This window comes from Cerasicoccus arenae, assembly GCF_014651635.1.
In the GTDB taxonomy this organism is placed as follows: Bacteria; Verrucomicrobiota; Verrucomicrobiia; order Opitutales; family Cerasicoccaceae; genus Cerasicoccus; species Cerasicoccus arenae.
The window spans coordinates 1-57,671 of the sequence record NZ_BMXG01000016.1 but is presented as its reverse complement, the minus strand read 5'-3'; the positions used below and the strand labels follow the sequence as shown (position 1 = coordinate 57,671).

The window sequence follows — 57,671 nt, the reverse complement described above, 5'->3', positions numbered from 1 at the left end:
GCCTTTGTTTGAGCGTGCATTCGGTGTGATCGGCGTGATGACACTGGTGGTGAGCCTCGTAAACGTATTAGTCGCCTATCTGATGGCGTGGTTTGGTTTGGGGAATATTTTGCAGGGTGCGTCTGATAGCCATGGCTTGTGGATTGCCTTTGGCATTCTGCAAGCAACGTCGTTTTTTCAGTTCACTTTCTTAAACTATCAAATTGCTCTGCAAGGTATGAACCATGTGGCTATCGTGAATCGGTGGAGCGTTGTGTGGGGCATTTTTTCAACGATAGCCGGGAGCATTGCGGTGTATGCCGGCGGTGGGATCATTGCGCTGGTGATTGTTATGCAGCTCACTGCATTGATTGGCACTTTTTGGAACCGTCAAATGCTGCATTTGGTCGAAGGTGGGCGCGCGCGATTTTTTCGTATTTTCCGCTTTGACCAAGAGGTGTTCCACTGGTCCTGGGGGCCAACCTGGAAGGGGCTTCTCGGGCAGTTTGGTATGGTGGGAAGCGTGCAGCTTTCTGGTGTGTTGTACTCCGCTTACGCATCGAAGGGAGAACTGGCTAGCTACCTGTTTGCCTTGCGGATGATACAAACGCTGACGCAAATGGCGCAGGCTCCGTTTATCGCCGTACAGCCACTCATGTCGCGTCTTCGCTCGATGAATGACATTGAGGCGTTGCGCAACATCGTGCTGAAGCGCGGCGGGCTAAGCCTGTTACTCCTTTTGTTGGGCATTATTGCGTTTGGGGTTGTGCTAAGTCCAATCCTGGAACTGATCGGCAGTAACATGCAGTTCATTTCCCGGCCCGCGTGGTTTTTGTTGGGGCTGCTCGTGCTGGTTGTGCGCTTCGATGTGTTTTGCACCTTGGTGTGTGCGGTTGGCAACGAAATGGTGTTTTATTGGGATGTGGCGGTCGCGGCTTTAGTTGGCTTAGCATGCCTTTTTATCATTCAAAACCAGTTGGGGTATTACGGCCCAATTTTAGCAAGTTTGTTACCGAACATTCTTATCCTTAATTGGCGTCCCTACCGCAAGGCAGCGCACATTTTATGGTGAGGTTTGTATCGTGCTGTATGTGGGCCGCTAGCTGATTTGGGAATTGCTTGGACATAATGAGCAGCATAGGATTCTGCTCCTATATGAAGATTGCTTTGCAAATCCCCATCAAGGCGCGTTCAAGCACGCGTGTTCCCAATAAGAACTTCCGCAATCTCGCAGGAAAACCGTTTTCTACTTGGCTTCTCGACGAGCTACATGAGCACATGCCCGCGGAATGGGACATTTATATTGATAGTGAAAATCGCAGCACGCATGATTTTTTTAAAGACCGCTATGGCGATCGGTTCAAGTTTCATCAGAGAAGTGAATGGTTTGCCAGTGACGCGGCAAACGGCAATCACCTCATGAGCCAATTTGCGACGCTTCATGATAGCTACGATATTTTCGCGCAGGTTTATGTAACGGCCATTACGTTGCCGGGCTCGATCATCCGCGAGTCAATTGAGTCCTTCTCGAATTCGTTGGACCGCTACGACTCCATGTTCCTAGTGACTGAGAAGACTGGCTGGTTTTGGTTTAATGGACAGGCGATGAATTATGATCCACATCGCCCGAACGGCCTGCCTCGTTCGCAGGACGCCATTGTCCTAGAAGAAACCACCGGACTTTACGCGATAACCAAAGACGCCGCGCTGCGTACCGGTTGCCGCATTGGCAGTAATCCAATGATGTTCAAAGTGCCGCAATCCTCTGGGTTCGATGTAGACACCATGGAAGACTTTGAGGAAGCGCGACGACTCCTCTCCATGACACAGCCTAGCGAGTGATGCAGAGCCTTCGACGCTTGTATAGAAATATTCGTTTCCTGCTGGGGGCGGATTTGCAGCTCGCCCACAATGACTTGCGAGACGGCCTTCGGTGTGCGTTGCGTAATCAGATGCAGCCGCCAGCCGAGTGGTTCACCAATGCCAAAGACAGTAAGCGCGGCCAGCGTTGCTTTCTCGTTGGCTGTGGCCCCAGCCTGAACAAGGTCGACTTGTCTCGTTTGGCTGGCGAGGTTGTGATGGGCGTCAACGGGACAGCCATGATTGAAGGGCTGAAACTGGATTACTTCGTCACGGTCTCTAACTTTTTCTGGAAAAGCCATCCGGAGATGATTCGCAATTTAAAATGCCAGCGGTTCATCCCATATTTTCTGCAAGAGGAACTGGAGTCCGATTCGCCAACGGCCTGGCTCAACACCGTTGCGGATCAAGAGTATCGCGTATTGGACGTGGAGAAGCCATGGCAGTTTTCTTTTCAGCCAGATCGCTATGTTTTCTTGGGCGGAACGGTGATTTTTGTCTGCTTGCAGATTCTATATTACTTGGGGTTTGAAGAGGTCGTCGTATTGGGCTTGGATCATGATTACGGTATCGACCCCAATAGCGTTCCCAAGAGCGGACAATACGTCAGCAGCGATAAGCTAGGCGCTCATTTTACCAAAAATTACTACCGCAAAGACGAGCAAGTGCATATCGACATCCATGGAATGGAGCGCGCCTACGCATTGGCAGAGACTGCGTTTCGTTACGATGGCCGCTGCGTGCTCAATGCATCGCCGGGCACGAAATTGGACATTTTCGAGAAGGTTGAATACAGCACGCTTTTCTCGCGCTAAATTGATTTTATGAACATCGCGATTATCCCCGCCCGTATGGGTAGCCAGCGTCTTGCCCGCAAAAATCTCCGCGAGCTTGGCGGCGTGCCGCTGATTGTGCGCGCGATCCGCAAGTGTGTTGCCGCGGGCTGCTTCGATGAAATCTGGGTTAACTCCGAGCATCCTGATTTTGAGCCGATCGCTGGAGCCGAAGGGGCATTTTTTCATCGCCGTCCGTCTGAACTGGGCAGTAATACGGCCACGAGTGAGCAATACATCGCGGAGTTCCTTGGCAAGCATGAGTGCGAGCGCGTTTATCAGGTGCACAGCATTGCGCCTTTTGTGACGGTGGAGGATTTACGCCGCTTTGTCGCTTTCGCCACGGAGTCGGATTACGACTGCGTGTTGTCGACGGAGGACATCCAGATCGAGTGCCTTTATCGCGGAGAGCCGGTTAATTTCACCTATGCGGAGAAGACGAACTCGCAGGATTTGCTGCCTGTTCAGCGTGTGAGCTGGAGCATTACTGGCTGGCGCCGCAGTGCGTATCTCGGCGCGATTGAGGCCGGGAAATGCGCGACTTACGCGGGCAAGGTGGGGTATTTCGCACTCAATAAACTTGCTTCGCATGTGATAAAAACCGAGGCTGACCTTCGGTTTGCAGAGGCGCTGCTGACGATCAGTCAGGAGTTGGAATCTGGCGATTAACGCTTGGCTGTGGTCAGGATTAGATGAGATTTCCGGTTCAATGAAAAACTTTTTCAGATCCTTCAATGATTCGGTCCACCAGGCGGTTGGCTGTCTTGTGGTTACGAACCGCGGTGGCCAGATAATTGAGAACGAGCAGGCCTTTCGCGAGTTGTGCGGGATCAGTCGAGGCATTCAGGAGCAGGGCCGGAAACAGTATCTTGTCGGCAACGGCGCCAGCGCTTCGTTCGCCAATCACATGGCGCTCGATTGGACCAAGAACGGTGGTGTGCCTTCACACGCTTTTTCAGATTCTTCGTTGCTCACGGCGATGGGGAACGACTTGGGCTACGAAGAAGCCTTCAGCGCGCCCTTGAGTTGGTACGCCAAGAGCGGCGACTTATTGATCACGATCAGTTCATCCGGCAACTCGCCCAACATCATTCGCACCATTGATACTGCGCGCAAAAAAGGCATGGGCGTGATTACTTTGTCTGGTCTGCGCCCCGATAATCAATCTCGCCAATTGGGTGACCTTAATCTCTACACCGGAGCCAAGACGTATGGCGTGGTTGAGTGCGCGCACCAGATTCTGCTGCACGCTTGGCTGGATTTATTCATTGGCATTGAGGAGTGGTCGACGGGGGATTTTCAAAACATGCGTCAAGTGCGCGACTGATCCTTCTCGAAATTTTACTGTATGAAAATTTGGAAAAATACCGCCACGCTGGACTCCTATACGCAGGTAACGGCAGACACTGTAGAACCTGAGCTTGCGGAGATTGCCGTGTTGGGCAGTCGACCGTTTGACCACCGTGCGATGCCGAATCTTAAAGGCGTCTTCAAGTGCGGTGTGGGCTTGGATAACTTGCCGATCGAGGAGCTCAAGGAGCGGAACATTGCCCTTGGCCTGCCTTCTAATGAAACTCGGCGATATATCTACGAAGAGACGGCGAATTATGCAGTCTATCTGATCCTTTGCCTGCTGTATCGTGAGGTGGGCGATTTAGCGAAATGGACGAAGGCACCGCGTGTTTTTCTGGGCAACCGAACGGTGCTCGTCGTTGGCGCGGGCAACATCGGCAGCAGCGTTTCCGAGAAACTGAAGCCTATGTGCCGCGTGCTTACTTATGATGTTGCGCATCACCATCCGGATGTTTTGCGCGAGGCTCTGCCGCAGGCTGACGTCGTTACTTTGCATATTCCGTCGATACCAGAGACCAAAGGTTTTGTTGGCACTGATTTCCTTGCGCAAATGAAAGATGGCGCTGGATTGGTGAACACGGCGCGAGGCGCGATTGTCGATGAAGACGCCTTGTATGGAGAAATTAAACAGGGCCGTCTTTGCGCCGCGTTCGATGTTTTTTGGGAAGAACCATACAAGGGGAAACTGGCGGAGTTTCATCCGGATTTATTTTGGATGAGCCCTCATGTGGCCAGTGCAAATGAAACCTTCCTGCAGGGATTGGCGAAGGATTTTGAAGATTTCATTCAGAAGTTTTAGTTTATTTATAATAGGTTTCTATAATGATTAAATGCGGAATAATCGGGTTTGGTAAAATGGGAAAAATCCGTGCGGATGCCCTTGAGCAAAGTGGACTCGCGGAAGTCGTTGCGGTTTACGATCCGACACCATCGCCGGACGCCAAGCATCGCGTTGTCGCTAATGAGAACGAGATCATTCAGAGTGACGACATTGACGCGGTGTTTATCTGTACTCCTAATTACCGGATTCCGACGCTGTGCAAGGATGCGCTCGCTGCCGGTAAGCATGTCTTCTCCGAAAAGCCGCCAGCATTTACGGCAGCAGAGGTGGAGGCCGTTCGTGAGGTAGAGGCTGCCAGCGGACGCAAGCTGATGTATGGCTTTAATCATCGGCACCATGGCAGCATCAAGAAGATGAAGCAGATTGTGGACACCAATGAAATGGGCCGCGTGCTCTGGATGCGTGGTCGCTACGGCAAAGAAGTTGATGAGAGTTATTTCAACGGATGGCGTGCCAAGCCGGAGCTGGCTGGCGGCGGGATTATGCTGGATCAGGGTATTCACATGCTCGATCTATTCCTGCATTTGGGTGGTGAATACGATGAAGTCCATTCGCTGGTTTCCAACTTGTTCTGGAAGATGGAAGGGCTCGAAGACAATGTGTTTGCGATTATGCGTAACAACGAAAATGGTGTTTGCGCTTCGCTACATTCCACGATGACTCAGTGGCGCTATTTATTCTCGCTGGAGGTTTTCCTAGAAGGTGGTGCCCTGATTTTGAACGGGCTGAAAACGTCATCGGGTGTTTATGGCGACGAGGATTTGGCGATTAAACATAATGGCATTAATGCAGCGCACGGAGAGTTTGAGCGCGAGGAACACATCATCTATCACACGGATTCTTCATGGCTGAGTGAGGTCGTTCATTTCTGCGAAGCCATCCGTGACGATAAGCCCATTGAACTTGGCCATTCGATGGACGCGCTCCGCGTAATGCGTGCAATGGATCGGGTCTTGAATCGCAGCTAATTCAAACTGCAGTGCTAAAATTGAATGCCTGCGCGCTGGAGTAAGTTGCTTTTCCATTGATATGGAACGCGGCGCTCGAGAGAGCCGAGCAAGCGTATTGCGGCCAATGGAAAATGCTGCAACACAAGGCGCATCAGCGCGCCGCAGAGTCGATACAATGGCTTATTTGGGTAGCGTGAGTTAATGGTTTGGTGGAGCCCATTGCTGAGTTGGGTCATCGTGGCGTTGTCGCCAGTTTGCTCGTCGAGTCCAAGGCGATGCGCAATCATACGGTCAATCCAGCCGGGAATTGAAACGAGCGGCAAACTGGTCGGCTGGCGGCCTTCGCGTGCGTTCTCCTGCGCCAGAAGTTCGCTGCGTCGTAGATGTGATTGCACGCGGTTTGTGAGCTGTCGGTGGTCGAGTGTAATCAAAGCGCCAGTATGAAAGCAGTTCTGGGAATGGACTCGATAGCTGCCCAACGCTTGTTCCAGGGCACCGATCTCGCCATGGCGCGTAATGAGAATCGACAAGAATAAATCGGCGCTGGTGCGGTATCCCCGTTCGGGAATTGGCATGATGCGTTCCAGTGCTTGGCGGGAAAACACGTTGGCTGATGTTGGCATACTGCCGTAGCGGCCTTGCGTTAATAGTTGTTCGCGCACATCGCTAGCGGGAAGGCGTTGGCCAGGGCTTGGTAATTCGCCCGTGGTTCTTGATTGCTCGTCCACTTGCGTTAAGCGGAACTGCATTTTCGCGTAGGCGGGCTGCCATGCCTGCATTATCTGTTCGGCGGCGGATGGGTGCAGGAAGTCATCGGCATCGAGAAAAAGAATGAGATCACTGCTGCTGCCCTGGAAGCCGGTGTTCATCGCGGAGGCCTGGCCGCCATTCTCTTGGTTGATGATGGTGATCTGCGCGGAATAATTAGCGGCAATTGAACGTGAATCATCGGTCGATCCGTCGTCTACTAGGATGACTTCATCAAACGGATGTGTTTGGTTAAGTGCCGATTCCAAGCATTGGCGCAGGTATCGGCCGTAGTTGTAGTTATTGATGATGACCGAAATCTTCATCATTTCAGCGAAGCCAGCACGGAATCCAAGTCTTGCCGTTCGAGTATGTCCAGCTTGGTTTGGCGGGAAGCGTTGATCAGTTTTCGGTTCGATGATTCAAAGGCTCGGCGTGCGGCAACGAAAGCTTTGCATTGCAAATCTAGTCGCGGTACGGTCCAGGTTTCACCCGGCTTGCGGTAGTCGGGATGGAAGTGGTTGACCTCACCTTCGCTTTTGAGGACTTCGCCATGGGCGCTTTGCGCGCCGGTCGTTGGCGAAAGCGCAAAGCTGAAGTCCAAGCCAAGCAGATAGACTTTGGTGAAGCCCATGTAATGCGCCAACTGCAATTGAAAATAAACGACCGACCATCCCGAATGGGTTCCGGTCAATGCGTTCGTGGAAAACTTGAAGTCGCGGTCTTGGTGAGACGGATTGTAATAAAGACCATGGACCCAAGTGATGTCTGGCGTCACAGCGTCTCCGAGATAGCTCTCCGCGTCGCTGCTGAAGATTTTCGTGGACTCAACTCCACGAATACAATCGCGATTATTCTCAGCGACCAGCACATCGAGCAGACTGTAATAGGTCGGCCGCCAATCGGTGCTTTCGTAAGCCAAGTAAATCTTATTGCTGGCAAACGTGACGTAGGGCTTGAGCAGGTCGAGGTCAGCGGCTTTCAGACTTGGCCCATTGCCAAGCACGAAGGCGGTTTCTCCGCGATGCCGATCTTTCAATGACAGGATGCGGCGATCATTGTCGCCGAGTGCGATATTTGCGATTCCAGCGAGTTGATGAACGCCGCGCCGGATTTTTGTTTGATACCGCTTTAATCGTGTCGTGAAACTCATGGTAGCGCTGCGTAGTTAATAACCCGCGTCTTCGAGGAATTCGGTGATTGCCTCGATTACACGCTCGCGTTGGTCGACGGCTAGCTCTGGGTAAATTGGGATGCTCAGAACCTCACGCGCGGCGCGTTCAGATTCAATGCAGGGTGCATTGTCCAAGTAGGCAAAGCATGCCTGTTGATGGAAGGGAACCGGGTAATAGATTTCTGCGCCGATGTCGCGTTCGTTGAGCCAGCGTTTAAGTGCGTCGCGAGGTAGTTCGTTTGCGCCGGGTTGTGCGGGCAGGCGCACGGTATATTGGTTCCAGATGTGGGTGTTCTCCGGCAATGCTTGCGGTAGGATCAGGCGGGGGGCCTCTTGGTTGCTAACTGGCCCTGTATTGCAAAGCTCGCAACTGCGTTCTTTGATAACACCGGGCAGTGCGCCGAGTTTCTCGTTGTATTCGGCGGCATTGGTTGCACGGGCGTGGCTGTACTGTCGGTGATGCGGCAGCTTGACGGCCAATAGCGCGGCTTGAAGCGCGTCGATGCGGAAGTTGCCGCCAATCAACGAATGGTAATACTTGGGTTCTGCCCCATGGACGCGCAGGATGCGTGCGCGATGTGCCAAGGCGTCGTCTTCGGTGGTGATCAGGCCGCTGTCACCGAAACCGCCGAGATTTTTACTCGGGAAGAAACTGAAACAGCCGAAGTCTCCTAGAGTTCCGAGAGCTTTACCACGGTAGGCGGCTCCAAAGGCCTGCGCGGCGTCTTCGATGACCCGCAGGTTGTGGTCACGCGCTAGGGCAAGCAAGGACTCCATTGCTGCCGCTTGTCCAAAGAGATGCACTGGCATGATGGCCTTGGTGCGTGGCGTGATGAGGGTGGCGACTGATTCCGGGTCGAGGTTAAAGCAGACCGGGCAGATGTCAGCAAAGACAGGCTTGGCACCGAGGCGGGCAATCGTTCCGGCGCTGGCGAAAAACGAAAAGCTTGGGCAGATCACTTCGTCGCCGGGGCCAATATCGAGCGCCATCAGGGCGAGTAGCAGGGCATCAGTGCCTGAACTGACACCGATTGCGTGGCGTGCGCCCAATTCTTTAGCGGCAGCCTCCTCAAATGCAGAGACTTCTTGGCCCAGAATAAATTGGCCATGGCCGAGCACGCGCTCAAATGCAGCAGTCAGTTCTGCAGCAAGGCTGTGGTTTTGCTCGTTGAGATCGAGAAGTGGAACTTTTATATCTGCCATGGTGAAACTTAACCGAGGGTTTCCCGGACTTGATAGGCTTCGCGGTGGCCGCCTAGCTTGCGGACGATCAGCTCACCGACCAACCCAACGGATATGAGCTGCACGCCCAAGAGCATGAGTAATACTCCGAAGAGCAAGAGCGGGCGTTGCCCAATACCTGCGCCCAGAAACAGTTTGACCGCAGTCAGATAGCACAAAATCAGAAAGCCGAGGCCCCCTAGTACGAGGCCCGACCCACCAAACAAATGACCCGGACGCTGAAGGAAGCGCGTGATCGCGGCTACGGTCAACAGGTCCAGGAAGCCCTTGAAATAGCGGCCAAGCCCATACTTGGAGATGCCGAATTCGCGGGCGTGATGCTTAACTGGGATCTCAGTGACGCGATAGCCCTCGGCATGGGCAAGGATGGGGATGTAGCGGTGCAATTCGCCATAAAGCGGTAATTCGCGGACGACTTCCACTCGGTAGGCCTTGAGGCCACAGTTGAAATCATGCAGTTCGAGGCCAGAGATTTTCCGGGTGACGGCATTGAAAAGTCGGGAGGGGAGCCGTTTTTCCAGCGGATCATTACGTTCACGCTTCCAACCGGAGACTAGGTCGTAGCCTTCCTCAAGCTTGGCCATGAGGCTAGGGATTTCGCCAGGCTCATCCTGCAGGTCAGCGTCCATTGTGATAACATAGTCGCCGCGGGCAGCGGAGAAGCCCACCGAGAGCGCTGCGGCCTTGCCGAAATTACGCCTTAGCCGAAAGGCGCGCACGCCCTGAGGATAATCCGCCTGTAATTGGCGAATTTTCTCCCAAGTGTTGTCACTACTTCCGTCATCAATGTAGATGACTTCGAACGTCCACGGGCTATCGTTGAGCACGGAAGAGATTTTTTCCCACAGCAAGCGCACGGATTCCGCCTCGTTGTAAGCGGGGGTCACGATGGAGAGCACAGGGGCCGGGGAGATAGCTGGTCCGGCGGCGGGTATCTCAGTGGAGAGGGATGCCATGGTTATTAGCAGATTGAAGTAGCTGGAAATTGGACCGCAAGCAACCCTGTTTCCTCCCTTGCCTTACAAGCAGCTGTGGGTAGTGTGCCGCGCAATGCACGAGCTATTGGATAGCCTAATTGAGATACTGAATCAGATTGATCGGATCTACCTGATGCCTGCGTTGGGAATTCTGCCGCTATTTGCCTTTCCGGCGTCGCCGCTGCTGATGCTGATCGGCTATTACTACGGCCCTGTCTATGGGATGATCGTGGCCATGATCGGCATTGCCATCAATGACACCCTGGCATACTGGGTGGCGCGCTCATTCCTGCGCGGGCCGCTTCTTCGATTACTTGAGCGCCGGAAAATCAAAGTGCCCGCAGTGCCGGATGAAGACGAAATCCGGGTAATCGCGCTTTTGCGCATTACGCCGGGTACGCCACTTTTCCTGCAAAGCTACCTGCTCGGTCTGGCGAAAGTGAGCTATTGGCGTTATATTCTGGTATCCGTGCCGATCCAGGCGCTGCATGCGGCAGGCTTCGTAGTTTTTGCCGGCGCGATCTTCGAGGGGTCCGTTGGTATGATTGTTTTTGCGGTATTTCTCCTGATCGCCATCGTGATTATTTTCCGCATGGTCCATAGCCATCATAAAGCCCGTGCCGTCGCCTCAAAAACAACGACCTGACGACTCCATTACGGTGGGGGAGTTTACGCGCCAAGTGCGTGCGTTGCTCACGAAGCACCTGCGGCCGTGTTGGGTGCGGGGGGAGGTGTCGAATTTGCGCCGTCAGTCGAGTGGCCACGTTTATTTCACCCTGAAAGACGCGGATAGCCAGTTGTCTTGCGTGCTGTTTCGGATGGACGCGCTCCGGCAGACGGTCAACCTGCGCGATGGCTTGGCGGTGGTGGTTTACGGTGACGTGGATGTCTACGAGCCACGTGGTTCCTATCAATATATCTGCCGGGCGGTGCTGGAAGTCGGGCAAGGCCGCTTGCAAGAGCGCTTTGAGCAGCTCAAGGCCAAGCTGGCTGCCGAGGGCCTTTTTGCCGCGGAACGCAAACGCCCGATTCCTGCTTGGCCGCAGACGGTGGCCGTGGTCACGTCTCCCACGGGCGCTGCGATTCAGGACTTTCTTCGCGTGCTGGAGCGCCGCCGTTGGCGGGGGCGCGTGATCATTACCCCGGCGCGTGTGCAGGGGGAGGGGGCTGCGATGGACATCGTGGCCGCGCTCAACCGGATTCATGAATGGGGGGGGGCGGAGCTAATTGTGGTCATGAGGGGGGGGGGGAGTCTGGAAGACCTCTGGTGCTTCAACGAGGAAATCGTCGCCCGTGCCGTTGCTGCGTCGCCGGTTCCGGTGATTTCCGCCGTGGGCCACGAGATTGATTTCACCTTGAGCGATTTTGCCGCTGATCGCCGGGCCGAGACGCCGACTGCTGCCGCAGAGCTAATTACGAGCCTGTTTATTGAGCTGTGTGACCGGGCCAAAGAAGCCGCTAAAAATTATAATCGTTCGATTGATGAAGTGCTTCGCACGCATCGGCACGAGATTGAGCTGCTTCATCGGCGTTTGGCGTTGCATCACCCAAGGGCAAGCATCCAGCAGGCGCAATTGCGGCTGGATGAGCTAGCGGGTCGCTTTGATTCCCTGACGCGCCGTCAGTTACTAGAAGGGGCCACGGACCTGCGTTTGCTGCGTCAACGGCTGGGGAGCGCTTCGCCGGTACAGCATATCCACCGTCAGCGGGAGAATTTGGCCGCTCTGGGCCGTCGATTTGATCGGGCGACGCGGCAGGCGTTGCGCCGGGAAAAGGACCAGCTCGCCGTCATGAGGGCCCGACTAGAGGGCGTGAGCCTCCAACAGACTTTAAAGCGCGGTTTTGCCGTTGCTCGCGACCAGCAGGGACAAGTTGTCACGCGTAAGGCGGTCCTGAAGCCGGGTGATGTTCTCGCCCTTGACTTCCAAGACGGCGAAATCGCCACCCGAGTCGAGGAAACCTAGTCTTCCGTCGATTTTAGGTAGGGCAGGCGCGTTCCCGCGTCGCATGCGCCACGCTGGTCAGTTGGTTGAAACTGCGCGTAGGGACGATCCGCGCCACCTCTAGTGACCTTTGGAGAGGCAGTGATGCGGCGCGGGAACGCGCCTGCCCTACCTCAGATGAGAACGAAATTGCAGGGTGGGAACGATCTATACTGCTAATGGAGTGATTGGGATATTCTTTTGCGACCTGCCCGCCGTGTAAAGTAACCCTTGAAACCTTGCCAATCATGGGCTTTATGGAACGCTTTACAATTATGAGTGACGCACCCGCAGAACGACAGGTCGTGCTGACCTGCGCCCAACCCACTGGCAAACTCCACCTCGGTAATTACCTCGGGGCGGTGCGTAATTGGACGCGTTATCTCGATGGTTACGAGTGCTACTTCGGCATTGTCGACTTGCACGCGATCACGGTGCCCTATGTGCCGGCTGATTTACGTCGAGACACTCTGGAGTGCATTGCGCAATACATCGCCTGTGGCATCGACCCGGACAAGGCGAACATCTTCATTCAGAGCCACATCATCGGCCACACGGAGTTGGCGTGGATTCTTGGCTGCCTCTGCCCGCTGGGTCAGCTGGAGCGCATGACGCAGTTTAAGGACAAGTCTGCGAAGCAAGAAGAAGCACGCGGATTCATTGGCGGCGGCTTGCTGTATTATCCGGTGCTCATGGCGGCGGACATTCTCATTTACAACGCCGACATCGTGCCGGTGGGGGAGGATCAAAAGCAGCATCTGGAGCTTACGCGCGATTTGGCGCAGAAGTTTAATTCGACCTATTCGGAGACGTTTAAGGTGCCGGATCTCTTCATCCCGAAGACGGGGGCGCGGATCATGTCGCTGCAAAATCCCGAGAAGAAAATGTCCAAAAGCGACGAGAACCAAGCTTCGACGCTCTACATTATCGACGATGAAAAAACGATCCGCAAAAAGATCGGCAGCGCGGTAACGGATTCTGGCGGTGAAGTGCGCGCCGCGCCCGACAAGCCAGGCGTGACGAATCTATTGGGCATCCTCAGCGCTGCGACAGGCAAAGACGTGGCTGAGCTTGAGCGCGAGTTTGATGGGCAGAATTATCAGGCCTTCAAGGGGGCTGTAGCCGACGCCGTTGTGGCGATGATTAACCCCATTCGCGAAAAATACGAGGCCATCAAGGCTGACAAGCAATACCTGACCAGTGTCCTGAAGCAGGGGGATGATGCGGCGCAGAAGCGTGCGTTCAAAATCCTGTCCAAGGTCCAGCGCAAGGCGGGCTTCGTTGGCAGATAGGAATGTTGGTTGGAGGGCGGGAAGCTATATTTACGCCACGTATTGCCCATTAATTCCCTTCTGCCTTGTATTCCCTGTTGTGGGGCGCTACTTCCTTAAGGCAACTCTGATTGATTTGCATCCATGGAAGACAACGTCCCGCTCCCGCGCATAAACAAAATCCCTTTCATCGTAGCCGATGTGTTGCTGGTCGCGACGGCGGCAACGATCTGGTTTAGAACGCCGCCGCCGCTTAGCCCCATCAGTATTTTCTGGATATTCGCGGCGATCTTTACCGGAGCTTTCATTGCTTGTTTACCGTTTTTCGTGGAGTTCCGCACGATGGCCAAGCTGAAGGAATACGACCTGAGCCAAGGCAACATGGAGAATGCGCGCCGTATCGAGTCTGCGATGCTTGGCATCCAGGAAGTGGGCGAGACCATCATCCAGCACGTTGACCGGAATACGGAAATTGTAGGCACCTTTGAGACATTATTGGACCGAATGGAGTCTCGAATCGGTAAGGGCCAGGCAGGGGCAGGAGCGGCGGGCATCGATCCGGACCAACTCCGCGCCGCCCTACGCGAGCAACTCGATGCGGTTCGGGAAGAATTTGCGCAGTCCATCACGGAGCAGGTCGGGATGACTACTGATGCGCAGCATAACAAGCTCAACGCTGCGCTTTCCAAGCTACAAGGCTTACCAATGCAGGTTTCGCTCTTAGGTGAATTGGCAGGGCGCTACCAGAGCATTATTGCCATGATGAGCGATACGGCTGCGCAGTTATTGACTTCCACGCCGGTTGATCAAAAAAGCACTGTGGCGGCTGAGGACGAACCCACGATTACCGAGGATTCCTTGGATGGTGTGCTAGAAGCTGAAGTTGAAGAAAACGTTGCGGCTGAGGCCGTGACTTACGGCGAAATTAGAATTTTGAGCGACGACGTCGAGTTGACCGATCAGGAAGATGACGATGATTATTCGGAATACGAAGAGTCGGAAGCGGATGATGGTGCCGAGCCGGAATTTCTTCCGCCCGAAGCCTTGAACCTGCCCAACGTTGACTTAGAAGGGTACGACCAGCTTGACGCCCGTTTCGACGCCGAGATGGAGGCTGAAAAGGCGGCCACCGAGCCTGAGGCTGGCGACGATCAGGAAGAGGAAATCGAGACGCTTGCGTTGGAAGAAGAGCCGGAGGATATAGCCGAGGAAGTCGTTATCGATGATGAGCAGGAAGCAACAGAGGAATCGGACGATTCAGAAGCGATCGACGAGCTGGTGGATTTGGACTCGCTGGAGGACTTGGATGGGTTGGAAGACGAGGATGACTTTGATATCGCCCTGAGCAGTGATGCGGACGAGGAAGAGGCACCCGCCGAAGAAATAGAAGTCGCTGAAGAAGAATCTGCTGAAGAAGCCGTGGCGGTCGTCGATGACGAAGCGGTGGATGAGGGAGGCATGGGCTTTGATGATTGGGATGACTTCGGCGATATCGAGCCCGCTGTGGATGATGAGGCAGAAGGTGTTGAAGAAGCCGAGCCTGCGCAGCCGGAATTGATTGGTGACCTGCCGGAGACTTCGCCCAAGTCCAAGTCGAAGAAGCAGAAGGGGGTGACAACGCTGATCGCGCAAGTGCTGATTGGCATTGGTAACAAGCCGTATGTGCGTGGGGTCGGGCCGGGCTTGTCCGAGACTGAAGGCGTACCGATGGAGTTTCTGGAGATTGGCAAGTGGCAGTGGGTTGCGCCAAATTCTGACGAACCCGTGTACGTGCAAATTTACAAAAACGACGAAGTTGCCGCCGAAGGTGATGTGATTGAAATTCCTGCTGGTCAGCGCCGATCTTCCGCGCCAAAGTTCCCGAAGTGATGATACGAACTTTGCGATACAAAGCTTACGCGCTGGCGTTACTCTTTTTCATGTTTGCAGTGGGCTGCTCTTCGACTTCCACAAGCGATGGCGTGACCGTACATGCGGTGCATACCGTTCATACAGCAAATGCGGCATTGCCGGTTGATGATGGCCTATTCCACATGCGGCCTTGTGGCCTTGGCCAAGCGCAACCATCGATCGAATGCCCTGTTAATTAACCCCGGTTTACGAACCCTCAAAGCGCGCTAATGAACCCTCTTAAGTGGAAACTGCACTGGCAAATCCTGATTGCGCTGGTGCTGTCGGCCCTCACGGCGTTTGTTATTAAGTCAACTGGCGGTCTAGACGGCGCGCTGGGTGAGAACGTGCTTGGGGCTTGTGGTTTCCTGGGCAAGCTGTTCATGAACGCGTTGAAGATGATCATCGTGCCACTGGTGGGTAGCTCGATCATTTCGGCGATGGCTGGCTTGACTGGCGGCAATGATTTTCGACGCATGGGTTTCAAAACACTGGCCTATTATGTGTGCAGCGGCGCGGTTGCGGTGACGATTGGCCTCGTGCTGGTCAACGTGATTTCGCCAGGCACGGTGGCCCCAGATGTGGCTGCTCGGATGGAGGCCAACGCGCAAGCCGCTGGCGCTGGCGAGATCATCGAGTCCAAAGTTGCGGGGAAGAGTGCGCAGGACATCTGGGATGTGTTCCTGCGAATGTTTCCTGAGAACATCATTGCGAACGCGAGTAACAACGGCCAGTTGCTGGGGCTCATTACTTTCAGTGTACTGTTCGGATTTTTCATTAGCCGTCTGGATAAGAACTGGCGTGACACGCAAGTGAATTTCTGGGAGGGCGTGAGCAAGGTCATGATCAGTGTGACTGATTTGATTTTAAAATTCGCGCCGATTGGTGTTTTTGCATTGGTCACGCCACGTTTAGTGGAGCTAGGCTTGGATTTGGTCGGCCCGTTGGCAAAGTTTACGCTTACGGTGGTACTGGGCTTGATCTTGCACGTCGTCGCGCTTTGCGGAGTGCTGGCCTTCTTTAAGGTTAATCCGTGGACGCATTTGAAGAAGATGTCCGACCCGCTGCTCACAGCGTTTTCCACGGCGAGTTCGGCGGGTACGCTGCCGTTGACGATGGAAACGGTGGAGCAGGAGGCTAAGGTCTCTCAGCGCACCGCCAGCTTTACCTTGCCGCTCGGGGCCACGGTTAATATGGACGGCACGGCGCTGTATGAATGCGTGGTGGTGATCTTCGTGACGCAGGTCATGGCGGTGATTGACCCGAGCTTTATACCGCTGACATTGAGCCAGCAGATCATGGTGGTGATCTTGGCGCTGACGACCTCCATTGGCGTGGCGGGCGTGCCCTCGGCAAGCATTGTGGCGATCTTCCTGATCATGGGCGTGCTGGGCATCCCCACGGAATACATTGGTTTGGTCTGGGTGGTCGACCGTGCGCTGGACATGTGCCGCACAAGCGTGAACGTCTTCAGCGACACCTGTGCGGCGGTCATCATCGGCAAGACCGAAGGCGAGCCGGTGTATGAACCTTAACGGCTGCGCCTCTCCGTTTGTTTACTGGAACTCGATCCAGTTGAGCTTCACGGGGGCGGAGCAGCGCACACCGAGGATGTGATTGCCGGCTGGAAGGTTGATCGTGGTTGATTCGCTCGACCAGCCGCTACCGTGGTTTTCGACCTCAGCCGCGACTTTTCCGTCTTGGAATATCTCAACCTTCGTGCCCGTTTTCGAGAACATGCGGACGGTGACGTTGAATCGTTTTTCCTGCTCAACATGCACGTTGTAGGTCAGCGTGGCGTCGCCGCCCGAGCAGACCATTTCCAAGAAGCCGTCCTCATCGGAGGTGGACGCAATCTTCGGCTCCTTCGCCTCGCGATAAGACTCGGCCTGCAGGCGCCCTGGGAGGCGATAATAAACATTGGGATCGTGCACTGGCATGTTGACGTAGGTTTTCCCGAGTTCGGTTAGCTGGCCATTCCCGCCAAGCAAGCTGAGTTTCCCGTTGCTGTCCACCCGGTCTTTGAACCAAGCGTAGCCTTGCACGAAGGGCAGGCGCTCCATCAGGTCGACAGATTGGATCAGGTAATCGCGTTCAGCGGCGGCGCTGCCAGCGTTCCATTCAGCGAACTCGGTGACCCAGATTGGGCGCTGGTAGGTGTCGTACATCATTTGCACGAGCCAGCTCAGCTCACCAAAATTGCCATAGGAGTGCGAGCCCACCGGCGCGTCGTCGTTCTCACCCACATAGTGGTAAAAGGCGTTGAGGAAGGGATTTTGAAAAGTGTAGGTGATTTTCTTGCGTTCGACCGGATCGAAGGCGGTGATGCTGTCGCCGTCCGCTGAACCCAGCGCCATGTTGGGCCCGACAACGGTTGCGCCGTGGCGCTTGGCAATGCGCTCTATTTTTTCATATAAAGCCGCAGTCTCCTTGGGCGTGATGAAGGCTTGGCCTTTCAAATTGGGTTCATTGATAGCGAGGACATAGGGCACGTCGTGGTCGTCGAGATAATCATCCAGTCCTTTGAGGCTATCGGGGCGGTCGCCCCAAATCATGGGGTAAAACGTCATTTTGGCCTCTTTGGGGTCGGGTAGGTCTTCGGTGAAGTGCCAGTTATACCACCAACTGACTGACGGTGATAGCGCCATGAAATCTGCGGCACTGATCTTATTCAGGCAAACACCGCGCTTCGTGCTTTTGACTGGCTTATCGCAGTCGACGATGCGCACGTCGTCATCGGCGCGCATGTGAGCTGTCAGTAGAGTCACAAAGGCCAAGCCGAGCACTAGGAGTCGCGATGAGGAAGGGATTGCGGTGAGCATACAATGGGGGGGGAGGAGGGGGCGCGATTTCAACGCTAAAGCTATGTTTGCTAAATCGTATCTTTTAGTAGAAGGCTGTAGACGTCAATTTAAAATGCAATTTAATGCAACGAAATGAGGCGAATTTGGTTTGAAAAGCCGGAGTCGATCAATCAATGCCGCTGTGGCAGTTTGAATTTGGGATTAGGTCACCTTTTAAAATTTTGTTTCTGCCTGATGGGTGGTGCAGAGCAGCCTTCCTCCCAAGTGCCTTCGATCTCGATGAGCTTGGGGTGGTTCGGCAAACCGATTTGATTGCTTTGTAATTTAAATGCCAACTGCTCGACTGCGGTTGAGCCAATGATGAATGGGTTTTCGTTGATTCCGCACCACCCTGCGTCACTGGCGGCATTGCTCATCAGAGCTAGTCCTAGCCTTTGCAAATACCTCTTGTTAACGCCTTCGACCTGTTTGACATGCTTGAGAGTGCCCATGGTGATCACCGCGTCGGGTTTATATTGGTTTAACCAGGCGATGCTGGGTGCCTCAATATTGCTTGGATGACATTGCAGGGCGGGAATGCGGTCTTTGACAGGCAAAGATTGTTGCATCAATGCATAGGCAGCCATGCAGCGGTTGCCGGTGCGTTCATCGTAGCCATGAGGGATCATCAATCCGAGCCGCCGGTAGCCCTTGGACTGCAAGGTCTGTAGGATGATTTGTGTGTTGTTAAAGTGGTTCGGGACAACGCGATCCAAGTGTGGATTCGCCATGGTGTAGCTCATGGTGATTGCGCTGAAGGCAGGCCAGTGGATGTCGGGCAGAGCGGCTGATTCCGGCAATGGTGGAATGAGAATGCCGCGAATGCCACGTGCGCTCAGGATATCTGTTGCCCGGCGCTGGGTCATTTGCTCTTCCTGCATCCAAATGCTGTCCAAGGTGTAGCCAAATTCTTCGGCGCGCTTTCGAGCGCCTTCCCACATGTAACGTTGGAACTCGACGCCGGTTTTTTGGTAAATGTCTCGCTGGTCCCAGAAATTGAGCCAGCCAATGGTTTCTTGGTAGGCGACTCGTCGTGTTGACCGAACTTGTGACATTAGTGAAGCAATAGCCGGATTTATCCGATAGCCATATTTCTGGGCAGCGACGACTACGCGGTGGCGGGTGGCGGCTGCGACACGAGGGTCGTTTCTCAGAGCGAGTGAGACTGTGGCTGCGCTTATTTTTAGAATTTTTGCTAATTCGCGCAGAGTGGGGGGAGGGGGGGATTGCGCCATTTCTAGCTTCAAATATAGACATTCCAGCAGTATACGCCAGAAATTTCAACGCGTTTAAAAGCGTCAGTATTGCGAGGTGAGCGATATCTTGAAAAACTAGCCCTGTATTAAAGCAAAACCCTTAGCACATACCCTTATGAAAATTCTTAGCACCACATTCTTAGCACTATTTACAGGCCTAACCGTTTCTTCAGCCAACGGCGCAGTCATATTCTATGACGACATGGAATCATATCCGCTGGGCAATGATCAGGACGTAAGCAGCAGCCCAAAGCTATATTTGGACTTTGGCATTGCTGATCAGACGACAGCGACTCCCTTTGGCTCGCCCAATCAGTTCGCGTTTCTGGATGGTGGCTCTTCATTTTCACGCGTCAATTCCGTCTCCACGCTTATGACATACAGTTTTGATATGTACGAGCCCACTACAGCGCAAACGGGACCCACGCGTTTTGGTTTGGGGCAAGGTGACGTAAACAGCAATGCATATGCGGCTTGGAGTATTGACAACGGTGTCCTTACCACACTGGACAATACGTCGCCGGTGTCTGGCTCGCTGCCAACACTGGAACAGGATCGGCATTATACCGCCTACATCGTTCACAATGGTTCGGATGGCCCGGAAGTGGTCGATGGAACAGGCCTCACTTTGCAGGCTGGTGAAACTTCACTTTACTTTTATGATACCGTTACGTCCTCATTGATTGATGCTGGGGTCTACTCCCATAGTGGAAGTAAGCTAGCGACTTCGTTCCTTGTGCGCTCCTTTGGCGCGGATGACAATACACTTTATTACGACAATATCACTCAGTTGAACACCCTGACCGTCATTCCTGAGCCAAGCGCCTATGCCGGCATTTTGGGTGGTGCTGTATTACTTTGCATGCTTCGCCGTCGCTCTATGAAGGCCAAGTAGGCAATTCAAGTCACATCTTAATTGATGCGGTTTATTAAGCACGGGCGTTGGGGGACGCCCGTGTTTTTTAGTGCCTGCAAGTCTGCCACGGCAGACGCACGTATTGAATAGGTATAAGACGCACAGTGTGAGGTGGCAGTTAAATTGCTTTGAACAAAGGCCTAACAACTGGGATATCGGCCTCCGGCCACATGCGCCCAGCAAGCTGCATCCAAGACTACAACCACCCAATCGAAACGGAAAATCCTAGCACTGCCAATGGCATGAAGATTGGGAGCGGGTCAATAAAGGCCCAGACTAACTTGGCAAGCGGCTCAGTTTAAGTGGACACGGTCACCGCCTCAATTGATGATTTTTTCTAGCGACTTGAATTGAGTAGTTCGTAGGGGGGGATGCATATGTCGGCTTAGTGCCAATAATGTCGCGAAGGTGTATGCCCCACAAGCCCGCCACCTGTCACACTTGCCACCGTTCACAGGCGATAATCCGCAGCATTGTGAATCTACCACAGCCGTCGGAACCGACCAGCACCATGAACTCGCGGTCCTTGATTTGCAGGTCGATTCCCTTTACGGCGTGGAGGGCTCTTTTTTTTGAGCAGTAGTGTTTGTCTAATTACTTGAGGGTGACAGTTGCCATGTTCTTCTATTGATCGGTTAGGGCTTCAGGTAGGTTCCGTCGCTGCCGATCTTGCCGGGGCCGTTCAATACGTAGACCTTCATGTTGCCCTTGCCGCTGACACTGGCGGTCAAACTGCCGCCGCCTACGTTTTGGACGTCGCCAGTGACGGCGTCGACATAGGTCCCGTTAGGAATGCCATTGAAGGTGGCTCCACCGCTCACGGCGACCAGCACAAAGCTGTCGGTATTCGCGTCGGTGTAGCGACGTTTGAACGCCATGCCACCGCTCACGCCATCGGTTGAATACTGGCCCTTCTGCAAGGCTGGCACTGCGTGTCGGATTTGATTCAAGCGGCGGATGTGTTGCGCGAGTGGGTGGCTGAGCGTGGTCGCCATTGCGCCGGTGGCGTTGGAGTATTCCCCAAAGTCCGACACCGTGACACTGCCTTCGATGTGGTCCCCGAAGTAAGCGCGACCGGTTTGCGAGAGCGGCGAATTGGGGCCGACGTCGATGACCAGGCCCTTCTGGAATTCAATCTCGCTGCCGTAGTAAATACAGGGAATACCGCGGAACGTAAACATGAGGCTCAGGTTTTCAGCCCAGACATCCTGTGGTTGGGCAAAGCGTTGATTCTCCGGCGCACCGTCGGGAGCATAGTCATGAGAGTCGACGTAGGTGACGTTGTAAGTGGCGTCGTTGTACCAGAGGTCCCCGCCAAGCGCGACATTGTAGGCGTCGTAGGCGTTTTGGAAATTCCAGTGCATTGGGAAGTCGATCACTGCCATGCCCGAATTGAGCGAATGATCCGGCGTGTGGTAGTCGTTGCCGATTAGCTGGTGGTTGTTGCTGGTCGGTTCGTTGTCGACGGTGTCATTGTCCTGCCAGTGTTGGAAGGTGGATGCTTCGTTTTGCACACGCGTGCCCCATGGATAAGACTGTGTTTCCGCCCAGGTGTAGAACGGCGTGGAGATCGCGGGGATGTTGCTGTTCCAGACTTGGCGGTAGCGTGTGGCGACTTCGCCGAAGATATAGAAGTCTTCGCCGCCGCGCGCCTTGAAGGCGGGGATAAACGTGTTGTTAAACGTGAGGCGCGAGATGTGTTTCACGGTGTCCACGCGGAAGGCGTCCACGCCCATGTCGATGTAGTGGTTGTAGGCATCGATGAGATATTGCGCGGTGGTTGGGTTCTCCGTGTTGAGGTCTACCGTGTCGCCAGCGATCTGTGCTGTCTGCACCGTGTAGCCTTCCCACTGCAGGGATTTTTCATGGTGGTAGATGAAGTCTACATCGTTGACGTCCTCCTTCATTGCGTCGATGCGGGCGCCGTATTGTGCGTTGGGCACTAGCGTTAGGTAGTCTGCGGGAAGAACATTGTTCGGGTCGGTAATCGTCATCGCATTGTCGGCGATTTCATTGAAGTCAATGGTCTCAGAGCGGTCGAACAACGGGTAGAGATTTTCTTCTCCGAAGTTGCAGGAATGGTTCAGGACGATGTCCTGGATGACTTTCATACCGCGGGCGTGTGCTGCATCGATGAGCGTTTGGTAAGTGACGCCGTTGGATTCGTAGCGGAAGTCCACCTGCTTGTGATCGATGGCGTGGTAGCCGTGGTAATCATAGCCACTTGCGTTCTTAACGACGGGCGTAATCCAGATCGCGGTGAAGCCGAGTGCCTTGATGTAGTCGAGTTTTTCAATCAGTCCCTTGAAGTCGCCGCGCCAGGCTGGGTCGGAGGCTGGGTTGAGCGAACCGTCCCAGCACTTCATGTTGTTTGATGTATCGCCGTCGAAGAAGCGCGTGGTCATCAGGAAGTAAATGGTTTCTTCGCGGAAATCGCCGCTTGTGCCGCCGAGCTCATTGACCTCGATATTCTTCGTGACGACATCGAACACGATGCGGTAGGTTTTATTGTCAGCTACATTGTAGTCCTGTGCTGGATAACGCTCCGAGAAGTCCCCGTAGCGATCGATGAGGAAGCGCGCGGGTGATTCCTCGCCGTTGAATGTCGCGATGTATTCGTAAAAGCCATTGCCGATGTGAGTCATCGCAGTGGTGTTCCAGGCGTTTGGCGTACCACGGAAATACCAAGGCTCGATGACGCCCAGCTCCTCAGTCGTGATCTGCTGAGTGTCGCTGTTAAAGGTAATGCGGTAAATGCGGTCGTCGGTTACATTGTAGTCCTGCGCAGGGTAGCGTTCGGAGAAGTCGCCGTAGTGATCGATGAGAAAACGTGCGGGCGATTCCTCACCGTTAAAGGTGGTGATGTATTCGTAGGTGTTTGCGGACAAGCGTGTCATCTCCGCGTTGTTCCAGCCATTAGACGTACCGCGGAAATACCACTGGTCTGGTGGCCAAACTTCTTCTGCCGTGATGTCTTTGGTCGCTTGGTTGAACGTAATGCGGTAGGTTTTGTTGTCGGTCACATTATAGTCTTGCGCGGGATAGCGCTCCGAGAAGTCAGCGTAGTGATCGATAAGGAAGCGCGCGGGTGACTCCTCGCCGTTAAACGTTGCAGTATACTCAAACATGTCTCCGCCGAGATGCGTCATTTGTGCGGCGTTCCAACTGTTGGGAGTGCCGCGAAAATACCAAACGGCTGGATACTCGGTGACGGTGATTGCCTGTGTGTTGGTGTTAATCGAAATCTTGTAGGTCTTGAAGTCCGTGACTACGTTATCCTGCGCCGGATAGCTCTGCGTCCAGTCACCATAGAGGTCGATTTTGAAGCGTGCGGTGGCGTCTTCGCCATTGAAGGTTTGAATGGTCTCGTAGGTCGTGGCGTCGACTTGGGTCATTTGCGCGGCGTCCCAATTGTTTGGCGTGCCGCGGAAGAACCAGTCCGCATGAGCGGACGGAATGGTGATGGCGAGACTGGAAACGGCTAAGAGCGCAGCGGCCAGTCTTCGAAGGGGATTCATGCATTTCATGGGATACAGGGGGTTGGGTTAACGGGTGGAAGTGGTTCCAACTAATACGAACATACTGGCTGACAGGAAATTATATAGCATCACTACGTTTTACAGTTTAACGCATAAAAAAAAGCGCGCAACGGACAGTGCCGTTGCGCGCTTGGAGATTTAGCGTGGCTAGGTTTAAGGAGCGCCAGCAGTGACGGTTCCGTTCTCAACCGTGTAGACGCCTTTGCCGCTGACACTGTAGTTCAGGCCACCATTGCTGTCCCATGTGCCGTTGTTGTCGTTGAAGGCAAACTCAACATTGGTGGCGTCGATGGTGATGGCCTTGTAGCCCGAGATCGAGCTGGTGCTCATGGCGATTCCGGGAGTGGAGGTCCACCCGCTGCTGTCGGCGTTGTAGTGGATGTTGGCGTTGCTCCACTGTGTCGAGTAGTATATGGTCACGGCTGGATAACCCGAGGTGATCGTGTTGGTTGACGAATCGATGCTGTAGACTCCGGCGTTGGCGATGGTGTAGTTGCTGCCGCCGTTGTTATCCCAGTTTGTACCGTCATCAGTAAAGGCGAACTCAATCGATGTTCCTTCAATGATGATGTGCTCATAGCCGGGGAAGGCAGCGTCTTCGTCCATCAGGTCACCCGGCATCGTAGTCCAGCCTAGGCTATCCACATTGTAATGCATGCGGGTTTGTGGGCTGAACGCCGAGTCGTAGAATATCTCGATGCGGATCGGGTTGTAATCGGGCAGCAGGTTGCCACCAAAACCTACGGTGTAGAGGCCGGGTTGGCTGATCATATAGTTGTTGCCGTTGTTACTATCCCACGTCCCCGAGCCGTCGTTGAAAGCGAATTCGAGTGTGTTCGCATTGATTTCGATGTATTTGAAGTTGGACATCGCGGTTGCTTGCATCTGAACGCCGGGGGACGTTGTCCAGCCTGCGCCGTCGGCATTGTAGTGGACATAAGCAGGGGACCAGATTGTTTCATAGAACAGTCTGATACCTCCGGGAGGTCCGCTGGACACCGAGTTGTCGGTGGAGTCGATGGTGTAGACGCCAGGTGTGGTAATGGTGTAATTGGCACCGCCATTATTTTCCCAGTTCGTGCCATCATCGGTGAATGCGATCTGCGTCAGTTGACTGGCGTAAACGGTCAACTCATAGTAATCCGTGTCGGCAGTACTGACTGCCATACTAACACCGGGGAAGACTGACCAGTCGCCACCGTTGGCGCTGTAGTGCATCGTGGCTTCCGTCCATCCGATGGGAGGGAGATAGTGAACCGTGAACTCCTGCGGAGGGCCACTGACAATCGTGCCGGAAACCGGATCGACGGTGTAAACGCCTGCGGCGTTGATCGTGTAGTTGCCGCCGCCATTGTTGTCCCAGTTCGTGCCATCGTCGGTGAAGGCGAACTCAACGCTGGTGTCATTGACGGTGAATGACTTCACGCCCGGATAGATGCTGCTGCTGAGCGCTTCGCCGGGAAAGGTCGTCCAGGAAGCATCGATGCCTGCATCGTAATGGATGAGGTTGGCGAAGTCGGTGATGTAATACAGCGTAATCTGGTTGGCTGAATTGTCGCCTGCGGTAATGGTGACCGCTTGACTGGTCTCATCAGTCCGGACATAGAGGCAGCGCTCATTGCTGTCGTAGAAGTAACCGGAGGATGCGGCCTGCAAAGCGCCAAGGCTACCAAAGGCGGACGCCGCCACACTGTTGATTTCCACCGAAGTCGGAGAGTCGATCGAATGGCGCACCACCATGTAATAATCATGTCCGTGGTCGTAGGTTCCTTGCTTGGCACCGATGGTGAAGCTCCACAAGCCGCTGGTGGTTTGGTTTGTCAACTCGGTGATCGCATACTCTCCGCCTTCGTAATCGAAGGTTTCGCCATCGTCGTCATAGAGCGTGAAGCTGGTCTGATTTTCACTTGGCCAAGTGTGGATCGTTAGCTCAGTAGGCTGGAACTCATTGGCGTATTGCAGCACCGGGCGCATTGGGATAATCCCACCCTCTGCGACATACATCGGCATCACGCTGATGGGTGTGGACTTGACGACCGTTGAGCCACCACTGTGGAAGGAATCATCGTGCCAGTAATACCAATTGGTTCCACTAGGCAGGTAAGTGCTGCGCTGGGTGGCACCGGTCTGTGTGACTGGTGATGCAAGCAGGTAGGGGCCGACCATGAAGTCGAGGTCGCTACTGGCCAAGTGTGTTTGCGGGTCGTTCGGAAAAGAGAAGAACAAGGGATTGTTCAACGGCAGACCCGTGGTCGAAGCGCGGTAAGCCAGTGAATAGAAGTAAGGCATGATGGCGGAGCGCAGTTCCAGTGCGGCCTTGATATCAGTGGCATTGGCATACGTCCAAGGCTCACGTAGTTGGTCCCACTTACCCGAGTGATTGCGGAAGAAGGGCATGAGGCTGCACCATTGAGCCCAGCGGGTCATGGATTCGCTGGAAACGCTGCCTAGGAAGCCGCCAAGATCATGGCCGAAGTAAACCTGACCGGAGATCATGGTGCTCAGGCCAACGCGCATGCTTGGCGCTTGTCCGTAGGCACCGCCAGCACTTTCATTGACATTGTCACCGCTCCAATTGAAGGCGTAGCGCTGAATGCCGGGCCAACCTGCGCGAGAGAGCACAAACGGACGCGTGTTCGGATATTGTTCCGCCAAAGTGTCGTAGGTGTTGCTCGCCTGATAAACGTTGTATGTGTTCTTCAGGTAGATCTGCTGGCGGCGGTAATCGTTGGTGCTGGAACCATAGCGTCCATCGGCGTCGTAGAGGCCGCTTAATGGGATGGGCTGGGAGTCCTGAACGGTGTCGCGCTCGTCGGCCTGTTCATTGAGGTCATTCCAAATGCCGTCGAAGGCGTAGGTGTCCAGGTAATCCTGTTGCTTGCCCTTCCACCAACTTTGTGCTGCAGAGCTAGTGAAGTCGAGGTAGGAAACATCGCCAAAGAACAGCCAGTTAATGGACGTACTACTGTTGTTATTGGAGATCAGGTGCGAGAGATTATTCGCTTCGGTCCATAGTGGATCGGCGGTGGCTAACCAAGCTTCAATTAGCGGAATCGCCTTTACATTGTTGGTGTGCAGGTAGCTGATCAGGCTGACGCCGTCCTTGAACCAGTAGTTAGAATTGTTCGCGTCATCTTGGAAGGTGAGCTGGCGCATGTCGTTGTTGCCGCGGTATTCGTTATCTTGAAACGTGCCGCCGGGTGGGACGATGTGTGGATCGCTGTCCATATAGTCGATGTCGAAGTAAATCGCATCGAGCGGATAGCCTTGCGCACGGGCGGTGGCCACGATGTTGCGCATCTGGTCCTCGGTATAAGTCCAGCGTGAGAGATGGTGTCCTAGCGACCATTGGGCTGGGAGCGCTGGCATGCCAGTCAGCTCGGTGTAGCGGCTAAGCACATCTGCTGGCGTGTGGTCGTCACCGCCACCGAAGAAGAAGTAGTCAATGTAGCCCTCAGTTGATTCAAAGGAGAACTGGTCGTTGACGGTGGTCAGCTGGTTGCGCTGGGCACCGCCGTAGGGGCGTTCCTTTTGGAACATGAAGTTAGGGCGAGCCGGGTTGTTCCAGAAGACGCCATAGGAAAATCCGGGATGATTACCTGTTGGGCTCTGCACGCCATACATGAACGGCATCGTCATGTACATTGGGTTCTTTTGGTCGTTCCAATAGAAGGAGTCCGAGTTCCAGCCTTGCACGACTTGGCCGCGACGGTTCAGTTGAAACGGCACTTCGCCCAAGCCGAAGTAAGACTCGTTGGCGGGGCTTTCCTTGACCACGCGCACCCGGTACCAGGCGGCGATGTCGTTGCTGCTTTTGAGCAACTGGAAAGAGGTGTCGCCATAGGGATCGTAGCCCGTGTCATACTCCATACGCTTATCCCGTAGCAGGTATTGCCCGCTTTGAGTCTTATCAACGAAATCGATTTTGATGTTGGGACTCTTGGTGACTTCCACGATTAGGTCGTCGGTTTCGATCGTGTAGACCGAAGCGTCGGTGAACGTCGCAGTGAATGCAGGCCAGTCGCCGAGGGGCTTATCAATGGCGATGTCTTCATGGGACTCAATGCCGCTCCAATCAAACTTAACTCGGATGACGTCGGGCGCGTAAGGGATGATTTCACAAACGCCGCCGGTGCTCAGGCTAAATACAGCTTTTTGCTTTCCGGATTCCATTTGTGTTGTCGCAGAGGTCACCGATCCAGCGGTGGTCGTTTGGCTAAACAGGGTAGTGCTCCACCCTGTAAACAGGAGGAGCAACAGAATGCCCATTCTCCCGAAGTTAAAGCTGAGGAAGTTCCTCGAGCAGGTTGTATGTTGTTTCATGGCGATTTACTTGTATTCGGTTTCGATAATTCGATGGTTGGTGTGAATTGTCAGGCACGCGCACGAATCCTACCGTGGAACATTTGGGCTATCGCGATCACAGGAGGTGTCATTGGGGAGGATTCGGGGAATATAGTTTGAAGCACTCGCTGGCTTCAGGGCTAACCATACACGCCGTACATAGGACGAAAAGTGGCAAGCAGTTGGACAGTTTAACAGGCGTGATTTTTGTTCACCGAATAGCGTCTGATCGTTAGCAGGCGTTAAACTGTCAAAAGCAAAAGTAATTACCAATTCTTACAGCATGCGCTATGTCCTTCAATAGCCCTGCGCGTTTTCACCGAAGTGAAGACTGGCGGCGACCAGCAATTCTCAATCAGAAACCTCAACCTCCATACCCGTGAAGCAATCAGTATTCTATCAAACCCTCCTTTTCAGTCTGCTTGTGCCGTTGTCCTTCGGCCAGGTCAGTAACTTTAATCAACTAAATTTTCGCGGTACGCCCAATGCTTGGGGCACGCAGTCCATGGTGCTCGTAGCCGATCACTTGTGGCTTACCGACGCTACCTTCTCCGGCCTTGGCGACGTTAATGGTCCCGATCGTTTCAAGTTCGATAGCTCTTTTGATTTTTCGGGCAACTATGGAGATGATGAGCTGGACGGCATGGCCGATCCTGACGGTCTGGACATCCCGCCTCCGCTCGGTGCAGGTGATTACCGCATTACCTTCAACGACGACACCCTACATTACGCGATTATCAAGCGTAATTATACGGAGGTGTTCTTCCGAGGTACGCCAAACTCCTTTGACCTCAGTGAGCAGATGGAGTTGGTGGACGATCATGTTTGGCTGGTGGAGGTTACGTTCGCGGGTGATCCCGGTGACCGCTTCGTTTTTGATTATTCGCATGACTGGTCGGGTAAATTGGGTGACACTGCTCTCGACGGCGTTAGCGAACTCAACGGCGGAGACATTCCCATTGCCGAAGCCGGGGATTACATTATCGTGCTCAATGACGATACCTTAGCCTACAGCGTTATCAACATGAGCGCAAAAAGCTTTGATCAAGTTTACTTCCGGGGAACGCTCAACGGTTGGGGCAATGCGGCCATGACCTTTGTTGGCAATAACACTTGGGAAATTGAAGCGAATTTCGTGGGGCAGGCTTCGGATCGGTTTAAGTTCGACCGCTACGGCGATTGGTCGGAATACTACGGAGACAACCAGCCGGACGGTGTCGCTGAACAAGGCGGGAACGACATCAGCATCGCGCCGGGTCGTTATCGCATTTCGTTTAATGACTCGACCTATTCCTATACGATTGAGTCCCTCGGCGTCTCTGAGCAGATACAACTGGGGCATGTCTACAGTCCGCAGTTGACCACGTTTGCTATCTGGTCGCCGGATACGAGCAATGTCAAAGTTTCGGTAGATGGTGATGTTTACTCCATGCTCCAACAGCCGGACGGAAACGGCTACACCGATGTCTACGCGATTCAAGTTTATGGCGACTGGTTGCTTGAGGACTACCATTTCCTAATCGACGATGTGCAGGTGCGCGATCCTTACGGTCGCATGGTGATTCCTGGAACGGATACCAACATCGTTATCGACTTGGCCTTGACGGATCCCGTTGGCGGTCGCGTTGCTCCACCCGCGCTCAACGAACGCGAGGACGCTGTCATTTACGAAGTCCACGTGCGGGACTTTACAATTCATAGTTCGTCAGGCGTAGATGCAGACAAACGCGGAAAATTCCTAGGTATGGTTCAGCCAGGGACGAGTTACAATGGCGTGAGCACCGGCTTGCAGCACTTGAAGGATCTGGGTGTCACGCATGTTCAATTGCTGCCAATGTATGACTATGGTACTTGCTCGGCCAAGGATCCGGAAGACGCGGCTGGTTGCTACAACTGGGGCTATGACCCAGAGAACTTTAACGTGCCGGAAGAACGCTATGCCATTGATCCCAATGATTACCTAGGCCGTATCGAAGAATTAAAAGCGATGATCGATGAACTGCACGCAAATGGCATTCGCGTCATCATGGACGTCGTTTATAACCATACGTGGGTCATCGAAACGCAGGATGGAAACGGTAATATTCAGTTTTCTCATCCCGAGGGTGAACGGATGTTCTCCGACATCACTCTGGATTATTTCAACGTCAATGCACAGGGCACATACGGTCTGGCGGGCACCGGTAATTCCGTTAATCCGCGCGTTACTATGGTTAGTCGTATGATCCGTGACTCGCTTGAATACTGGGTAAGCGAGATCGGCGTGGATGGTTTCCGCTTCGACCTAATTGGCATCTTTGACTACGATGATGTCGCCGATTGGGCCGACTACTTGAATTCGGAATTCCCCAACCGTGACTTGCTCATCTACGGCGAGCCATGGAATGGCTACGCTACGGATCCAGATGAAGCTGACCGCGTTCGTATGGGCAGCATAGGTCTCATTGTAGATTCGAATGTTGGCTGTTTTAACCCGAACTTTAGGCAAGCGATTAAGGGTAATAGTGACGATGGGTCTGGCGGTGGTTATGCGTTTAACCAAGTTGGAAATATGTGGGAGATTCAAGTGGGTAGCCGCGGTGGCATCCGTTTCGCCTACAACCCGAACGTAGCCGTGAATACTTGGGACTCAATGTTCGCGAACGATCCGGAGCAGTGTATTAATTATGTTTCGGCTCACGACAATCTCTGCTTATGGGACAAGATCGAGGCGTGGGCGGCACTTAATGGTGTCAGTAGTAACACCACCTACAAACGTCGGATATCAACGTTTGCCAACGGTATGGTGCTAACTTCTCAGGGCATTCCATTTCTGCATGGCGGTGAAGAATTTTTGCGGACAAAGCAGGGTGAGAAAAATAGCTATAAATCGTCGGACAGCATTAATCAGTTCGATTGGCAGTTAAAAGTCGATAACCTCGACATCTTTGAATACTATCAGGACGTTATCAGCTATCGGCTGGATCATCCGGGCTTCCGTATGAACACTTGGCAGGAGATCGACAACAATGTCAGCACTTATAGTCCTGCGACTGGTGTATTGATCAACCATATTCATGGTGCCTCAAACAACGGCGACGCGTGGAGCGAGATATTTGTCATCTATAATTCCGGTCCTAATGCTAGTATTTCATTACCATCCGGAGATTGGAGTGTAGCGATCGAAATGGCTGATCCGGATGAGGGAAATGACCGTATTGTAAACGGCAGTATCTTGGTTGAAGGCACTACTGTTACTGTGCTCTACAAGGACTGAACTAAATCAACCGACGAGCTTTGGCTCTGATCAACAGTAAAACCTCCAGCCGTTTACTGGCTGGAGGTTCTTTGTATCAATTGTGTTTTATTTAGCGTCGGCGACGCAAAAACAATAATCCCATTGCCCCGACGCCGATCATCAAACCGTAATGGCTTGGCTCTGGAACGGTTGCGAGATTGTTGAAGAACAGTGCATCAGCGTCACTACCATCGGTGCCGCCTACGTAGAGCTTTATGCTACTCGCTATACCGGTGTAGGTTCCGCTGTCGAAGTCGGTAACTCCGCCACTTCGGGCGATTGACCAATTACCACCAGCTAGCGAAGTTTGTTCGAAAACAATGGAGAACAAGGTGTTATCGCTGTAAGAATCTCCAATACTGCCGTTGCCCGTAGCCGCGGCACTGACTACATAATCGTCGCTGCCGATATTGAAGTTGAAAATAGCATTGGTGTCGGCACCTCGCATATCGATTCCCTTGAAGCCGTTTCGGAAATTAACTGCAAGGTCGATCGAAAAGCTTTGGCCGACAACGAGTCCTGCTGGGTCGATGAATCGGAAGGCGGTGGCTTCCTGACCATTCGTTCCTGTCATGCGAAAGGACACGCCACTGGTATCCAGGTTGGGAGGGTTGCTACTCAGACTGCTTACGGAAGCAATACTGTGAGTGATGTCCACGCCTGGATTAAGGAACCATGTGCCATAGGCACCAATACCAGTGATGGAGCCGTCGGTTCCATCAACCCAGCCACCACTATAGGCAGAAGCGCTGGCATTATCAGTTCCAATAATTGCGGCGAATGATGATGAGGAGAGAGCAACGCCACCGATGGCGGCAATCGCGAGGTAGTTTCGATGTTTCATATTATTGTTATTGGGATTTAGATAAGTTCTTGGATGGCTTGGCGAGATCACTGAATCTCCAGACGATTAAAAAAGAGCGCGTTGGCGGCTTGGCTACCTTGGTCGCCGGCATACAGGCGAATGCTGCGGACACGACCAAGGAATTCACCACGGGCCAATACGCTTCGATGACCAAATTGGCGAATGAGCCAGCTGCCTTCGCCGTCAGATTCCTGAGTGATTTCCACATGGAACAGCACGCGTGGTGAGCCATCGATGTCCAGAACTCCATCGCCGGATTTCGTCTTGTTGACGGTGAAGGCTTCCGCACCGCCGTTAAAATTAAAAATTGTCTGATTTTGGCTATTGCGTAGATCGAGGCCCTGATAGCCTTCTTCACTGTTGATGGCGATTTCAATGGAGAAAATTTCGCCTTGCTGGAGGCCAGAGGGATCAAAAAAACGATACAGCTCCACGAATTTTCCGTCGGCGTCATGTAGTTTGAAAGCAACGCCGCCGGTGTCGATGTTGTCACCGCTGTTGCGAAGGGCTGAAGTTTCAATGCCGATGTTACCGCCGTTAAAAATGTTGTTTTCCTCGAATACCCAGCCACCGAGTCCATTGACTTCAGTAGATCCGTCTTCCAATCGCTCCCAGCCGTCGGTATACGTTGACTGGGCTGCGTCATCATAGTCAGCACCAGCAAGTGTGAGTGGCGCGAGGGTAACCCAAGCGTAATGGGTAAAGCGGATGCCGAAATCCTTCATGGTTTGGGGGGTATTTACTGGGGAATAGTGTGTTACTGGTAACTTTTGGAGGCGAGAATATCGGCGTTAAACAGTTAAAATGGGCTAGTTACAGGTGATGATAATTGTTCCGTGTACGATCAGTTCTGGAATTGAAATGGAGACTTGGTCGGACTGCGTATCGAAGTCCAACTGAGTGGGGAACTGGTAAGCATCACTGTCAGGACTGGCGAAGTAAATGGCCTGTGGTGTAATGCTTTCTGGGAGTGGGATGTTTACCGCGACATTTCTTCGGGTTGAAATGGAGGACGGCGCATCAGACCAATCAGGATGACCGCTTAGATTGAGAAGTTGCACGCAAATCGCGTTTCTATGTGGAGCGTAGTAGCTGCGGGTGATACCGTCATCCAGCGGGACGCGCAGGTCTAGGTTACTCACATTGCCGCCATGTGTGTATTCGTAGAGCATGGCGTCATGAGCATAGTAGCGCTTAAGCACGTCTGCGTTTGTTTTAGTAAGCGGTTGATGGTCGGGGTAGTAAAGTGAGTTGAGTGCGTGCATGGTTTCGGTCGATTCGTCGGGCTCGCCGACGACCATGAGTGAGCCGCCGCCAGTCATGGTGGCACCCAAAATACGAGCCAGCGTCCACTTGGGCCAACTGCTTTGCGGTTCGGCCATATCGGCGGGGTAAAGCTTGAGGATGACGCGTTGGTTGCTGGCACCCTGGTGGAAATAAGAGATGTCAACCAAGTCGCTTAAGCGCGCGGCCTGCCAGCGCCAGATTTCCAAAAAAAGAAAATCTGTGACGTCATACATGTTCTGTACGCCAAACTCATTCACACTGTTGAAGGATACCAGCCCATGCGGTTTGGTTTCGTGTGTCATCGCGGCGACATGGGAGACAAAGCCCTGCAGTATGTCCGCGAGCGCTTTGCCATCATGCGGACTGCCGTTAGCGTAAAAGCGGGCATCGGTCGGATCGCCGTAGGTGTCGATTTCAAATCCATCAAAGGCGACCAAATCGTCGGGGTTATCTTCTAAAGTGCGTTTCAACTCCTCCATGATATAGGACCGCCAGGCGGAACCTTCCGAAACATTCATGAGCCAGAACCATTTGGGCTTCCCGCGATCATCGGCATCCTCCTCGGCCATGATCTCGCCGTTGAATATTTTGTGCCGACCTTGCGCGTCGGTCATCGGATCGGTGATTTCCCGGTAAACACTTTCCGAGGCGGCGTAGGCCGAAATATAGGCGAGCGCGAGAATGCCTCTTCTTTGGCAGGCTTCGATTTTGGCTTTCACGTCGAGGCCGTTAATTGCCACGCCAAAGGGTTCGAACACGTACTGAGCTTCGCTTGGTGCGTAGTCACCATGCGCGGGAAAGTAGTCATAGAATTCAACCGCATTGATGTAGAGATCGGCGAGCATGGCAGCCTTGGCGTCGTAATTTTCCGAGGTATTGGGATAGCTGGCGAAGAAGCCGTAACGCAAGTCATCCGCGGGGTTTTTTGTAATGGATAGGATGACGTGTTCTTCCGCGAGTATCTGATCATCGCGGACGAGTTCCACCTGCGTGATGTAGCCGCCGGCCCATTCGATGGCCGGAATTTTGATTTGGTTCACACCGTTACGCGCCGCTTGTGTACCGTTGTATATGACGCGCCCGAGTGGTGTAGTGATGTGGATACGCAGATCTAGGCTATTGTCTGGCGTGGTGACGTTGGCATACAAGAGATTGGCTTCGGATGGCTCAACCCATACACGCTGTAGTGAGAGCTGCATGGTTGGTGATTGCGTGTTTTGATTCGTAACGGTTTCGGCTCTCAAATGCTGCAGTTCATTGAGGTTGGTAGCGGAGTTGTCACCTTGGCGTGCATCGATAAACGGGTCCGTCGTCCAAAGCATTTGGCCGTCTGTCGTTTGCATGACGTAACGGTATTGGAAATCCGGTGTCGGAGTATCGATGAACTTATACCACACGTCAGACTGCTTATTCTGCATCGCAAAGCGCGGGTTGTTCACTACGCCGTTATCGTTATTGGCCCAATTGTTAAATGAACCCGCGAGGTAGACTGCCTTGATTTCGAGATTTGATGGCGGCTCAAAGCGAAACAATACCCCTGAGCCATCGCGGAGGGGCGGGCCCGATTTTCGTAAGGCTGCTTCCAACTGCGGGTCGGAAATGGATAACTGCTCGCTAAACGCAGGTGCCTTAGCGAAGAGGAATACCGCAACCGCGATTATTAGGCGAGGTAACATATTGAGACGGAGTAATGAAAGGCAGGCTAACATGTGGTTTAGGATAAAACAATTTACAAAAAGCCGATGTAGCTGATACGAATCTCGGCGATGTTGACGAAGTTATAACGTTTATTGCTGCCACCAACGCGAGCTGTGTAGGCGACATTACTGTCGAGGTAGCTCATGTTGCGGGAGTAGGGATCCTCGCTAATGCGGAGGGCGTATGGTTGCGTTGTGTCGAGCTCGGCGATGATTGAATTGGAGAGTTGATACTGTTCCCAGCCGCCAGTTTGGGGCATTACGAGGTAGCCTGTGGTGTTCAGTTCATTCGCTGGAGCATTGATTTCGAGCTTCTTTACAGCGCAGGTGATGCCGGTGTTGATCGGCCCGCTACCGTTGGCGTAGCTGACTTGTATAGCGTAGCGGCCAGACTGGTTAACGCGAATGCCGGACACCGAAATTTGATGATCGGGAAGGCCCCAATCTTCAAAATGATGTTTGTCGATTAAGCTGCCGCCAATGCGATTCATCGAGTGAGCACCGATGATTAGCTTTTGCCTAGACGGGAGGTAGCGTCGACCGCGCGTTGGGTGCGAAACGAGGCCATTCTGCTGGCAACGTGCAACCAAGTGGTAAACGTAAGCTTGTTGTGAGAAATCGTCGGAGTCGAGGTCCAGCCATTCGGTAGAATCCTTCATAATGGCGTGCAGCTTTCCGTTACGATAAACATCGAACACGATCGAACCGGTCGCAGGATGCTTGAGGAACAACTTCAGCAAGCCACCGTTGGGGCGCACTCCGCCTTTGTCGTCATCCCACTCGGGAGGTCTTGGGGTGTAAATCTCATTTTGGTTATACACATTGACGACTCGTAGGGGACTGTTAACTGGCGTTGGTTCATCGGATTCCAGGTAGACGTCCCATTGGTTGTCGGACTGAAGTTCCTCTGGGCGAACAATGCTTGCAGTGACTTCGCGGCCGTTGAGCAATACACACGTTACCTTGGCTCTTTCAGAGACGAATGTCGACGCCTCCGGAAGATGAATAGTGACCGTGTTGATTGTGTTCAGGAAAGGTGTGTTTGCCAGGGTGATGCTGTCCGTGTCAGCGAATAATTCGGTGCGTATTGACTGCGTTACGAATGGTTCGATGCGGATGCCTGACTCTGTTGCGTGGAGACCGAAGATCACATTCTGAACGATGGAAAGGTAACCCGCGACTGACCACAATTGCCGGCGGGAATTGATCGTCGGCCCTTCATTCAATTCGGTTTTGATATAGGCTTTTCCGGAGACGAAATCGAAGTTTTCCATGTTGGAAAGATTCGCAGCGGATAATTTCATTAGCGACTGGATGCCCGCGTTAACGGCGGCGGTGTGCCCTGCTTTGACAGCTGCCTTGACCCAGTAGGCGGTGACGAATGGCCAAATGCTTTGGTTATGATAGATCGGCGTGTTACTTTCCTGCGGCCAGGCGACCGCTGGGCCATGTGGTCCATTCGGATAGCTGTCGAGTATGCGGCGTGTTTGCTGTTCGCTGGCAATGTCGAGGAGTATGGCGAGGGATTGGCCCAGCAGATCATATCGTGGTAAGGCAAGGTAGTGTTCACCGTATTCTGATAACAGGTAGGTTCGGTATAGGCCAGCTTTCTCGTCGTAGAATCGTTGATTAATGGTGTCATGGAGGGAGTGCACCCATGCGCGGTAGCGTTTGCTTTCCTCGGGATAACCAAGTTCGGCAGCTATGCTGCCACCCAGGCGCAGGATGAACACATTGAGGGCGTTCACGGACAACGTTTTGGACATCGCAATGGCCAGCGTATCATTCTCGGTCCACTGGGGGTAAGTTTGTTCGCGCCAATCGAGGAACGATTGTTCCCCGCGGTATAGACCGGAGTCTTTATCGAAGACTAGGATTCGGTCCTGTTCAATTGTGTCCCGCAGTATCGGGTAAATTTCGGCAATGTAGCTCGTGCGTTGCTTCGGCGAAAGATGGTTCATCACTTCGTAAGCGCCCAGTGCCCAGACCACGCGATCCGTGGAAACTGGATAACTGCCTCCTGATCCGGTGTCTTGTACTATCTGATTGGCGAAGCCATCCTGAATGCCGACCTTGAGGTGTGAAGCTTTGAAGCGCAACGACGTGAGAGCGCGTTCGGTGTCATGTGGGGCTAATCCCAGATGCAAAGCGTAAGCCAAGTCACGCGTCCAAACAAAATCCCATTTTTCACCGGTTTTATAGACGCTCATATCCATGGGCTGGCCATGCGAATAGTCTGCGTCCTGAATGCATGAAACGGAGTTTTGAGCGGTCTCTTGCATGGCCATTGCGTAGAGCGCATCGAATAGCAAATTGCCAGTGCGGCAACGCGCCCCCCCGGCGGGCTCGATGACTTGGAGGCGCTTGTCCTTCGGCAAATTGTCGCGTAAATCAATGTCTGTAGTTAATTGGTAAACGCGTGCACCCTCAGGGGACTCAGACAACAGCCTTACCTGTTCGGACTTGGTGTTGGATGCATGGGGCGGAGTAAAAGTCTCAGTGCTGCTAATTGGGTTGAAAGAGGGGTTTTCCACAGAAATTCAAAGATGTTATGGATCGTTAATGCAGGTGCATTGGAAATGGGTCATGAGACGCTAACTGAACTGTTGAATCAAAACGGTAGGCCTTAAACAGTTAACTCGCGGTTGACATTTCTGTTTGGTTCAAGTCACAATGATGAGTCATGACCCCAACGATCCGTAGCGTCGCAAAACTCGCCGGCGTGTCACCCGCCACAGTTTCTCTTGCCTTGAGAAACGACCCCCGAATTAGTTCGAAGGTGCGCCAGCGGGTACAAGACATTGCAGCAAAGGAAGGCTATAAGCCCAACCCCATCGTCTCTAAGCTCATTTCCCAAGTTCGGGCGAGTAAGACCACGAATTACAAGAGTACGCTGGCGCTGGTGAATACCGCGGAGCACCTCAAGGATGTGGAGGAGCGGACGGTTCGCTGCTGGATTAACTCGAGCATTGAGCGGGCGAGTGAGCAGGGTTACACTGTCGATCAGTTTGTATTAGCTAAGGAACCACTGCGTCCGGCTCGGTTAATGACAATTTTGGATTCGCGCGGCATTGAAGGGCTAATTATCACGGGCCCTTTTCAGGATAACATTATTGATAGTAAATATGACCTGCTCTGGCAGCGTTATGCGGCGGTGGTGCTTGGCGAACGGCCCTTTAAGCCGTCGCTGTCGTGCGTTATCAACGATCAGTATAACACGGTTCGTCAGGCGATGATGCAAGTGCGCCGCCTAGGGTACCGTAAACCGGCGCTATGCGTACACCCTTACGTTGACCACATTTTGGAGTCTCGCCTAAGCGGTGGGTTTCTCGTCGAACAACGTCAACTGCCCAAGCGAGGCATGATGGTTCCCTACGAGTATTCGAGCGCGGGCAAGGATCATTTCTACAAGTGGTTTAAGCAACACCAACCAGACGTGATTATCACTTTACACACTGAGATTAAAGACTGGTTGGAAGAACTGGGTGTTCAAGCGCCGCGAGACATCGGCTTGGTGCACCTAGACCACGAGCCGTCGCTGACCGCTTGGGCAGGGATGAACCAAAATCATGAGAATGTTGGCAAGGCAGCAGTGGACATGTTGGTCGGCAAGTTGAATCGTAATGAGCTGCATTTACCGCCGTTTCCAAAGTGCGTCACCATCATGAGCGAATGGACGCCTGGCCCCAGTGTGCGTGAGCAGGTGAAAGAGGCCTGCGCCAGCGGTGCTTAATACTGCCGGTTGGCTGGCACCAGATCACCCAAATCGCTGTTGCCAAAGATTTCCTCGTTGGGCAACAGTTCAACGTGAGCATCGACAAAGCCAACGTGGGACTCGCCGCCATAACGTGTTGTTGGACGGTCAATAAACCAAACGCAAAAAGAATCATTGGGCAACTCTTCCTCATAGACGAGTGCCTTGGCCTCTGGCTTTTCGATATAGCTGAGGTTGACCGTTCTCAGCGCTTTTTCGAAACCGCTTGGAGAGGAAGATCCCGGCGCAAGTTCGCCCTTGTTGATAAGAAAATTGAATGAGTAGCTGAAATTTCGACCCTCTTGACCGCCTTCGGTCAAGCCATCATCGCTGGGTGCCATGAGCACTGCTTCCGCTACGGCGTCGCTTTCAAGGTAGTGCGCTAGGGCGGTGTTTTCCAATTCTGCGACGCCGTTGCGCGTCACGAAAAAATAATCCTGAGGATCATCCAGCCCGACATTGTCCGCGGCTACCTTGGGCAGATGCCCGCTGTGCTCGTTTGCGTATAGTTGTGATGCTAGGCAGATTTGGCGAATCTGTGTGGCAGCCTTCGTGGTGTTGGCAGTTTCAATAGCCTTGCCAACGGCTATGATGATGAGCGCGGCCAAAATCGTAGTGACGGCGATGACCGTCAGTAACTCAACCAAGGTGAAACCTGATTGGGGTTCGCTGGGGCTATTGCGATTCATTGCTTTTCAGTTAGTAAAATGGTTAATAGATTGTTTGTCGAGTGAAGGGGGACTGAACAGTTAACTAAGTTGTCGCCTGCTCATCCCTTTCCGCCAGTGGTGGCGATGCCTTCCACGAAGTACCGCTGGGTAAAAAAGAACAACACGACAACTGGCAATACGACCAAAGTCGATGCAGCCATGAGATAATGCCAGTCCGTGCCGCCGCCTTTGCTCTGGTAAGCTTGTAGGCCCAGAGCGAGGGTGAAGTCTGACTGGTCGGTGAGGTAAATTAGAGGACCGAGAAAATCATTCCATGTTGCCATAAATTGAAAGAGCGCCACGACGATTAGTGCGGGTTTAGCCAGTGGCAGGATGACCAGCCAAAAGACTTGCAGCTCATTGGCTCCATCTATTTTGGCCGCTTCTTCGAGTTCCTTGGGTAGCGTTAAAAAGAATTGGCGGAGCAGAAATACATTGAATGCTCCGGCTAAAAAGCTTGGCACCCATAGTGGTTTGTAAGTGCCGATCCAGCCCATTTCGCGAAACAATGTGTAGAGCGGAACCATCACTACAGGGAAGGGTATCATCATCGTTGCGAGCACGAGAACAAATACCTTGTCGCGTCCGTACCACTCGATACGTGAGAAACCATACGCGGCCAGCGAACTACTGAGCACGGTTCCGATGACCGTCATCACGCACAGGAATATAGTGTTGGCTGTGTAGCGCCAAAATAGCTTCATTTCGTTGATCGCCAGCGGGTAGTTTTCCCACTGGATTACTGACGGCAGCCAGCGAGGCGGCAGAGACATGGTTTCATTGAGCGGCTTCAGCGATGTGGAAACCATCCAGGCAAATGGTGCGATAAACACAAACGCCCCCAGCAACAGAATGACGTAGATGCAAATACGTTGAACGAGTCTGACGCTTTTTGAATTCATTTACTGGCGTAATGCACGTGACGTTCAGAGAGGCGGGTGGCCAGTAACGTGAGTGTAAGGATGATGACAAAGAGGATCAGCGCCACGGCGCAGGCATAGCCCATGCTCCAGGCTTCAAAGCCTTTGTTGAAGATGTAGGTGGCGGTAAACAAGAGGGAGCGTCCGGGGCCTTCGCCGCCATTGGTCATCACATAAGGGACGGCGAAAACCTGAAACGATCCAATCAGCGACATGATGCCATTGAAGTAGATTACGGGTGATATGATTGGCAGCGTCACGTGGATCGTCTTCTGCCAGAAGTTGCACCCATCCAGTTCCGCCGCTTCATAGAGTGCGCGTGGGACATCCTGCAAACCAGCAAGAAAGATCACCACCGCATTGCCGACTCCCCACATGCTCGCCAGCACCAATCCAGCTTTTGCATAGGCGGGATCCGCGAGCCAGTTAGGTGGTGTCAGTGTTGTTCCGAACAGTGCGTTAAAGGTGTCGAACACCGGCCACAATGCCTGATTCACCAGACCGATCTGACCATTGAGCATCCATTGCCACAGCACACCTAGGCAAACCATAGGCACTAATGAAGGGAGGAAATAGATCGTTCGGAAAATCTTTTTTCCAGGGAGATCGAAGTTCAACAGGACGGCCAGAAAAATTGCTGATAGTAAGTTAATCGGTATCGACAACGCGGCGAAGTAGAAGGTGTTCCAAAGCGACTGCCAGAAAAGTTTGTCGACTAGGATTCGTTCATAGTTATCGAAGCCGATGTAGATGGGCTTCGAGAGCACGGAGTAATCAGTTAACGATAGATAGGCTGAGCTGATCAGCGGGTATAGTGTCAGCAGGATGAAGCCGGCTATCCATGGGCTAATGAATAACAGGCCGAGCACCATATTGCGTTTCTCGGTTTTGGTCATCGCTGGTCCCATTCTGCCAGTCGCGCTTCGCGAATCTGGAGCCAGTTTTGGTGCTTGTACTTGAAGAGTTCCTGTTGGCGGTTTTGCACTTCCTCTGCGGCGTCATGCGCGCTTTTTTCATCGCGGACCACTTCATCAATAGCATTTTCCATGTCGCTACTGAATTCGTTAAAGGTCACCATTTGTGGTCGGATACGCGCCTTAGGGTTTTCGGCCAGTTCTCGGTAAACACGAATGTAGGGATTGGGGTGCCGTGCATAAAAATCTTCGCTTACTTCCTGTAGTGGACTGAATTTCAACTGCGCCAAACTCAGCGCCTCCAGTTGCTTCGGTCGCTGCAGCCACTCGATAAAGGTAAAGGCTTCCTCTGGGTGCTTGGCACCTTGCGGGATTACAAGGCAATCACACTCCACGAGGCTCGCGCCGTAGTCTTCCTCGCGCAGGGTGGGGAAGGGTGCTACACCGTATTCGAAGTCAGGCTGGGCGAAGTTGTTAATGAAATTGTACATCCACGGCCCCTGCAGCACCATTGCCACCCGTTCGCGAAAGAACGGATTCTCGGGCGAGGCGAACACGCCGCTGAGTTGACGAAAGCCCATAAGCGCCTCTGCACCATAGCGCTCCGGGTAGCTTTCGATCCAATCTAGCGCTGCCATGTTGGCCTCACTCGTGGCGGTGACGCGGCTATGGCCATCCCAAATGTCGCCACCAAACCAAATGCTCCAGTTGGCGCTCCACCAGCCCGGCTCCATCGGAAGATGGCCCATGAGCTCAATGCGTCCGGCATCGTTGAATTGAGTCAGCCGATCATTGTAGGATTCCAGTTCGGCAATGGTCTTGGGTGGACGCTCTGGGTCCAGTCCGGCTTCACGGAACAAACGCTTATTCCAGTGCAGTGCATTGGAACCCGGTGTGGTCGGGAGTGCCCACACGCGGTTGTAAACCGTGAGTTGCTGCCAAACCGACGGCAGGTAATCGTTTTCTTCCAATGATGATTGCGCCAGTTTTTTATCCAGTGGCGTCAACGCGCCGTTAGAGGCGAACACGGACAAGTTGGACGACCAGATGCCTGCGACGTCTGGTGGGTTGCCGCCTGCAGTCGCGAGCATTAATTTTCGGTCAATGTTGCTGACGGAGAGAAACTTGATAAAGACTCGGTCCTGTGAGGCGTTATATTGGTTGACGAGATCCGCCATAGCATCACGTTCGAAGCCAGTCCACTTCTCCCAGTACTCGATTTCGATGCGCCCGTCTGAACGGGGGGGGGGGGCGGGATTGTGTACGAGACTGTAGAGTAAAACGAGTCCCAGAGAAATCAGTGTAATGGGTAAGATCTTAATCGGGGGCATGCTCAATGGTCCTTTTGCATCCAACTAAAAATCTGAAAGACGAAGGCGCGACGCGAATGGCGTTAATCAGTTAAACTACGTATCCTCATATCACTGTCGAATGCGCACATCCATAGGGCAATCATAACACTGCAGTGGCTGAGTTTATGGGGAGTATGTCACTAATATAGCCTCAAGTTTCAAAAAAGCCTTGTCTAATTGTTACTGTCTTTCCGTATTCGGTTCACATGTTTTTCTTTGATGAATTGAACGTTGCCTTGGGTGAGACTAAGATATTAAAAAAAATTACTGGGCGTTTTGCCGCTGGTAGGCTCAATGCCGTAGTCGGTCCTTCGGGGTGTGGTAAAACTACATTGGTGAAGTCCTTGCTAGGGCTAGTCGATTACGAAGGAGCTGTTTCTTTTGGCGGAGAAAAAATCGATCCGTTGGGAGGTTCGCTGGCAGGACGCGTAGGCATGGTACCGCAATTCAGCGTGGCCCACGAGGATCTCACAGTTAGGGAGGCATTGGGCTATGCCTTTGACCTGACGGTAGCTGGCAACGTGGATCGGCAGGAGCGGCTAGATCGTGTGTCGGAGCTTATTGGAATGGCCGAGCACTCAGGTAAGCTAGTTAAAAGCTTATCGGGTGGCCAGATGCGCCGACTGGGTCTGGGGTTAGAACTAGTCAGTGATCCGGAATGTCTGATCTGCGATGAAGTGACATCGGGCCTTGATCCGTTATCCGAGGACCAGATTATTGCCTTGTTGCGGCAATTGGCCGACGAACAGGAGAAGACCTTCCTCTGCATCATTCATAACCTTTCCAAGTTGCCGGACTTTGATTTCATCACTGTGCTCTACGAGGGCTACTTGGTTTATCAGGGGAGCTATGAAGCTATGTGTGAATGGTTCGATTTGAGCGATCCGTTGAAGCTCTACTTCGCCCTTTCGCAAGAAGCGCCCGAAGCTTGGGCAGAGCGCTGGACGCAGCACTGTCAAAATGAGCCCATTGAAACTCCCTCTACAGAAACCACGCATCAACCAGTCAGCAAGCCATCGGCTTTCCGTCAGTTCATCACCTTGTTTCAGCGCCGGGTGCGTTTATTGGCGCGCGATACGGGCTATGTATGGTTACTACTCGCACTGACCTTTGGGTTCCCCTGTATCGTCGTGATTTTTGCGCTGAAGGGGCTGCCACAAATCGAAGGTCTAGCACTGGAGCGGACGGGTAGCTTTATACAGCAGATTCAGCAGAATTTGAGATTTCAGATGGAATCGGCAGAAACTGCCTCATTGGTTACGGGCTTGATCATGTTTCAGGTCGTTCTACTCACTTTGATGGGCGCTAACAACGGTGCGCGCGAAATTGCCTCGGAACGACACATACTGGAGAAAGAGAAGATCAGTGGTCTGCGTCCATGGTGTTATGCGTTGTCGAAACTTCTGTTCGTTGGCGGTATTGCGATTTTGCAGGGTGTGTGGATGACACTTTTCGTTAAGGTCATCTGCCAGTTCCCCGGCTCGTTCGCAATGCAGGCGACGATTTTATCACTTTGCTGCTTGTCAATGACTTGGGTCTGCCTGGGCATGTCTGCGGTGTTCGCATCCACCGAAAAAGCGTCGCTCCTTTCAATCTACTTAGTAGGTTTTCAATTGCCGCTGTCGGGTGTCGTGCTTGCTTTGCCGGATATGATTGTCTGGGTGTTGCGTCCATTCATCAACGCCTTTTGGTCCTGGTCGGGATATTTAGTGACGATGAGGGACTTCCAAGTCTACGATGCTTACAGGATCAAAGACACTAGTTGGCTGCCGAGTGAATTTTTGGCTGTATTGGCGCTCATTTTCCAAGCGTCAGTTGGGCTTTTTGCTGTTTTTTATGGCGTAAAAAAGCGTCATTGAATGACGTGTATTTTCCTAGTGTTTATTGCCTATGTTCAGTCTGAAATGCCGCCAAATGATTTTTTTAAATTCAAAATAAAATGACATAAGTAGTTTGTTATCAGTTGTTTATTATGTTTTTGATCTGTTTTGGGCGATAAACCTTATTTGTCGATCAATGAATGGTTTCATCGAAAAAAGTTAAAAATAAAACTATTGACAATAGAGGCTTACAAGTGGGATTTATCACGGCGCTCAAGCAGCCATCTCGTATTATTCCTTATCTCTCGTAGGCGAGCTCCCTCTCAGTCTACATGTCATTTCAAACAGTCAATATTTTCAAAGTGAAACATGCGACTAACCATTGGTTTAGTGGCTTTTTCTGTTGCTTTGAATCAAAATACCTAGCTGTGGGGATTAAATGGGGATTTGGATCCATTATCGATGGGGCCCGGCGTGCCTACTATATTGCTGCCAATGGTAGGCAGGGAATGCGTGCAAGCATAGGCAGGTTTGCTGTGATATCAAAAGTTGGCATTTTATGGCCAATTTTAGTTAAGCGGCCATGTGATTTTCAATAAATATAAACATTAAAAATATAAAAAATGAAAAACGGTTTAAATAAAATAGTAAATATCTGTTTTAAGGCATGGCTAATGAGTGCGCTATTGGCGGTTTCCGTGGTAAGCGCTTATGCGGAGGATTGTGAATGTGATACTAATGGTGATGGTAACCTGGATGGGATGGCCCAATATGATTGCGACGGTGATGGGACCAATGAGTCATGCGATCCTTGTGAGGGGTGTGACTGTGATGGTGATGGCTCGACGTCCGTTGATGAATGTGACTTAGATACCGATGAAGACGGAGTGGATGATGAATGTTTATCATGCTCAACGGTTACGATTGAATTCCGCCAAGGGGCCGCAGGTACTGGTGCTGATAGCAGTGGTGGTGGTAGCTCTACTTCGACAAGTTCGATCGATGTCATTAAGAATGGAGAAGAAGAAGTTGTAGTTTATGTCAGTCCGGAGTCTGCGGCAGGTGATGTTGTTCTTGAAGGTCAAGGTGGAGTTTCCTTCTCCGGATCCGCTGGTGGCACGGTTACTGTCTCTATCGGGGAATCGGGGGGCAGTTTGATAGCGAAGATTAACGACGAAACTTGTGCAACTCTTTCGGTTACTGCCGCTGATGCAGATGTGGATATCGTGCTTGTCCCATGATTTGCGTAATTAGTCTTAATAATAATAATAACTAAGAAAATGAAGATTATGAAATTAAAGATTACGGCATTAGTTTTCGGTTTGGCCCCTTTTGCAAGTGGCGTGACTATCATCAATGACACAGGGAATTTTTCTGGGGAATTCCAAGCAAACGAGTCGGGATTCTTCACTTATTCTCCGGGCAATTGGACGCAATCTGGTGCAAACTCAGAGACTGAAAGAATTTGGACTTTCCTTGATGACTACACGCCAGTTATTACCGCATCGGGTAGCAATGACCTTGAAGTGAAATACGAGAATACAGGGTGGGTTTTGGCTCTAGGACCAGATGTTTCTGATACTACAACATTTGATACTGCGCCTGAGGTAGACCATGTTGATGTCTCCACAACGTCTATTGTGGATCTTGGCCAAAACTTACACACGTTTTATGGGACATCGCAGTCTGGACAGGTTACTGTCGGTGTTTCTGGAACAATTACTAAGACGTGGGGCGAGTCTGAGACAACAAGTCTAGAGCTGTCGTCGACTACATCTGGCAGTTATTCGACTGGGATTAGTGGTGAGGTGAAAGTGAAGAGTTTGGTTAATGTGGGTGGTAGCGCTACTAGCACCATTACTTCTAGTGTGACATCAAAGGCTTCCACTTCTCGTACGACAACTGCCTCGAACACGACTACTCAGGGTGTTAACTTCAGCCAGACGTTCAATGTTACAGCTGGTCAAACATTGTATGTGTATGAACAAATCAAGGTAACTAATGAGGATATCGATGTTTTTTATTATGCCGATAGCAACTCAGATGGCGTTGCTGATTCGACTACTTTGGAAGAAGCAAATTACGAAGCTAAGAGTGGTCCAGTTTTAGGAATTTATGTTGATGTACAATAGTTTTTATCTGGGTTGTGGCATTCCATGTCGGTTAAAATATTAGAGTGATGATTCTGAAACTTCTGAGTATATATTTGTTTCTAGTGCTAACACCTTATGTCATGGCTGAGTCGGATCTCGTGCAAGCCGTGTCATCAGGTATTGATATGGAATTAGATGGAATTCCTCCAGGCCTTGCTCAAGGCCTGGAGGAATTGATCGATGAAAGCCGACAATTGCAAGAGGCCGTTCTTAAGACTAAGTCATCTCGAGAATGGACATTTGAGGAGAAGCAGGAAATCGTCAGTGCGATAAATCGCCTGTCTAAGGATGGACTTCTTCGTGCAAGGGAACTAAGAATTCAATTTCCAGGTTACAGTGATGGGTGGCTTGGCACTTACGGAGATGTGATGTATTATTCGATGAATAATAATGCGAATGCCTTGATGCTTTATATTATGTCTATTGAGGCTGGTGGTGGAGATTCGAAGACGATCAAGAACATACAAGAACTCGTGAACGTAATGGTTTTGAATTTCCCGGAGTCCGGAGCTGTCGTAAGTGAAAGCATGCAGAGGCGTTACGTTGTTCTGTCAGATTCTGGCCGTATTGAGGAATCTGATAGGTCCACATTGATTGAATTTGGCAATGGCTTGTCTGGAATAACTAGCAACGGGCTTATGAGTTCTGATATGCCCGCATTTCAGGGGGTTCGGGCATGGGCGGAGCGACGTTATGCACGACTTCTGGCGGAAGAGACACGGATTGTGGAATCTAGGCTTATGCAAATGGCATCTGAGGCAGAGAGGGTTGCGATGCTCGCAGATAGAAGGATAAAATACGAAAATGCTGTTGCTGAATTCGAAAATTACATTGATTCCGTCGACAGTGCTGAGGAGATGGGAAACTTAAATGCGATTCTATTGCAGATGAAGGAGCTTAAGCCCCATCGGAGTTTATTCATTTCTGACGGGATTAAGACTGTTCCGGGGTATGAAAAAATCAAAACGAAATTCCCAGATTCTTCACTAGGAGAAGTATATCAAGGTTATTTCAGTTACGCATTATTTAAAAATTACTCGTTGATAAAGGAGGATTTGGAGAAGAGTAAGTATCTTAATAATGACGTAAATTTACTGTTTCTCAGCTTTTTTGTCAGTGATAAACTTGGAGCTGACGGGGCCGATTACCTGAAACGAATTCTTGAAATCGATCCAGAAAATCGCATGGCAAGTAGTTTTTTGAAATCAGTCGAGGAGAGTCGATAGGATTGTTTATCAATGATTATTGAACTGATTTAAGTGCATGACAATTAAACCATTACCTATATCCGGAGGCGCATATTCATTGGTGTAATAACCAAATATCATATTAAGGTATCTCATGGTATTTATTGCCTTGAATAAATATTCTTCAATCACCGTCTACATGTTATTTCAAACGGCTAATATTTTACTGCTGCCAACTGCTGCCTTAGGTAAGCTTTGTCGCACACTGTTAATCCTCGTGATCGCACAGCAGTTAGCTCCGGATCTTTCGGCTAAACTGATTTTCTCGGTGACTTCCATTTCGGATAAAGCTGAGCTGGGTGCCGAAAAGTATCCGTTCACGTTCGCGTTTAAGAATGATGGAGACCAGTCGGTAGAGATCACACGGGTTAAGACCAGCTGTGGTTGCACTACTGCAGAGTTGGACAAGAAAATTTATAAGCCAGGTGAGATTGGTGAGATCAAAGGCGTGTTTAACATTGGTAAACGTCAAGGGGTACAGAAGAAAACGGTCACCGTTTTTACGAACAATTTGGGACAACCGGAAATTAAGCTAGGACTTGATGTCACGGTACCCAAATTACTTGAGATCAAACCTGGTTTACTTGTCTGGCATTTGGACAGTAGCCCTGATCCCAAGACGATTCAGATCTTGCCCGGTGATGCGTCAGTCGACATCTCCAGTATCAAGTGCGAGTCGGATGCCTTCGCGGTGCAGCTTATGCCAATGGAGGATGTGGCGAGGGGATATGAGATTCTCGTGGCTCCCAGTAACATGGATGAAACACAGCGTGCTGTGATCAAAATTTTTGCAAGCATAGAGGGGTCTGAGCCTAAAACGTATTTCGCCCACGCACTCATCAAGTAACTAAAACGAGGGCTACACTCATGGGATTCCATTTAGTCATATTAGCATTCATCTTCGCTATACAAATTGTGGCGGCTAAGGATGTGTATGATTACTCGGTCATCGATGTCACAGGTGACGAACGGGCGGTGTTGGTTTTGTGCCCAGGTTTGAACCAAAACGGTGACTTTTTCTTGAATGAGAAGCCATGGTTGAATTATGCAAGAGAGCATCAAATTGGCCTCATGGCTTTGTCCTACAAATCAGATACTCGGAAGTTATATAATGGCGAGCGAGAGGGATATTACTGGCCGGATCAGGGTTCGGGGGACGCGCTCTTGGAAGCGATTCGGAAAGAATACGGAAAAGATTTGCCGATCTTCATTTACGGATTCTCCGGCGGTGCCCATTTCACGAGCCGCTTTGTTGAATGGAAGCCAGAACGCATTCTAGCATGGACTGCCTATTCCGCCCAGTTCTGGGATTCGCCTAAGTCTGCAGAGATTATGCCGCCTGGTATTGTGGCTTGCGGAGAACTGGATGGTCTCCGCTGGCAACCAACCTTTGCCTACTTCTATGAGGGCCGTGCTTTAGGGAAGCCGTGGATATGGATTAGCCTGTCGGAGACTGGACATGGGCGCCATCGGGCTTTTGAGCAGTTTATTCGAGATTTCTTTTCGACGGCACTGGAGGATTCAAATATTCCCAAGAACCTGGGGGTTTTTGTTGATGTTGATACGGGAGAGGAATACGTGGATCCAGATTCTACATATCAACCTGCGTTACTAAGTTTTCTGCCTACTCGAATGCTTTTGGAGCCTTGGGGGGAGTTAAATAATATTCAATCGATTAACCAATAGAATAAAAATGAAATACTGCATAATGATCATGTTAGGAATCTTCGCTGTCGCTACAGCGAATTACGAAAACGCACGAGCTGATGTATTGTTGGCTGATGAAGGGGATCCTTGTAATCCAGTGCCGACGGATGAGGGTGAGCCTGGAGGTGGCAGCGATTGCATGGGTGAAGAATTCGTAGCTTAACGAGTTTGATGACGGAATAGGGCTTCAGGTTGTGGTTCGAAATTGGAACATATTATCTCTGGCAACAGTTACTGCTGTGCTTTGCATGGTTGCCTCTGTCGCCAAAGCTGCGCCGATACTTGTAGATCGTCCCAATTCCATTGGGAATGCGAACAATTACGGGTATTTGCAGATTAAGCGGGAGCTAGGTTCCATTGATGTAGGAAAGGGGTTGGACTTTGATGTCGATCTTATCTTTACGAGTGACCCAAGATTAAAACCTGGGGCCTTTGGGCCGGGCTGGACCATCCCGCTTTTTGATTCAACTGTGTTTGAATATAATCAGGGTAAAGTCATATGGGATGGCCCAGATGGCTCAAGGCGTTTCTTGACTATTGCCAATGATAAGGAAGCTCCTCGCGGAAAAAAAATATACCAGCACCAAGGTGGAGATTTGGAGGCGGTCTATGATCAAAGGCGTAATGAGTACCTGATAACATCCAAGGCAAATTCTGGCTGGGCATTTGAGTATCGAGATGGCCGTCTCGTGCGCTTCAGGCTCGGAGAAGGGACGCAGACTTGTCGTCTCGACTATAATGGTCGAGGATTTCCTAAAGCGATCGTTGCGGACAGTGGAAATGAAGTGCTTTTCAATGTGGAGTATAACGGAGTCGCGACACCAAAGCTCGTTCAAATAGGAGATGCCAAATATTCCGTAGAGCTTGGGGGGGGGGATATGGTGTCGCCAGATGGGAAGACACCTTATAAGAATTACCGGGTCAGTTTTCTCACACGCTTAGGAAATGAACAGTTTACCTACAGCTTAGGAGAGCCTGTTGAGCGTGTCATTAAACGAGAGAAGGGCAAAAATAATAATAAAGCAGAAACAGTGACTACTGCAGTTAACCGGATTGCTTATTCAGACGGTGGTTCGGGTAGTAGTTGGGCCGAATGGGAGGCACGCTCTGGGTTCATCACTACAGATAGTGGTGCTAATTACGATGTCAAAAACGATGCTTTTGATCCATTTTTGGGCTACGATATGGAGCAGGTAACCGCTACTCCTGGGAATGTATCCATCAAGCGATATATTGAAGGTGAGGAAAAGAAACCAGAGCAGTGGTCCTATAATTGGGATTCTGGCATGCGTAGTTACACTGATGCTGCTGGAAATGTTTTGCGAAAGACATTCATCATGGCACCCGGGGCAGCTTACCTAAATTTACGTAAGATTGAAAAGAAAAATGATAAAGGCGACTGGGACATGCAGAAGAGCTTTGCCTATGCGCCGAATGGTGAGCTATTACGGGAAGTTGATTGGCTGTCAGACGTGCAGACGCACTACATCCATGATGGCGATATACTTCGAGTAGTCCGTGACGATCAGCTTGTTCGAGAAGATAAATTTTCCGATGGCAAACTGACTGAGCGACTACGCTTTGAAGATGGTAAGCAAATACGGGAGGTCTATCAGCAGATAGATGGGATTGCACGGGTACTGGTGCTGGTTGATGGAAAAATAGAGAAAATAAATGGATTTACGGATGAATGGATGATCTATCGCAAGGGACAGGGTAATTGGTTCTTTCGAGAACGGGGTAGCGGATTACATTACATTGTACTGAAAGATGGAAGGGTGCGTCTCAAGAATCTTGCCGAGGGTAATCTACAGCATGTTCGTTGGATTGAAGACCCGACTGAGTTGTCAGATATTTTCAATGCAATAACTGTAATCAGTCAGGGAATATAGATTTTCAATATAAAGCATTCCTTAATGTATTATGAATATATATGTAGGATAATGAAGATTCATAAATTCAAGGCTTTTATGGTTTCTGCATTTTTGTCTAGCATGTCGGTGCTATGTGCAGATGTGTATAAGCTGGTTGAGCCTACAAAAATCGCCAAATACGAGGACATTACCTTCTATCTGAGGATGCCCAATAGTTGGGACGTCGAGGCGGACCGAAAGAACATGTTTAATGAACCGATTCCTGCGGTTCGTGGGCTAATTGCGGTTTGTACATGGCAGACTCGAGCAGATGATATTCGAGGTAATTTAGAAATGAAGGGTCGATTTTCGCATATTATTAAGTTTGCGGAGGAGAATAACTTGGCGGTGATTTGCTGGACGAATTTTAAAGGGTATCGGCACAATGAAGACACTGTGGATTTCGAAGAAGAGCGGGCCGAGCGGTATGAGAAAGACTACGACAAGCGCGCACGTGAATGGGAAATGGGCTTTAAGCGAATTTGTAAAAAGTATTCACTTCCCATGCATGATACCATGCTCTACGGCATTAGTGGTGGCGGGCAGATGGGACACCGTTTGGCGTTGCGCAAGCCCGATTACTTTTTCGGAGTTCACATGCACGTGAACAGCAGCTATGATGCATTGTCAGATGATGCGAACGAAGTTTTGTGGTTGGTGACGACTGGGACGCGCGAGTATGGATATCCAGCGGGGCAACGCTTTTATCGAGATGGTCTTAAAAAGGGCTATCACATGATATTTCGGGCGGAGGAAAATCTAGGTCATAGCAGCAGTCCAGAAACGGAGGCCTTGACGCTGAAGTTTTTTGATTACTGCCTGAAATTCATTCCAGATCCAACGGACGAGAATTGGAAAAAGCCGGAGGTGGATCAGTTCTACTTCATGCGATATCCGACCTATGTCGGGGACTATTTCAATCAAGAGGCATTTCCAGTGAAACAGGCTGAAGAATATGTGACGCCGGAATTTATGGTGGCGTTACCGACAAAGGAAATTGCCGAAGCATGGGGCACGGTAATTGAGTGATGGAAGGACTATCCAGTTTTTTCTTGCCGGAGTATCGCCTTGATTGGTTTGATAATGGACCTGGATCGTCAAATCGAACGGCAGCTTTCATCGCCGTTTTTGCAGTGTCTGTTTGGTGGTTCGCGCTGCATTTCAAGCGTTGGGGCTACTGGTTAAGCCTGACCTTGTTCAGTGCTTGCCTTTTCTTTCTTCTGCAAACCGAGTCGCGAGGTGGTTTGGTGGCCGTTGTGTTAGGTTTAATGATTCTCTTGGGCATGGAGCGTTGGCATGCGGAAGACTCATTGCATGATGTTATCAGGCGCCGTTTGACGTGGTTGCGGTTGATTGCACTAGTGCTCGTATTCCTTACTGCTGGCTGGTATTCCGGTGAGCTGGGGATGCGCGACCGGCTGGTGTCGATAACCAGTGGTGAAGATGAATCGACTAATGTGCGCCTACTGTTGTATTCGGCCGGCTTGTCGATGATCAAAGATGCGCCTGAAGGTGTGGGTACCGATCGAGCTGGCGACTTTTATGCACAGTGGTATCAGCCCGTTGGCGATACACGTACCTATCTGTCCCTGGTAAACTCGCATTTGACTTGGCTAGCCGAGCAGGATGTCGCCTTCAAGCTTGCATACATTTTTGCTTGGGCGTCGATTCTTGCGCTGTTGTGGCCATCGAGGGGCAGCGGACATTTACGCATGGTGGCCTTTGCTGCTTGGGCTACTCTGTTTTTTACAGGTCTATTTAGTCGGACATTGAATTTGCCAGCTGTTTGGATATTGCCAGGCCTGCTGCTGACCGGAGTCCTGCTGGAGCGGCTTTTGCGGCGACAGCATTTGCAGAAGCATGAAGCAGTGTTGAGTTTGTCTAGCGCACTTGCTTCAATAATCGTTCTGGTCGCGGCAGCTTATTGGATCCCGACGCCAATCACGATTCAAGCAAACAAGATACTCGTGACTGCGGGAGAGCCTTCTTCCGATCCGCTCTGGATTATCGCTCCGCACCGGCGAGTCATAGGCGACAAGTACGGGCATTCAGTCCGGAAATACCTGGATGAGTTGGGTCAGGTAAATATTGACTATGGGGTGACTTGGCAGGCGTCCAACCCAAAGCGACTGCTCTTTGCGGGAGACATGACGTTTGATGGGCCGCTGCCAGAGTCTGTGGAAGAAATTACCTTGATGAACCCTGGGTCTGATTCAATTGAGCAATGGCAGCGTGTGGCGGTGAATCGGCCTTTGGAAATTTACCTTGGTAGCATGGGTGACTGGCGCCGCAGCATTGCGTGGCGCAATGCCGCTGCGGACAATGAACTGTGGAAAATAACCACTTTGTCCGGTGTGATGGATTACATTCCGGACTGGCCACGATACCTGTTGGATATGGGAAGTGGCACTGATGGTTCGAACTATCAAAACGATTCAAAATCAACGCTAGCCTCGGGGCACGATCCTTTCGCCATGTAGTATGAAACGATTTCTCATCCAATTTTCTATACTTCTGACAGCTCCAATCTTATTGGGTGGGATTAACGTGTGGCTGAATCCGGATCTCCCGCATTGGAATGTTGAAACCTTAGGCGAGGGCGAAGTGGATTATACTGTTCTGGGTTCGTGGGATCGGCCATATCTGTGGATCGATGCGCGCGAGCCGGAACCGTTCGATCAGGACCATATTCCGAGTGTAATCAATCTGTCGTTGTCTCATTTTGATGAACAGGCGGGGTTGTTTCTGAATAAATGGGAACTCGGACTCGCGGTGGTGGTTTATTGTAATAATCGCCAGTGTCGTGCCAGCAAGGAGCTGGCTGAACGCCTGCCAAACGAGTTCGCGATGGACGAAATTTATGTCCTGAAAGGAGAGTGGGGCGCATGGCTCGAAGTAAAATGATTTTTCTGATTCTAGCCCAATCGATACTGGCTGCGGTGTTTGTTTATTCGGGAGTCGTAAAGTTCATCGCGCCAACCGAGTTTCTCCATTCAATTGAAGCTTATCAACTTGTTCCCTATGACGTGGCTTGGCTAATGGCTTTTTACTTGCCGTAATTGGAAATGTTGGTTGTTGTTATGATGTGCTTTCATTCGTTGAAGCGTGCTTCCACAAGCATAATGGCATGCATGATGTTCGTATTCATGGTTGCACTGTGTGCCGCATGGGTACGTGGCCTGAACATCAACTGCGGATGCTTTGGCTCAGAAACTGAGAATAGCAATTATTGGCTGGTGCTGCTTCGAGACGTCGTTCTATTGTCGTTATCCATCACGTTATCCATCTTTTCAAATGCCAAGTTATCATTTAAGCCAACTGCATCGAATGTCGCGTGTCCATTGAGCAAGCCAACTCTCCACCCCAACTAATATGAAGAAAAATTACCGTTCTGGAAAATCCGCACTTGTCCCGGTTTTCGTAGTCGCGGGCCTCGCCATACTCGTTTTGGTGGGCTTAATGGCGTACCGCAATCTTGCTGGCGGCGTGTCACAGCCCTTGCCAGTGGCGCAATTTGCGGACAATCCCAAGGCGTTCTCTGGCAATCAATATGAGTTGGAGGGGCGTATTGATACCCAACTGGGCTATGAAACTGGCGTGGGCCGGTTGTTGCTCACGCAAGACGTCGCTACAAATGATTCGGTGCCCCTATTTGTTCCGTATGGTTTTGAGGACTTTAGCCCCAATCCAGGGCAGATCTATCGTTTTGGTTTACGCGTGGACGAGCGCGGCGTATTGACCGTTGAATCCTTTACTAAGCTATAATCATGAAGGTATTTACCTTGACCATTTTCCTCTTTGCGAGCGCATTATTGGCGCAGAGCCAAGACATTCCAAAGCCCACTGGATCTGGCGCGTCATCGCTAGGGCCTACGTCCGCCCAAGGGCCTTCAACTGGAGGGAATTTCAATAATCCACCGCGTCAGGCCCCACGATCGGGGGAAGATTCATCTGCTGGCGTGCGCACAGTTCTTGAAGGTTTTGACCTGCGCAGCAGCTCTTTTAACTGGCAGGGAAAGTCCTTTAATCTTGGCGACTCTGAGATGGCCAAGGCCCGCTTTGAAAAATATCTAAACTCGCCCCCAGCCACTAGTCAGGAGGATGTCGAATATAATGAAATCCTCGAACAGATCAATCGGCAATTGGTCGGTTACAATGGTGGTAAGGATGCGAAGCGTGTCGCAGAAGCGTGGCGCATGCTTTACCAAGCTTCCGAGTTCCCCATGGATAGTGGTTTGAGCGAAACTCTCGCTGACCGCGTGGTCAGCTTTTGGCAGACGAACTCGAAAATACGAAACCTCCTGTTGGAAAACGAACGGCTCGAGGAAGACCGCAGCCGGATTGAATCAAACATGCGCATAATTAATAATCGGGATCGCCGAGAGTTCATCGACATGACACGCGGCACGATTGGCCGTGACAATCCGGCGCCGCCAGCCTTGGATTACCTCCTCGAACCCGAGAAGAAACGCTTAGATGAAACGGAAAAGCAACTCAACGTAAACAAAGACTACGAGTTGTCTTCCCGAATCAATCAGAAGCTGGAATTTCAAAGTATGATCATGCAGTTCTTTATTCAGCGTCGCTTTCAGCACACTCTGATTGCTAATGACTTCTACCGCTACATGTTTAGTGCTGAAGATAATACTTTAGAGGGTGCCGAATCGCTCAAGGGCCAAGTATTTGGCGATTTGGATGTGAAAATTACGACGTCAACGATTGACGCACTTTCCAAGGAAGCTATGGCCGATGTAGGCCAATCCATAAAAACCGTAAATTTTCATCTGGAGCATGGTGAGATCCACATGGCGGCCAAGCGTCTACTAGAAGCCTTCTATCTGGGCGAATACTTACCCTCTGTGAAGACTTTTCCGCTGGACAAAAAAAGGCAGATTTTGAGCTATATTCGTGATCTGAATACATTGGCCAATGCCTTAGAGGTTAAAAATTTTGATCGTGCGAGCGAAACTTTGACCAGGATCACCGAGTATGTGCAGGACTTTGATACCGGTAAGGCCGACGCTTTCATCGCAACTTCGAAGCAGCTGAGTAATCTTGCAATTCAGCGCGCTTTAAGCGCTGCTTACGAACAGGATCGTGTTGGAATAGAGGCGGGTTTAAGGGAGGCTGTAGAATTCTGGCCTACCAATCCGGAGATTCAGAAATTCTCCGAAAAACTGCTGGAAAAGACCGATGTTCAGGAACTGGCTTCTGGTGATTTCGACCGCTTGGTAAAGCAGAAGGATTTTCGGGCAATCTTTAATGACCGCTTCCGCTTCGCTGCTGCGCTCGCGATGGATGGCGCTCGTAATAAGGATTTCCTAGACATCATGAAGCGAATGGAGCGTATTGAAACCGCGATGGCCCAAGCCCAGGAGCTCAGTCGTATCGACAACAAATTTGGTGCATGGGAAATTCTGGAGCATGCCTATCAGCAATATCCGGATGACCAGGAGCTTAACCGCATGCGTGGGGATTTTGCGGTCAAAGCATCACGCTTTGCCGCAGCGCTTTCCGAGGGTGAAGAAGCGATTAGCGAGGAAGACTACAGTAAGGCCTTGTTTGCTTTCCTGCGCGCAAAGCAACTATATCCCGCAAGCCACTTTGCCGATGAAGGCATACAGCGATGTTCCAGACAGATATTGATTGGCGGGAAGCCCATCAATGTCGGAGATGAATTCGCCTCAGCCAATCCGTAGAGTCGTTGGTGGATGCCAACTTCTTAGAGGGCGTCTAAAAATTCTTCTTGTTTGCGATTCGTTTGATCATGAGTCGCGTCATGGCGATATGAATCATCGCCACAGACGAGTCGGTGTTTGTCTCGTAGTCCTTTGCCAATCGTCGGTGTTTTGAGAGCCACCCAAATGTTCTTTCGACGATCCAACGCTTGGGCAGTATCTCGAACCTGCCGGCGGTATCTGAGCGTTTGACGATAACGTAGGTATTGTTTCGGTAGTGTCCAGATTCTTTCGCACTTTGTTTTACGGTTCCTTGGAAGGTCTAGTTTTTTGTGTTGTTGAGGAGAGTTGTTCGGGCCGTCACCGAGAATGGGGAATAA

The 57,671-nt window shown here is 51.6% G+C and carries 44 protein-coding genes and 2 pseudogenes (1 of these 46 running past the window's edge); 29 read left to right on the top strand and 17 right to left on the bottom strand.

All coding sequences use genetic code 11. The annotated features are described in order from the left end of the window. The 7 genes from IE065_RS12720 to IE065_RS12690 form a co-directional block, all read left to right on the top strand. On the top strand, positions 1–1,051 hold the 3' portion of the coding sequence (locus IE065_RS12720; RefSeq protein WP_189515666.1) for a hypothetical protein. It extends 323 nt beyond the left edge of the window; 1,051 of the gene's 1,374 nt are visible here — the last part of the coding sequence; its start codon lies off the left edge, out of view; it ends in the stop codon at positions 1,049–1,051. Positions 1,052–1,134: 83 nt separating this feature from the next. Next, positions 1,135–1,821, top strand: a complete 687-nt coding sequence (locus tag IE065_RS12715) for a cytidylyltransferase domain-containing protein (RefSeq protein ID WP_189515664.1) — start codon at positions 1,135–1,137, stop codon at positions 1,819–1,821. Next, positions 1,821–2,654: a motility associated factor glycosyltransferase family protein gene (locus IE065_RS12710; RefSeq protein WP_189515662.1), complete on the top strand. Its 834-nt coding sequence runs from the start codon at positions 1,821–1,823 to the stop codon at positions 2,652–2,654. The genes IE065_RS12715 and IE065_RS12710 overlap by 1 nt, the downstream gene beginning before the upstream one ends. A 9-nt stretch (positions 2,655–2,663) precedes the next feature. Continuing rightward, the gene (locus IE065_RS12705) at positions 2,664–3,341 is read left to right on the top strand and encodes an acylneuraminate cytidylyltransferase family protein (RefSeq protein ID WP_189515660.1); all 678 of its coding nucleotides are present in this window, start codon (positions 2,664–2,666) and stop codon (positions 3,339–3,341) included. Between the two features lie 40 nt (positions 3,342–3,381). After that, positions 3,382–3,999: an SIS domain-containing protein gene (locus tag IE065_RS12700; protein ID WP_189515658.1), complete on the top strand. Its 618-nt coding sequence runs from the start codon at positions 3,382–3,384 to the stop codon at positions 3,997–3,999. A gap of 21 nt (positions 4,000–4,020) precedes the next feature. Beyond that, positions 4,021–4,824: an NAD(P)-dependent oxidoreductase gene (locus tag IE065_RS12695; RefSeq protein ID WP_189515656.1), complete on the top strand. Its 804-nt coding sequence runs from the start codon at positions 4,021–4,023 to the stop codon at positions 4,822–4,824. 23 nt (positions 4,825–4,847) lie between these two features. Beyond that, positions 4,848–5,834, top strand: coding sequence for a Gfo/Idh/MocA family protein (locus IE065_RS12690; RefSeq protein ID WP_189515654.1), 987 nt, complete (start codon positions 4,848–4,850; stop codon positions 5,832–5,834). Between the two features lie 14 nt (positions 5,835–5,848). On the opposite strand, the gene IE065_RS12685 is transcribed toward IE065_RS12690, so the two are convergent. From IE065_RS12685 to IE065_RS12670, 4 genes are read right to left on the bottom strand one after another with little or no spacing between them, the layout of a single operon-like run. Beyond that, positions 5,849–6,892, bottom strand: a complete 1,044-nt coding sequence (locus IE065_RS12685) for a glycosyltransferase family 2 protein (RefSeq protein WP_189515652.1) — start codon at positions 6,890–6,892, stop codon at positions 5,849–5,851. Then, complete coding sequence (locus IE065_RS12680) at positions 6,889–7,716, bottom strand: 6-hydroxymethylpterin diphosphokinase MptE-like protein (protein ID WP_189515650.1); 828 nt, start codon at positions 7,714–7,716, stop codon at positions 6,889–6,891. Before IE065_RS12680 ends, IE065_RS12685 begins: the two co-directional genes overlap by 4 nt. Before the next feature lie 15 nt (positions 7,717–7,731). Continuing rightward, positions 7,732–8,940: a DegT/DnrJ/EryC1/StrS family aminotransferase gene (locus IE065_RS12675; protein WP_200163266.1), complete on the bottom strand. Its 1,209-nt coding sequence runs from the start codon at positions 8,938–8,940 to the stop codon at positions 7,732–7,734. Positions 8,941–8,948: 8 nt separating this feature from the next. Continuing rightward, entirely contained in the window at positions 8,949–9,935 is a 987-nt protein-coding gene (locus IE065_RS12670) for a glycosyltransferase family 2 protein (protein WP_189515648.1), read from the bottom strand. A 58-nt stretch (positions 9,936–9,993) separates the two neighbouring features. Here IE065_RS12670 and IE065_RS12665 point away from each other — a divergent pair, with 58 nt between their 5' ends. From IE065_RS12665 to IE065_RS12645, 5 genes are all read left to right on the top strand, one after another. Next, complete coding sequence (locus IE065_RS12665; protein WP_189515646.1) at positions 9,994–10,602, top strand: TVP38/TMEM64 family protein; 609 nt, start codon at positions 9,994–9,996, stop codon at positions 10,600–10,602. Then, positions 10,574–11,920: an exodeoxyribonuclease VII large subunit gene (gene xseA / locus IE065_RS12660; protein ID WP_200163264.1), complete on the top strand. Its 1,347-nt coding sequence runs from the start codon at positions 10,574–10,576 to the stop codon at positions 11,918–11,920. Before IE065_RS12665 ends, xseA begins: the two co-directional genes overlap by 29 nt. Positions 11,921–12,213: 293 nt before the next feature. Next, positions 12,214–13,230: a tryptophan--tRNA ligase gene (gene trpS / locus IE065_RS12655; RefSeq protein ID WP_189515644.1), complete on the top strand. Its 1,017-nt coding sequence runs from the start codon at positions 12,214–12,216 to the stop codon at positions 13,228–13,230. Positions 13,231–13,353: 123 nt separating this feature from the next. Continuing rightward, positions 13,354–15,078 (top strand): hypothetical protein, encoded by a 1,725-nt coding sequence (locus tag IE065_RS12650; RefSeq protein ID WP_189515642.1) that lies wholly within the window; start codon positions 13,354–13,356, stop codon positions 15,076–15,078. Between the two features lie 251 nt (positions 15,079–15,329). Beyond that, positions 15,330–16,634: a dicarboxylate/amino acid:cation symporter gene (locus IE065_RS12645; RefSeq protein ID WP_189515640.1), complete on the top strand. Its 1,305-nt coding sequence runs from the start codon at positions 15,330–15,332 to the stop codon at positions 16,632–16,634. Positions 16,635–16,655: 21 nt separating this feature from the next. Here IE065_RS12645 and IE065_RS12640 read toward each other — a convergent pair whose 3' ends face one another. Both IE065_RS12640 and IE065_RS12635 read right to left on the bottom strand, forming a co-directional pair. Continuing rightward, positions 16,656–17,921, bottom strand: a complete 1,266-nt coding sequence (locus IE065_RS12640; protein ID WP_189515638.1) for a glycosyl hydrolase — start codon at positions 17,919–17,921, stop codon at positions 16,656–16,658. Between the two features lie 188 nt (positions 17,922–18,109). Continuing rightward, complete coding sequence (locus tag IE065_RS12635) at positions 18,110–19,177, bottom strand: LacI family DNA-binding transcriptional regulator (RefSeq protein ID WP_189515636.1); 1,068 nt, start codon at positions 19,175–19,177, stop codon at positions 18,110–18,112. Between the two features lie 136 nt (positions 19,178–19,313). On the opposite strand from IE065_RS12635, the gene IE065_RS12630 reads away from it, so the two are divergent. Next, a complete protein-coding gene (locus IE065_RS12630; protein ID WP_189515634.1) occupies positions 19,314–20,093 on the top strand; it encodes a PEP-CTERM sorting domain-containing protein in 780 nt (259 codons plus the stop codon). A 656-nt stretch (positions 20,094–20,749) separates the two neighbouring features. On the opposite strand, the gene IE065_RS12625 is transcribed toward IE065_RS12630, so the two are convergent. Beyond that, positions 20,750–23,632 (bottom strand): alpha-amylase family glycosyl hydrolase, encoded by a 2,883-nt coding sequence (locus IE065_RS12625; RefSeq protein WP_200163263.1) that lies wholly within the window; start codon positions 23,630–23,632, stop codon positions 20,750–20,752. A 174-nt stretch (positions 23,633–23,806) separates the two neighbouring features. Beyond that, positions 23,807–27,976 (bottom strand): TIM-barrel domain-containing protein, encoded by a 4,170-nt coding sequence (locus IE065_RS12620; RefSeq protein ID WP_189515627.1) that lies wholly within the window; start codon positions 27,974–27,976, stop codon positions 23,807–23,809. A gap of 400 nt (positions 27,977–28,376) precedes the next feature. On the opposite strand from IE065_RS12620, the gene IE065_RS12615 reads away from it, so the two are divergent. Then, the gene (locus IE065_RS12615) at positions 28,377–31,253 is read left to right on the top strand and encodes an alpha-amylase family glycosyl hydrolase (RefSeq protein ID WP_189515625.1); all 2,877 of its coding nucleotides are present in this window, start codon (positions 28,377–28,379) and stop codon (positions 31,251–31,253) included. A gap of 91 nt (positions 31,254–31,344) precedes the next feature. Here the strand turns inward: IE065_RS12615 and IE065_RS12610 are convergent, their stop codons facing one another. The 4 genes from IE065_RS12610 to IE065_RS12595 all read right to left on the bottom strand — a co-directional run bounded on the left by IE065_RS12610 (position 31,345) and on the right by IE065_RS12595 (position 37,657). Then, a complete protein-coding gene (locus IE065_RS12610) occupies positions 31,345–32,118 on the bottom strand; it encodes a PEP-CTERM sorting domain-containing protein (RefSeq protein WP_189515623.1) in 774 nt (257 codons plus the stop codon). A gap of 47 nt (positions 32,119–32,165) precedes the next feature. Then, positions 32,166–32,864 carry a hypothetical protein gene (locus tag IE065_RS12605; protein ID WP_189515621.1) on the bottom strand — a complete coding sequence of 233 codons (699 nt, stop codon included), beginning with the start codon at positions 32,862–32,864 and terminating at the stop codon, positions 32,166–32,168. An 84-nt stretch (positions 32,865–32,948) separates the two neighbouring features. Further along, the gene (locus IE065_RS12600; RefSeq protein WP_189515619.1) at positions 32,949–35,102 is read right to left on the bottom strand and encodes a glycoside hydrolase family 66 protein; all 2,154 of its coding nucleotides are present in this window, start codon (positions 35,100–35,102) and stop codon (positions 32,949–32,951) included. Positions 35,103–35,155: 53 nt separating this feature from the next. Further along, complete coding sequence (locus IE065_RS12595) at positions 35,156–37,657, bottom strand: hypothetical protein (protein ID WP_189515617.1); 2,502 nt, start codon at positions 37,655–37,657, stop codon at positions 35,156–35,158. A gap of 149 nt (positions 37,658–37,806) precedes the next feature. On the opposite strand from IE065_RS12595, the gene IE065_RS12590 reads away from it, so the two are divergent. After that, positions 37,807–38,856, top strand: a complete 1,050-nt coding sequence (locus tag IE065_RS12590; protein WP_189515615.1) for a LacI family DNA-binding transcriptional regulator — start codon at positions 37,807–37,809, stop codon at positions 38,854–38,856. Here the strand turns inward: IE065_RS12590 and IE065_RS12585 are convergent. From IE065_RS12585 to IE065_RS12570, 4 genes are all read right to left on the bottom strand, one after another. Beyond that, on the bottom strand, positions 38,853–39,566 hold the full coding sequence (locus IE065_RS12585) for a type II secretion system protein (RefSeq protein WP_189515613.1): 714 nt from the start codon (positions 39,564–39,566) through the stop codon (positions 38,853–38,855). The genes IE065_RS12590 and IE065_RS12585 overlap by 4 nt on opposite strands. 80 nt (positions 39,567–39,646) lie before the next feature. After that, complete coding sequence (locus IE065_RS12580) at positions 39,647–40,489, bottom strand: carbohydrate ABC transporter permease (RefSeq protein ID WP_189515611.1); 843 nt, start codon at positions 40,487–40,489, stop codon at positions 39,647–39,649. Beyond that, on the bottom strand, positions 40,486–41,403 hold the full coding sequence (locus tag IE065_RS12575) for a carbohydrate ABC transporter permease (protein WP_189515609.1): 918 nt from the start codon (positions 41,401–41,403) through the stop codon (positions 40,486–40,488). Before IE065_RS12575 ends, IE065_RS12580 begins: the two co-directional genes overlap by 4 nt. Next, on the bottom strand, positions 41,400–42,752 hold the full coding sequence (locus tag IE065_RS12570; protein ID WP_189515608.1) for an ABC transporter substrate-binding protein: 1,353 nt from the start codon (positions 42,750–42,752) through the stop codon (positions 41,400–41,402). Before IE065_RS12570 ends, IE065_RS12575 begins: the two co-directional genes overlap by 4 nt. 227 nt (positions 42,753–42,979) lie before the next feature. On the opposite strand from IE065_RS12570, the gene IE065_RS12565 reads away from it, so the two are divergent. The 14 genes and pseudogenes from IE065_RS12565 (at position 42,980) to IE065_RS12500 (ending at position 57,312) form a co-directional block, all read left to right on the top strand. Beyond that, positions 42,980–44,632, top strand: a complete 1,653-nt coding sequence (locus tag IE065_RS12565) for an ATP-binding cassette domain-containing protein (protein ID WP_189515606.1) — start codon at positions 42,980–42,982, stop codon at positions 44,630–44,632. A gap of 584 nt (positions 44,633–45,216) precedes the next feature. Beyond that, positions 45,217–45,834, top strand: coding sequence for a hypothetical protein (locus IE065_RS12560; RefSeq protein ID WP_189515600.1), 618 nt, complete (start codon positions 45,217–45,219; stop codon positions 45,832–45,834). A gap of 39 nt (positions 45,835–45,873) precedes the next feature. Further along, positions 45,874–46,725, top strand: a complete 852-nt coding sequence (locus IE065_RS12555; protein ID WP_189515598.1) for a hypothetical protein — start codon at positions 45,874–45,876, stop codon at positions 46,723–46,725. Between the two features lie 101 nt (positions 46,726–46,826). Next, positions 46,827–47,972 carry a hypothetical protein gene (locus tag IE065_RS12550; RefSeq protein ID WP_189515596.1) on the top strand — a complete coding sequence of 382 codons (1,146 nt, stop codon included), beginning with the start codon at positions 46,827–46,829 and terminating at the stop codon, positions 47,970–47,972. Between the two features lie 115 nt (positions 47,973–48,087). Next, the gene (locus IE065_RS12545) at positions 48,088–48,840 is read left to right on the top strand and encodes a DUF1573 domain-containing protein (protein ID WP_189515594.1); all 753 of its coding nucleotides are present in this window, start codon (positions 48,088–48,090) and stop codon (positions 48,838–48,840) included. Positions 48,841–48,860: 20 nt separating this feature from the next. Beyond that, complete coding sequence (locus IE065_RS12540) at positions 48,861–49,679, top strand: hypothetical protein (RefSeq protein ID WP_189515592.1); 819 nt, start codon at positions 48,861–48,863, stop codon at positions 49,677–49,679. 7 nt (positions 49,680–49,686) lie between these two features. After that, complete coding sequence (locus IE065_RS12535) at positions 49,687–49,863, top strand: hypothetical protein (RefSeq protein ID WP_189515590.1); 177 nt, start codon at positions 49,687–49,689, stop codon at positions 49,861–49,863. An 85-nt stretch (positions 49,864–49,948) separates the two neighbouring features. Continuing rightward, positions 49,949–51,592 (top strand): hypothetical protein, encoded by a 1,644-nt coding sequence (locus IE065_RS12530; protein ID WP_189515587.1) that lies wholly within the window; start codon positions 49,949–49,951, stop codon positions 51,590–51,592. 24 nt (positions 51,593–51,616) lie between these two features. Next, positions 51,617–52,642: a hypothetical protein gene (locus IE065_RS12525; protein WP_189515585.1), complete on the top strand. Its 1,026-nt coding sequence runs from the start codon at positions 51,617–51,619 to the stop codon at positions 52,640–52,642. After that, positions 52,642–54,093 (top strand): O-antigen ligase family protein, encoded by a 1,452-nt coding sequence (locus tag IE065_RS12520; protein WP_189515584.1) that lies wholly within the window; start codon positions 52,642–52,644, stop codon positions 54,091–54,093. Before IE065_RS12525 ends, IE065_RS12520 begins: the two co-directional genes overlap by 1 nt. A gap of 1 nt (position 54,094) precedes the next feature. Further along, complete coding sequence (locus IE065_RS12515) at positions 54,095–54,517, top strand: rhodanese-like domain-containing protein (RefSeq protein ID WP_189515582.1); 423 nt, start codon at positions 54,095–54,097, stop codon at positions 54,515–54,517. Further along, a pseudogene (locus IE065_RS18400) lies at positions 54,499–54,984 on the top strand (MauE/DoxX family redox-associated membrane protein). The gene IE065_RS12515 and the pseudogene IE065_RS18400 overlap by 19 nt, the downstream one beginning before the upstream one ends. Before the next feature lies 1 nt (position 54,985). Then, positions 54,986–55,378 (top strand): hypothetical protein, encoded by a 393-nt coding sequence (locus IE065_RS12505; protein WP_189515578.1) that lies wholly within the window; start codon positions 54,986–54,988, stop codon positions 55,376–55,378. Positions 55,379–55,380: 2 nt separating this feature from the next. Next, positions 55,381–57,312, top strand: coding sequence for a hypothetical protein (locus IE065_RS12500; RefSeq protein WP_189515576.1), 1,932 nt, complete (start codon positions 55,381–55,383; stop codon positions 57,310–57,312). A 34-nt stretch (positions 57,313–57,346) separates the two neighbouring features. On the opposite strand, the pseudogene IE065_RS12495 reads toward IE065_RS12500, so the two are convergent. Beyond that, positions 57,347–57,547: pseudogene (locus IE065_RS12495) on the bottom strand (transposase); the annotation flags it as partial. Between the last annotated feature and the right edge of the window lie 124 nt (positions 57,548–57,671).

Excerpts from the sequence above, each read along its gene's own strand:
- IE065_RS12715 (WP_189515664.1), top strand. The coding sequence starts at position 1,135 with ATGAAGATTGCTTTGCAAATCCCCATCAAGGCGCGTTCAAGCACGCGT.
- IE065_RS12710 (WP_189515662.1), top strand. The coding sequence starts at position 1,821 with ATGCAGAGCCTTCGACGCTTGTATAGAAATATTCGTTTCCTGCTGGGG.
- IE065_RS12705 (WP_189515660.1), top strand. The coding sequence starts at position 2,664 with ATGAACATCGCGATTATCCCCGCCCGTATGGGTAGCCAGCGTCTTGCC.
- IE065_RS12700 (WP_189515658.1), top strand. The coding sequence starts at position 3,382 with ATGAAAAACTTTTTCAGATCCTTCAATGATTCGGTCCACCAGGCGGTT.
- IE065_RS12695 (WP_189515656.1), top strand. The coding sequence starts at position 4,021 with ATGAAAATTTGGAAAAATACCGCCACGCTGGACTCCTATACGCAGGTA.
- IE065_RS12690 (WP_189515654.1), top strand. The coding sequence starts at position 4,848 with ATGATTAAATGCGGAATAATCGGGTTTGGTAAAATGGGAAAAATCCGT.
- IE065_RS12685 (WP_189515652.1), bottom strand. The coding sequence starts at position 6,892 with ATGATGAAGATTTCGGTCATCATCAATAACTACAACTACGGCCGATAC.
- IE065_RS12680 (WP_189515650.1), bottom strand. The coding sequence starts at position 7,716 with ATGAGTTTCACGACACGATTAAAGCGGTATCAAACAAAAATCCGGCGC.
- IE065_RS12675 (WP_200163266.1), bottom strand. The coding sequence starts at position 8,940 with ATGGCAGATATAAAAGTTCCACTTCTCGATCTCAACGAGCAAAACCAC.
- IE065_RS12670 (WP_189515648.1), bottom strand. The coding sequence starts at position 9,935 with ATGGCATCCCTCTCCACTGAGATACCCGCCGCCGGACCAGCTATCTCC.
- trpS (WP_189515644.1), top strand. The coding sequence starts at position 12,214 with ATGAGTGACGCACCCGCAGAACGACAGGTCGTGCTGACCTGCGCCCAA.
- IE065_RS12650 (WP_189515642.1), top strand. The coding sequence starts at position 13,354 with ATGGAAGACAACGTCCCGCTCCCGCGCATAAACAAAATCCCTTTCATC.
- IE065_RS12645 (WP_189515640.1), top strand. The coding sequence starts at position 15,330 with ATGAACCCTCTTAAGTGGAAACTGCACTGGCAAATCCTGATTGCGCTG.
- IE065_RS12640 (WP_189515638.1), bottom strand. The coding sequence starts at position 17,921 with ATGCTCACCGCAATCCCTTCCTCATCGCGACTCCTAGTGCTCGGCTTG.
- IE065_RS12635 (WP_189515636.1), bottom strand. The coding sequence starts at position 19,177 with ATGGCGCAATCCCCCCCTCCCCCCACTCTGCGCGAATTAGCAAAAATT.
- IE065_RS12630 (WP_189515634.1), top strand. The coding sequence starts at position 19,314 with ATGAAAATTCTTAGCACCACATTCTTAGCACTATTTACAGGCCTAACC.
- IE065_RS12625 (WP_200163263.1), bottom strand. The coding sequence starts at position 23,632 with ATGAATCCCCTTCGAAGACTGGCCGCTGCGCTCTTAGCCGTTTCCAGT.
- IE065_RS12620 (WP_189515627.1), bottom strand. The coding sequence starts at position 27,976 with ATGAAACAACATACAACCTGCTCGAGGAACTTCCTCAGCTTTAACTTC.
- IE065_RS12610 (WP_189515623.1), bottom strand. The coding sequence starts at position 32,118 with ATGAAACATCGAAACTACCTCGCGATTGCCGCCATCGGTGGCGTTGCT.
- IE065_RS12605 (WP_189515621.1), bottom strand. The coding sequence starts at position 32,864 with ATGAAGGATTTCGGCATCCGCTTTACCCATTACGCTTGGGTTACCCTC.
- IE065_RS12600 (WP_189515619.1), bottom strand. The coding sequence starts at position 35,102 with ATGTTACCTCGCCTAATAATCGCGGTTGCGGTATTCCTCTTCGCTAAG.
- IE065_RS12590 (WP_189515615.1), top strand. The coding sequence starts at position 37,807 with ATGACCCCAACGATCCGTAGCGTCGCAAAACTCGCCGGCGTGTCACCC.
- IE065_RS12585 (WP_189515613.1), bottom strand. The coding sequence starts at position 39,566 with ATGAATCGCAATAGCCCCAGCGAACCCCAATCAGGTTTCACCTTGGTT.
- IE065_RS12580 (WP_189515611.1), bottom strand. The coding sequence starts at position 40,489 with ATGAATTCAAAAAGCGTCAGACTCGTTCAACGTATTTGCATCTACGTC.
- IE065_RS12575 (WP_189515609.1), bottom strand. The coding sequence starts at position 41,403 with ATGACCAAAACCGAGAAACGCAATATGGTGCTCGGCCTGTTATTCATT.
- IE065_RS12570 (WP_189515608.1), bottom strand. The coding sequence starts at position 42,752 with ATGCCCCCGATTAAGATCTTACCCATTACACTGATTTCTCTGGGACTC.
- IE065_RS12565 (WP_189515606.1), top strand. The coding sequence starts at position 42,980 with ATGTTTTTCTTTGATGAATTGAACGTTGCCTTGGGTGAGACTAAGATA.
- IE065_RS12560 (WP_189515600.1), top strand. The coding sequence starts at position 45,217 with ATGAAAAACGGTTTAAATAAAATAGTAAATATCTGTTTTAAGGCATGG.
- IE065_RS12555 (WP_189515598.1), top strand. The coding sequence starts at position 45,874 with ATGAAGATTATGAAATTAAAGATTACGGCATTAGTTTTCGGTTTGGCC.
- IE065_RS12550 (WP_189515596.1), top strand. The coding sequence starts at position 46,827 with ATGGCTGAGTCGGATCTCGTGCAAGCCGTGTCATCAGGTATTGATATG.
- IE065_RS12545 (WP_189515594.1), top strand. The coding sequence starts at position 48,088 with ATGGTATTTATTGCCTTGAATAAATATTCTTCAATCACCGTCTACATG.
- IE065_RS12540 (WP_189515592.1), top strand. The coding sequence starts at position 48,861 with ATGGGATTCCATTTAGTCATATTAGCATTCATCTTCGCTATACAAATT.
- IE065_RS12535 (WP_189515590.1), top strand. The coding sequence starts at position 49,687 with ATGAAATACTGCATAATGATCATGTTAGGAATCTTCGCTGTCGCTACA.
- IE065_RS12530 (WP_189515587.1), top strand. The coding sequence starts at position 49,949 with ATGGTTGCCTCTGTCGCCAAAGCTGCGCCGATACTTGTAGATCGTCCC.
- IE065_RS12525 (WP_189515585.1), top strand. The coding sequence starts at position 51,617 with ATGTATTATGAATATATATGTAGGATAATGAAGATTCATAAATTCAAG.
- IE065_RS12520 (WP_189515584.1), top strand. The coding sequence starts at position 52,642 with ATGGAAGGACTATCCAGTTTTTTCTTGCCGGAGTATCGCCTTGATTGG.
- IE065_RS12515 (WP_189515582.1), top strand. The coding sequence starts at position 54,095 with ATGAAACGATTTCTCATCCAATTTTCTATACTTCTGACAGCTCCAATC.
- IE065_RS12505 (WP_189515578.1), top strand. The coding sequence starts at position 54,986 with ATGAAGAAAAATTACCGTTCTGGAAAATCCGCACTTGTCCCGGTTTTC.
- IE065_RS12500 (WP_189515576.1), top strand. The coding sequence starts at position 55,381 with ATGAAGGTATTTACCTTGACCATTTTCCTCTTTGCGAGCGCATTATTG.